At 69.3% G+C, this 55,884-nt stretch carries 53 protein-coding genes, 4 tRNA genes and 2 pseudogenes (2 of these 59 only partly in view); 30 read left to right on the forward strand and 29 right to left on the reverse strand.

The window, feature by feature from the left end:
- Positions 1–2,360: the 3' portion of an ATP-binding protein gene (locus tag H4W80_RS16260; protein WP_192785868.1), read on the forward strand. The gene continues 847 nt to the left of window position 1, outside the view; the window shows 2,360 of its 3,207 coding nt (coding positions 848–3,207); its start codon lies off the left edge, out of view; its stop codon occupies positions 2,358–2,360.
- A 26-nt stretch (positions 2,361–2,386) separates the two neighbouring features.
- Here H4W80_RS16260 and H4W80_RS16265 read toward each other — a convergent pair whose 3' ends face one another.
- The 8 genes from H4W80_RS16265 to H4W80_RS16300 all read right to left on the reverse strand — a co-directional run bounded on the left by H4W80_RS16265 (position 2,387) and on the right by H4W80_RS16300 (position 11,993).
- A complete protein-coding gene (locus tag H4W80_RS16265; protein ID WP_192785869.1) occupies positions 2,387–3,130 on the reverse strand; it encodes an SDR family NAD(P)-dependent oxidoreductase in 744 nt (247 codons plus the stop codon).
- Between the two features lie 26 nt (positions 3,131–3,156).
- The gene (locus H4W80_RS16270; protein ID WP_192785870.1) at positions 3,157–4,416 is read right to left on the reverse strand and encodes a sensor histidine kinase; all 1,260 of its coding nucleotides are present in this window, start codon (positions 4,414–4,416) and stop codon (positions 3,157–3,159) included.
- Positions 4,413–5,090, reverse strand: a complete 678-nt coding sequence (locus H4W80_RS16275) for a response regulator transcription factor (protein WP_318786893.1) — start codon at positions 5,088–5,090, stop codon at positions 4,413–4,415. The genes H4W80_RS16270 and H4W80_RS16275 overlap by 4 nt, the downstream gene beginning before the upstream one ends.
- A gap of 93 nt (positions 5,091–5,183) precedes the next feature.
- Entirely contained in the window at positions 5,184–6,500 is a 1,317-nt protein-coding gene (locus H4W80_RS16280; RefSeq protein WP_192785871.1) for a cation:proton antiporter, read from the reverse strand.
- The gene (locus H4W80_RS16285) at positions 6,497–7,828 is read right to left on the reverse strand and encodes a cytochrome P450 (protein ID WP_192785872.1); all 1,332 of its coding nucleotides are present in this window, start codon (positions 7,826–7,828) and stop codon (positions 6,497–6,499) included. Before H4W80_RS16285 ends, H4W80_RS16280 begins: the two co-directional genes overlap by 4 nt.
- Positions 7,822–8,865, reverse strand: coding sequence for an alpha-hydroxy acid oxidase (locus tag H4W80_RS16290; RefSeq protein ID WP_192785873.1), 1,044 nt, complete (start codon positions 8,863–8,865; stop codon positions 7,822–7,824). Before H4W80_RS16290 ends, H4W80_RS16285 begins: the two co-directional genes overlap by 7 nt.
- Positions 8,865–10,424, reverse strand: a complete 1,560-nt coding sequence (locus tag H4W80_RS16295; protein ID WP_318786894.1) for an NAD(P)-binding domain-containing protein — start codon at positions 10,422–10,424, stop codon at positions 8,865–8,867. The genes H4W80_RS16290 and H4W80_RS16295 overlap by 1 nt, the downstream gene beginning before the upstream one ends.
- Before the next feature lie 39 nt (positions 10,425–10,463).
- Positions 10,464–11,993 (reverse strand): class I adenylate-forming enzyme family protein, encoded by a 1,530-nt coding sequence (locus H4W80_RS16300; RefSeq protein WP_192785874.1) that lies wholly within the window; start codon positions 11,991–11,993, stop codon positions 10,464–10,466.
- Positions 11,994–12,090: 97 nt separating this feature from the next.
- Here H4W80_RS16300 and H4W80_RS16305 point away from each other — a divergent pair, with 97 nt between their 5' ends.
- Entirely contained in the window at positions 12,091–12,777 is a 687-nt protein-coding gene (locus H4W80_RS16305) for a sulfotransferase family protein (protein WP_318786895.1), read from the forward strand.
- A 26-nt stretch (positions 12,778–12,803) separates the two neighbouring features.
- On the opposite strand, the gene H4W80_RS16310 is transcribed toward H4W80_RS16305, so the two are convergent.
- Positions 12,804–13,670, reverse strand: coding sequence for an LLM class flavin-dependent oxidoreductase (locus H4W80_RS16310; protein WP_337959999.1), 867 nt, complete (start codon positions 13,668–13,670; stop codon positions 12,804–12,806).
- 205 nt (positions 13,671–13,875) lie between these two features.
- Here H4W80_RS16310 and H4W80_RS16315 point away from each other — a divergent pair, with 205 nt between their 5' ends.
- A complete protein-coding gene (locus tag H4W80_RS16315) occupies positions 13,876–14,466 on the forward strand; it encodes a TetR/AcrR family transcriptional regulator (RefSeq protein WP_192785877.1) in 591 nt (196 codons plus the stop codon).
- 161 nt (positions 14,467–14,627) lie between these two features.
- Positions 14,628–15,278, forward strand: coding sequence for an NACHT N-terminal helical domain 7-containing protein (locus H4W80_RS64555; RefSeq protein WP_378526583.1), 651 nt, complete (start codon positions 14,628–14,630; stop codon positions 15,276–15,278).
- A gap of 57 nt (positions 15,279–15,335) precedes the next feature.
- On the opposite strand, the gene H4W80_RS16325 is transcribed toward H4W80_RS64555, so the two are convergent.
- Complete coding sequence (locus H4W80_RS16325; RefSeq protein ID WP_192785879.1) at positions 15,336–15,950, reverse strand: hypothetical protein; 615 nt, start codon at positions 15,948–15,950, stop codon at positions 15,336–15,338.
- Between the two features lie 365 nt (positions 15,951–16,315).
- Between H4W80_RS16325 and H4W80_RS16330 the strand changes: the two genes are divergently transcribed.
- Together H4W80_RS16330 and H4W80_RS16335 are read left to right on the forward strand one after the other, a co-directional pair.
- The gene (locus H4W80_RS16330; protein ID WP_192785880.1) at positions 16,316–18,445 is read left to right on the forward strand and encodes a hypothetical protein; all 2,130 of its coding nucleotides are present in this window, start codon (positions 16,316–16,318) and stop codon (positions 18,443–18,445) included.
- 238 nt (positions 18,446–18,683) lie between these two features.
- Positions 18,684–18,998 (forward strand): sensory rhodopsin transducer, encoded by a 315-nt coding sequence (locus H4W80_RS16335; protein WP_192785881.1) that lies wholly within the window; start codon positions 18,684–18,686, stop codon positions 18,996–18,998.
- Between the two features lie 58 nt (positions 18,999–19,056).
- Here H4W80_RS16335 and H4W80_RS16340 read toward each other — a convergent pair whose 3' ends face one another.
- Positions 19,057–20,007, reverse strand: coding sequence for a M48 family metallopeptidase (locus tag H4W80_RS16340; RefSeq protein ID WP_192785882.1), 951 nt, complete (start codon positions 20,005–20,007; stop codon positions 19,057–19,059).
- Positions 20,008–20,748: 741 nt separating this feature from the next.
- On the opposite strand from H4W80_RS16340, the gene H4W80_RS16345 reads away from it, so the two are divergent.
- Positions 20,749–21,090, forward strand: coding sequence for a type I CRISPR-associated protein Cas7 (locus H4W80_RS16345; RefSeq protein WP_318786896.1), 342 nt, complete (start codon positions 20,749–20,751; stop codon positions 21,088–21,090).
- A 1,678-nt stretch (positions 21,091–22,768) separates the two neighbouring features.
- Entirely contained in the window at positions 22,769–23,092 is a 324-nt protein-coding gene (locus tag H4W80_RS16350; RefSeq protein ID WP_192785884.1) for a hypothetical protein, read from the forward strand.
- Between the two features lie 85 nt (positions 23,093–23,177).
- On the opposite strand, the gene H4W80_RS16355 is transcribed toward H4W80_RS16350, so the two are convergent.
- The 6 genes and pseudogenes from H4W80_RS16355 to H4W80_RS16375 all read right to left on the reverse strand — a co-directional run bounded on the left by H4W80_RS16355 (position 23,178) and on the right by H4W80_RS16375 (position 26,097).
- Positions 23,178–23,447 carry a class I SAM-dependent methyltransferase gene (locus tag H4W80_RS16355; RefSeq protein ID WP_192785885.1) on the reverse strand — a complete coding sequence of 90 codons (270 nt, stop codon included), beginning with the start codon at positions 23,445–23,447 and terminating at the stop codon, positions 23,178–23,180.
- Positions 23,448–23,678: 231 nt separating this feature from the next.
- A complete protein-coding gene (locus H4W80_RS64560; RefSeq protein ID WP_378526630.1) occupies positions 23,679–23,765 on the reverse strand; it encodes a hypothetical protein in 87 nt (28 codons plus the stop codon).
- Between the two features lie 49 nt (positions 23,766–23,814).
- Positions 23,815–24,879: pseudogene (gene fabV / locus H4W80_RS16360) on the reverse strand (enoyl-[acyl-carrier-protein] reductase FabV); the annotation flags it as partial.
- A gap of 9 nt (positions 24,880–24,888) precedes the next feature.
- Entirely contained in the window at positions 24,889–25,161 is a 273-nt protein-coding gene (locus H4W80_RS16365) for a phosphopantetheine-binding protein (RefSeq protein WP_192785886.1), read from the reverse strand.
- Positions 25,154–25,795: a hypothetical protein gene (locus tag H4W80_RS16370; RefSeq protein WP_192785887.1), complete on the reverse strand. Its 642-nt coding sequence runs from the start codon at positions 25,793–25,795 to the stop codon at positions 25,154–25,156. The genes H4W80_RS16365 and H4W80_RS16370 overlap by 8 nt, the downstream gene beginning before the upstream one ends.
- A complete protein-coding gene (locus H4W80_RS16375; protein WP_192785888.1) occupies positions 25,789–26,097 on the reverse strand; it encodes a 4Fe-4S cluster-binding domain-containing protein in 309 nt (102 codons plus the stop codon). Before H4W80_RS16375 ends, H4W80_RS16370 begins: the two co-directional genes overlap by 7 nt.
- A 470-nt stretch (positions 26,098–26,567) precedes the next feature.
- Here H4W80_RS16375 and H4W80_RS16380 point away from each other — a divergent pair, with 470 nt between their 5' ends.
- Positions 26,568–27,266: an HAD family hydrolase gene (locus H4W80_RS16380; RefSeq protein ID WP_192785889.1), complete on the forward strand. Its 699-nt coding sequence runs from the start codon at positions 26,568–26,570 to the stop codon at positions 27,264–27,266.
- A gap of 36 nt (positions 27,267–27,302) precedes the next feature.
- On the opposite strand, the gene H4W80_RS60725 is transcribed toward H4W80_RS16380, so the two are convergent.
- On the reverse strand, positions 27,303–27,548 hold the full coding sequence (locus tag H4W80_RS60725; protein ID WP_225963477.1) for a UTRA domain-containing protein: 246 nt from the start codon (positions 27,546–27,548) through the stop codon (positions 27,303–27,305).
- Positions 27,549–27,566: 18 nt separating this feature from the next.
- Between H4W80_RS60725 and H4W80_RS60730 the strand changes: the two genes are divergently transcribed.
- The gene (locus tag H4W80_RS60730) at positions 27,567–27,815 is read left to right on the forward strand and encodes a tyrosine-type recombinase/integrase (RefSeq protein ID WP_318786897.1); all 249 of its coding nucleotides are present in this window, start codon (positions 27,567–27,569) and stop codon (positions 27,813–27,815) included.
- A gap of 445 nt (positions 27,816–28,260) precedes the next feature.
- On the forward strand, positions 28,261–29,052 hold the full coding sequence (locus H4W80_RS16390; protein ID WP_192785890.1) for a hypothetical protein: 792 nt from the start codon (positions 28,261–28,263) through the stop codon (positions 29,050–29,052).
- A gap of 789 nt (positions 29,053–29,841) precedes the next feature.
- Here H4W80_RS16390 and H4W80_RS16395 read toward each other — a convergent pair.
- Entirely contained in the window at positions 29,842–31,155 is a 1,314-nt protein-coding gene (locus H4W80_RS16395; protein WP_337960012.1) for a pentapeptide repeat-containing protein, read from the reverse strand.
- 386 nt (positions 31,156–31,541) lie between these two features.
- Here H4W80_RS16395 and H4W80_RS16400 point away from each other — a divergent pair.
- The 4 genes and pseudogenes from H4W80_RS16400 to H4W80_RS16415 form a co-directional block, all read left to right on the forward strand.
- Positions 31,542–32,909, forward strand: a pseudogene (locus H4W80_RS16400) (IS481 family transposase); the annotation flags it as partial.
- Positions 32,910–33,122: 213 nt separating this feature from the next.
- Complete coding sequence (locus H4W80_RS16405) at positions 33,123–34,523, forward strand: replication initiator (protein ID WP_192785893.1); 1,401 nt, start codon at positions 33,123–33,125, stop codon at positions 34,521–34,523.
- On the forward strand, positions 34,520–34,708 hold the full coding sequence (locus H4W80_RS16410) for an excisionase family DNA-binding protein (protein WP_192785894.1): 189 nt from the start codon (positions 34,520–34,522) through the stop codon (positions 34,706–34,708). Before H4W80_RS16405 ends, H4W80_RS16410 begins: the two co-directional genes overlap by 4 nt.
- A gap of 2 nt (positions 34,709–34,710) precedes the next feature.
- A complete protein-coding gene (locus H4W80_RS16415) occupies positions 34,711–35,919 on the forward strand; it encodes a tyrosine-type recombinase/integrase (protein WP_192785895.1) in 1,209 nt (402 codons plus the stop codon).
- Between the two features lie 72 nt (positions 35,920–35,991).
- On the opposite strand, the gene H4W80_RS16420 is transcribed toward H4W80_RS16415, so the two are convergent.
- Positions 35,992–36,066 (reverse strand) — tRNA-Val (locus tag H4W80_RS16420).
- A 548-nt stretch (positions 36,067–36,614) separates the two neighbouring features.
- On the opposite strand from H4W80_RS16420, the gene H4W80_RS16425 reads away from it, so the two are divergent.
- Positions 36,615–37,031, forward strand: a complete 417-nt coding sequence (locus H4W80_RS16425; RefSeq protein WP_103958541.1) for an SsgA family sporulation/cell division regulator — start codon at positions 36,615–36,617, stop codon at positions 37,029–37,031.
- 6 nt (positions 37,032–37,037) lie between these two features.
- Here H4W80_RS16425 and H4W80_RS16430 read toward each other — a convergent pair whose 3' ends face one another.
- Positions 37,038–37,595, reverse strand: a complete 558-nt coding sequence (locus H4W80_RS16430; protein WP_318786898.1) for a DUF305 domain-containing protein — start codon at positions 37,593–37,595, stop codon at positions 37,038–37,040.
- 291 nt (positions 37,596–37,886) lie between these two features.
- On the opposite strand from H4W80_RS16430, the gene H4W80_RS16435 reads away from it, so the two are divergent.
- On the forward strand, positions 37,887–39,113 hold the full coding sequence (locus tag H4W80_RS16435) for an LVIVD repeat-containing protein (RefSeq protein WP_378526580.1): 1,227 nt from the start codon (positions 37,887–37,889) through the stop codon (positions 39,111–39,113).
- A gap of 510 nt (positions 39,114–39,623) precedes the next feature.
- On the opposite strand, the gene H4W80_RS16440 is transcribed toward H4W80_RS16435, so the two are convergent.
- From H4W80_RS16440 to H4W80_RS16460, 5 genes are all read right to left on the reverse strand, one after another.
- Positions 39,624–39,698 (reverse strand) — tRNA-Val (locus H4W80_RS16440).
- A gap of 4 nt (positions 39,699–39,702) precedes the next feature.
- Positions 39,703–39,773: transfer RNA gene (locus H4W80_RS16445), tRNA-Cys, on the reverse strand.
- 15 nt (positions 39,774–39,788) lie between these two features.
- Positions 39,789–39,860: transfer RNA gene (locus H4W80_RS16450), tRNA-Gly, on the reverse strand.
- 82 nt (positions 39,861–39,942) lie between these two features.
- Positions 39,943–40,668, reverse strand: coding sequence for an SDR family NAD(P)-dependent oxidoreductase (locus H4W80_RS16455; RefSeq protein WP_192785898.1), 726 nt, complete (start codon positions 40,666–40,668; stop codon positions 39,943–39,945).
- A 109-nt stretch (positions 40,669–40,777) separates the two neighbouring features.
- On the reverse strand, positions 40,778–41,986 hold the full coding sequence (locus tag H4W80_RS16460) for a hypothetical protein (protein ID WP_192785899.1): 1,209 nt from the start codon (positions 41,984–41,986) through the stop codon (positions 40,778–40,780).
- Between the two features lie 111 nt (positions 41,987–42,097).
- On the opposite strand from H4W80_RS16460, the gene H4W80_RS16465 reads away from it, so the two are divergent.
- The 3 genes from H4W80_RS16465 to hutH all read left to right on the forward strand — a co-directional run bounded on the left by H4W80_RS16465 (position 42,098) and on the right by hutH (position 45,003).
- Positions 42,098–42,652, forward strand: coding sequence for a hemerythrin domain-containing protein (locus H4W80_RS16465; RefSeq protein ID WP_192785900.1), 555 nt, complete (start codon positions 42,098–42,100; stop codon positions 42,650–42,652).
- A 70-nt stretch (positions 42,653–42,722) separates the two neighbouring features.
- Complete coding sequence (locus H4W80_RS16470) at positions 42,723–43,430, forward strand: ArsR/SmtB family transcription factor (RefSeq protein ID WP_192785901.1); 708 nt, start codon at positions 42,723–42,725, stop codon at positions 43,428–43,430.
- Positions 43,431–43,452: 22 nt separating this feature from the next.
- Positions 43,453–45,003 (forward strand): histidine ammonia-lyase, encoded by a 1,551-nt coding sequence (gene hutH, locus H4W80_RS16475; RefSeq protein WP_192785902.1) that lies wholly within the window; start codon positions 43,453–43,455, stop codon positions 45,001–45,003.
- Here the strand turns inward: hutH and H4W80_RS16480 are convergent.
- Positions 45,000–46,169 (reverse strand): Rid family hydrolase, encoded by a 1,170-nt coding sequence (locus H4W80_RS16480; protein ID WP_192785903.1) that lies wholly within the window; start codon positions 46,167–46,169, stop codon positions 45,000–45,002. The genes hutH and H4W80_RS16480 overlap by 4 nt on opposite strands.
- A 58-nt stretch (positions 46,170–46,227) precedes the next feature.
- Between H4W80_RS16480 and H4W80_RS16485 the strand changes: the two genes are divergently transcribed.
- From H4W80_RS16485 to H4W80_RS16495, 3 genes are read left to right on the forward strand one after another with little or no spacing between them, the layout of a single operon-like run.
- On the forward strand, positions 46,228–47,145 hold the full coding sequence (locus tag H4W80_RS16485) for a LysR family transcriptional regulator (protein WP_192785904.1): 918 nt from the start codon (positions 46,228–46,230) through the stop codon (positions 47,143–47,145).
- The gene (locus H4W80_RS16490) at positions 47,112–48,140 is read left to right on the forward strand and encodes a chorismate-binding protein (protein WP_192785905.1); all 1,029 of its coding nucleotides are present in this window, start codon (positions 47,112–47,114) and stop codon (positions 48,138–48,140) included. The genes H4W80_RS16485 and H4W80_RS16490 overlap by 34 nt, the downstream gene beginning before the upstream one ends.
- Positions 48,137–48,967: an aminotransferase class IV gene (locus tag H4W80_RS16495; protein WP_192785906.1), complete on the forward strand. Its 831-nt coding sequence runs from the start codon at positions 48,137–48,139 to the stop codon at positions 48,965–48,967. Before H4W80_RS16490 ends, H4W80_RS16495 begins: the two co-directional genes overlap by 4 nt.
- Before the next feature lie 20 nt (positions 48,968–48,987).
- Here the strand turns inward: H4W80_RS16495 and H4W80_RS16500 are convergent, their stop codons facing one another.
- Positions 48,988–50,382, reverse strand: coding sequence for a hypothetical protein (locus H4W80_RS16500; protein ID WP_192785907.1), 1,395 nt, complete (start codon positions 50,380–50,382; stop codon positions 48,988–48,990).
- Between the two features lie 77 nt (positions 50,383–50,459).
- On the opposite strand from H4W80_RS16500, the gene H4W80_RS16505 reads away from it, so the two are divergent.
- From H4W80_RS16505 to H4W80_RS16535, 7 genes are all read left to right on the forward strand, one after another.
- Positions 50,460–50,891 (forward strand): nuclear transport factor 2 family protein, encoded by a 432-nt coding sequence (locus H4W80_RS16505; RefSeq protein WP_192785908.1) that lies wholly within the window; start codon positions 50,460–50,462, stop codon positions 50,889–50,891.
- A 100-nt stretch (positions 50,892–50,991) separates the two neighbouring features.
- Positions 50,992–51,729 carry an IclR family transcriptional regulator gene (locus H4W80_RS16510; RefSeq protein WP_192785909.1) on the forward strand — a complete coding sequence of 246 codons (738 nt, stop codon included), beginning with the start codon at positions 50,992–50,994 and terminating at the stop codon, positions 51,727–51,729.
- A gap of 14 nt (positions 51,730–51,743) precedes the next feature.
- Positions 51,744–51,965 (forward strand): DUF4291 family protein, encoded by a 222-nt coding sequence (locus tag H4W80_RS60735; RefSeq protein ID WP_318786899.1) that lies wholly within the window; start codon positions 51,744–51,746, stop codon positions 51,963–51,965.
- A gap of 24 nt (positions 51,966–51,989) precedes the next feature.
- Positions 51,990–52,646: a Rossmann-fold NAD(P)-binding domain-containing protein gene (locus tag H4W80_RS16520; RefSeq protein ID WP_192785910.1), complete on the forward strand. Its 657-nt coding sequence runs from the start codon at positions 51,990–51,992 to the stop codon at positions 52,644–52,646.
- A gap of 88 nt (positions 52,647–52,734) precedes the next feature.
- A complete protein-coding gene (locus H4W80_RS16525; RefSeq protein WP_192785911.1) occupies positions 52,735–53,811 on the forward strand; it encodes an LLM class flavin-dependent oxidoreductase in 1,077 nt (358 codons plus the stop codon).
- Between the two features lie 23 nt (positions 53,812–53,834).
- Positions 53,835–54,449 (forward strand): FMN reductase, encoded by a 615-nt coding sequence (locus H4W80_RS16530; RefSeq protein WP_192785912.1) that lies wholly within the window; start codon positions 53,835–53,837, stop codon positions 54,447–54,449.
- An 89-nt stretch (positions 54,450–54,538) separates the two neighbouring features.
- Positions 54,539–55,303, forward strand: coding sequence for a chitosanase (locus tag H4W80_RS16535; protein WP_318786900.1), 765 nt, complete (start codon positions 54,539–54,541; stop codon positions 55,301–55,303).
- 41 nt (positions 55,304–55,344) lie between these two features.
- Here H4W80_RS16535 and H4W80_RS16540 read toward each other — a convergent pair whose 3' ends face one another.
- Positions 55,345–55,884, reverse strand: partial view of an NHL repeat-containing protein gene (locus tag H4W80_RS16540; RefSeq protein ID WP_192785913.1) — the 3' portion only. It continues 372 nt past the right edge of the window; the window shows 540 of its 912 coding nt (coding positions 373–912); its start codon lies off the right edge, out of view; it ends in the stop codon at positions 55,345–55,347.

Raw genomic sequence — 55,884 nt, forward strand, 5'->3', positions numbered from 1 at the left:
GGGCCGGGGTCGACCAGCAGTGCGGCCAGCTCGTCCGCCTGGCGCCCTCGCTGGCCGCTCCCCCGCTGTCGCTGGAGGTGCCGCCGGCCACCGAGCCCGTGTCGGAGCGCTACCACCTGATGGCGGCGGCCCGCACGCTGATCGAGCGCCTGACCACCGTACGGCCGGTGCTGCTGGTGATCGACGACCTGCAGTGGGCGACGCTGGAGTCGCTGCAGATGCTCAACGCCCTCATGTGGGACGCCGAGGCCCTGCCGCTGCTGGTCCTGGCCACCTCCCGGCCCCTGCCGGCCGAGTCGGCCCTGCCGGAGCTGCACAAGCTGACGGCCGACAGCCGCACGATCGAGGTCCCCTCCTTCGGGCTGGACGAGGTCTCCCACGCGCTGGCGGAGGTGCGCGGCGGCGGCGACTCCGAGCTGCTGCACCGGATCACCGGCGGCAACGCGTTCCTGGTCAGCGAGGTGGTCAGGGAGCTGGCCGCGGGCAAGGAGCTCGACGGCCTGACCGTGCCCGACTCGGTGACGAGGATGGTCATGGCCCGGCTCTCGCAGCTCCACCCGGACGCCAGAGACCTGGTCAACCTGCTGGCCGTCGGCGAGCGCATGGAGTCGGCCGAGCTGCGGGCGGGGCTGGGGCTCGACGAGGCCCGGTTCGTGGCCGCGGTGGAGGAGGCCATGGGCGCGGGCCTGGTCACCATGTCGGACGGCGGGTCCTGCCGGTTCTCCCACGAGCTGACCAGGACCGCCCTCTACGCCAAGCTGTCCGCGCCGCGGGCGGGGCTGCTGCACGGCAAGGTCGCCGACGCGTTGTGCCAGACCGACCCGCGCGCCATGGAGACCCGCCCGTACGTCGTGGCCACCCACCTGCTGGCCGCCGCCGGGCACGGCCGCGACCCGGCCCGGGTCAGCGCGGCGGCGGACGCGGCCGTGCACGCCGCGCAGCACGCGCTGGCCGGGCTGGCGCACCGCGAGGCGGTCACCTGGTACCAGCGGGTGCTCGACCTGCTGGCGGACTTCCCCGGCGCCACGCTGGAGCGGCGCGCGGAGCTGCTGGTGGAGTGCGGCCGGGCCATGTGGCTGGCCGGCGACCCCGACGCCAGGCAGACCCTCGTGCGGGCGGCCGACCTGGCCAGGCAGTGCGAGCGCCCCGACCTGATCGTGATCGCGGCGCTGGGCGGCGACCGCGGCTTCTCCACCATCTCGGCGGCGCCCGACCAGCAGCGCATCGCGCTGCTGACCGAGGCGCGCAAGCTGGTCGACTCCACCGACCTGAGCACCCGGGCGCTGCTGGCGGCCCAGCTCGCCTCCGAGCTCATCTGGGCGCCCGACGGCGAGCGGCGTTTCGCGCTGAGCGACGAGGCCGTGGCGCTGGCCCGCAAGTCGGGCGATCCGCGCACGCTCGCCGGCGTGCTGGGGCAGCGCAGCCTGACGATCATCCCCGCCGACCCGCTGCACCAGCGCCACCGCGACGGCGACGAGATGCTGGAGGCGGCCCGCCGCACGGGGGACGACCTGGCGCTGTTCCACGCGTACGTGCAGCGCACTCCCCCCGTGCTCGACGGCGGCGACGTGACCAGGGCCGCGATGCTGCTCGACGAGGCCGACGAGCTGGCGCGCCGGCTGGCCCAGCCGCACCTCAACTGGCTGATCGGCTACTCCAGGGCCGGCCTGACGCTGATGCAGGGCGACCTGGCGCAGGCCGAGTCGGAGGCGCAGGCGGCCCTGCGGCTCGGCTCGGAGATCGGCCGCCGCCTGGAGGCCGTGGCCATCTACGCGGAGCAGATCGCCGAGATCCGGCGGTTGCAGGGGCGGCTGTGGGAGCTGCGCGACCGGCTCCGCCGGGCCGCCCAGGCGCCGCGCGTGGACCCGGTCCACGCGATCCTGCGGTATCTGTGCGAGCTGCCCGACGAGGAGGCCGGGCCCCTGCTCGACCGCATCCTGGCTGACAACGGGGCCGTTCCGCCCCGCAACATGGCCCACCGGCCCGCCCTGGACAACCTCGCCGTGGCCGCCTCCCACCTGGGGCGGGCGGAGCTGGCCGGGCAGCTGTACGGCTCGCTGGCCGCCGACGGGGAGACGTTCGGCCACGGGGCGGTGGCCCACCACTGCGGGCACCACTACCTGGCGCACCTGTGCGTGGCGACGGGCTCGCCGCAGCGGGCGGCCGAGCACTTCGAGGCGGCGGCCGAGGTGCACGAGCGGCAGGGGGTGCCGCTCATGCTGGCGGAGTCGCTGCTCGACTGGGCCGACCTGCTGGACGGGGGCGAGGTGAGCGGGCCCAAGCCGGCCGACCTGCGCAAGTGGTGCGCCTCGCTGCTGCCGGGGCGCGGCGCGATCCTGCTGGAGCGGCGGCTGCGCTGACCGGCCCCGGCGGGATGCCGCAGGTGTCAGCGCAGGTAGGAGGCGCCGTTGAGGTCGAGCACGGCGCCGCTGGCCCACTCGGCGGCCGGTGAGGCGAGGTAGACGACGGCCGCCGCGATCTCCTCCGGCCGCGCCACCCGCCCGAACGGGCTCTGCGCCCGGATCGCGTCTCCCCCGGGCCCCGTGAGGTACTCGGTCGTCATGTCCGTCTCGACGAAGCCGGGCGCCACGGCCGCCACCGCGATCCCGCGCGGGGCGAGCGAGACGGCCAGCGACTGGCCCAGCGCGTTCAGCCCTGCCTTGCTCGCCCCGTACGCGGGGCTGTCCGGCTCGCCGCGGAAGGCGCCGCGCGAGGAGACGTTGATCACGCGGCCGCCGGCGGGCATGTGCTGGACGGCGCACCAGATGACGTTGGCCGTCCCCACCAGATTGATGTCGAGCGTGCGCCGCCAGGCGTCCTGCCACTCCTCGTACGACAGCTCCGTGAGGGGATGGTGGAAGTAGGTGGCGGCGTTGTTGACCAGCACCTCGATCCCGCCCAGGGCGCCCGCCGCCGCGTCCACCATGCCGCGCACCGCCTCCGGGTCGGCCAGGTCGCCCCGCACGATCGTGTGCCCCTGGCCGGGCAGCTCCGCCAGCAGCTCCTGGGCCTCCTTCGCGGAGTCCCGGTGATGGATCGCGACCCGGTCGCCCTGCGCGGCGAAGGCCGCCGCGACCGCCCGCCCGATACCTCTCGACGCGCCTGTGACAAGAACTCCACGCCCGCTCATGTCGCCGCACGCTAGCAGGTGGCCGATCAGAGGCGGCGTTCGGGCTCGCGGGCCGGTGGCGCCCACAGCGGCGGGTCAGCGGGACCGGCGGGCAGGCTGACGGTGAAGGCGGCGCCGGCGCCCGGGCGGCCGTCCGCGGTGATGGTGCCGTGGTGACCCTCCACCACCTCCCGTACCAGCGCCAGCCCCAGCCCGAAGCCGCCCCCCACGAACCGGGCGAAAAGGCGTTCGGTGTGCGCGGGGTCGAAGCCCACCCCGTCGTCGCGCACGGTCAGCCGGACCAGGTCGCGCTCCCGGGACAGGGTCACCCAGATGTGGCCGCCCGCGCGCGTGTGGCCCAGGGCGTTGTCCAGGAGGGCCGAGAGCACGCGGCGCAGCGCGGACTCCACGCCGCGCACCACGTGATCGCCCGGCCCCTCGCACCGGACCTCGATCGTCACTCCCTTGGCGTCCGCGCGGGCGCTCTCGGCCACGGCCAGTTCGGAGGCCAGCACCTCGAGGTCGACCGGCCCGAACGGGCGGCGCAACTGCTGGAGCTGGGCCGACTGGAGCAGGTCCTCGACCACCTCGCCCAGTTGCCTGGTGCCGGTCACGAGCTGGTCCACCTCGTCGATGAGCAGGATCGGGTCCGTGCCGCCCCTCAGCCGGCGGGACAGGAGCTGGGCGCGGGTGTGCAGGCGGGTCAGCGGGCTGCGCAGCTCGTGGCTGACGTCGGCGGCGAAGCGGCGCTGGCGGGCCAGGGCCTCGCCGAGCGGCGCGATGGCGCGGCGGGAGATGACCTGGCCCACCAGCAGCGCGGCCAGCAGGCCGCCGATCTCCGCACCGCCGAGCGTGCGCAGCAGCCGCCGGCGTTCGGCGTCCTGGTAGCGCAGGTCCAGTGCCGCCTGGAAGGTGTCGTCGCCGCGCCGCTGGGTGCGGATGAGGTACGCGTGCCCGTCCACCCGGACCTCCTCGACCCTGGGCGGCAACCCGGTGGCAACCTGGTCCATGGGCGCGCGTACGGGAAGCGCCCGCGGCGCGCCCGGGGAGCTCTCCACGGTGCCGTCGGACCTCAGCAGGTAGAGCCAGACGCAGGGAGGAGGGTGGGCGATGGGGGCGCGCTGCACGGCGGCGGTCAGGTCACGCCGGGCGGAGTCGGCCTGCTGGTGCACCATGACGCAGTAGACCAGCACCCCGGCCAGGGCCAGGACCAGGGAGATCGCGCCGGCCACCTGCGCGGTGAGGCGCCGGCGGGCCCGCTTCAGCAGCCGCCGTTCGAGCTCCGATCCCCGCCCCGGCGGGCTCATAACTCACCCAGGCGGTAGCCCACGCCCCGCACGGTGTACACGACCCCTGATCCCAGCTTGTTGCGCAGGTAGTAGACGTACGTGTCCACGATCGATTCCTTCTTGGCGCCGTCGAAGACCCGCTGCCGGAGCGACGTGCGGGTATGCACCTGCCGCGGGCGCGCCGCCAGGGCGCTGAGCAGCCGGCACTCCTGCCCCGACAGCTCGACCTGCTCCCCGCTCGGCAGCCGGACGATGTGCGACTCGGAGTCCAGCCAGCCCGCGCCGAGCGGCAGCAGCGTGGCCTGGTCGAGGTTCCTGCGGTGCAGGGCCCGCACCCTGGCCAGCAGCTCGTCGATCTCGAACGGCTTGACCAGGTAGTCCTCCGCGCCCGCGTCCAGCCCGGCGACCCGGTCGGCGAGCGAGCCGAAGGCGGTCAGCACCAGCACGGGGGTGGTGACCGCCTGCCGTCGCAGCCGCCGCATGAGGTCGATGCCGTCGAGCGCCGGCAGGCCGCGATCGATGATCAGCACGTCGTACGAGCGGCTCAGCCCCAGATGCAGCCCGCGCTGCCCCTCCAGAGCCAGATCGACCGTGTACCCCTCCTCGGTGAACAGGTCGACGAGCATGCGCCCCAGTTCGCGGTCATCCTCGATGACGAGCAGCCGACGGGCTGTACCCGGTGTTCCAGCCACCAGACCACGGTTACACCACGCCCCGGGGGATTACCAGGTCCACTCGGGCATCAGTTGATCGAGAACCGGGCGCACCACGGCCTACCTGCGCGATCAGGATGGATTGGACCTGACCAGCTCCGAAACTTCCGCAACCTTGGTCCGCGTCTCGAGGCGCTCGGGCAGCGCCAGCTTGTAGAGGGGCAGGGCGCCGGCCGTGGTGAGGATGGCCACGAGCACCAGCATCGCGAAGAGCTCCTGGTTGATCATGCCCTGGGCCAGGCCGATGTTGATGAAGATGAGGATCATCAGGCCGCGGGCGTTCATGAGCGCCCCCACCGCGTACGACTCCCGCCGGCCGAACCCCATCCCCCGCATCGCCAGCGCGCACCCGAAGTACTTGCCGGCGAACCCGGCGAGCAGGATCAGCCCGAACGCCAGCAGCATGGCGCCGCCCGCGATGCCCCCGAGGTGGGTGTTCAGCCCCGAGAAGGTGAAGAACGTGGGCAGCAGCAGCGTCGAGACGATCTCCATCATCCGGCCGTGCAGCGCCTCGCGGAACTTGGGGTCGCGGGGCATGGCCAGGCCGGCGAGGAAGCCGCCGAAGACCGAGTAGACGCCGATCCAGTCCGTCAGCCAGCCGGCCGTCAGCGGCACGAGGACGACGACGTACATGCCGGTGGCGCCGAGGCGGCCGGTGCGGGCGACGTTCGCGCCCATGGGGCGCAGCAGGGGCGCCACCACCTTGAGCATCACGACCGCGAACACCGCGGTCAGGCCGATGGTGGGCAGCGCCCCGGCGGGGCCGGTGCCGAGGTGCATGGCCGACAGGACGGCCAGGATGCACCAGGCCAGGGCGTCGTCGATGGAGGCGGCGATGAGGGTGAGCCGGCCGACCTGGGTGTTCTCCAGGCCCCGCTCGTACAGGATCCTGGCCAGCATGGGGAAGGCGGTCAGCGAGAGCGCCCCGCCGACGAACAGGGCGAACTGGAAGGGGCTGACGTCCGGCAGCGAGAGCAGGTCGTACAGGAGGAGGCCCGCGCCGAAGCCGAGCAGCAGCGAGGGGACGATCCCGGAGACGGCCAGCGCGGACGCCTTGCGGACCTCGCCGGGCGTGCGCCCGCCGTGGTCGAGCCCCGCCCCGACCAGGAACATGTAGAGCGTCAGGCCGATGGTGCTCAGCACGTACAGGACCGGTCTGACCTCCTTCGGGAACAGGGCCGCCTGCGCGCCGGGGAAGAGCCAGCCGAAGAGCGTCGGCCCGAGGAGCACGCCGGCGACCATCTCGCCGAGCACGCGCGGCTGCATCACCAGCTGCGCCAGCCGGCCGCAGATCGCCGCGACGATCAGGATCACGACGAGGGCGGGCAGGACCTTGAGTATGAGGGCGAGGTTCGGATCGGGAGGCGTGAGGTGGGCCAGTGCGGTCATGTTCGGTTCTCCGCTGGGTGATCGAAGTGGATCTCGCAGAGCCGTTGCCGGCGGGCGTCCCAGACCATGTACGTGCCGAGGACGAGTTGCACGAGGCTGCGCCAGACGTCCTCCCATCGGTCGCGGGCCCGCATGAGAACGAGCGCGGCGCGGGGCGGGGACGCGTGCGGCGGGGTGAGCAGGCACGGCCCCCGGTTGGGCAGGGACCGGGTGTGGGCGGCCGAGGAGTGCAGGGAGTAACGGTGCAGGATCTCCCGGGCCGCGACCCGCATCGCGATCGGCGCCAGCCGCCAGGCCGGGCAGGGGCGGTTGGCGGCGATGCCGAACGGGATGTGGTTGAGCTCTTTGACGGGCCGGTCGAAGCGGCCCGGGTCGAAGCGGTCCGGGTCGGCGAACCCGGCGCGGTGGAACTCGGGATAGTTGAAGCAGAGCACCGACCCGGCCGGGATCGTGGTGCGCTCATCGAGCGGGATCTCGCCTGTGGTGATGCGGTGGGCGATGCCGAAGAGCGGGTAGAGCCGCAGCGTCTCGGAGATCACCTGGTCGAGGTAGCGGTCGTCCCCCGTACGGGCCCGCTCCTGCACGCCGGGATGCTGCGCGAGGACCATCAGCAGGTGGGCCATGGCCTCCGACAGCTGGACGACGGCGGTGTTGAAGAAGGCTCCCTGGAGGTAGAACGCCTGCTCCTGGGGCGACAGGCCGGCGGGGAGCGGGATCCGCACGCGTGACAGGCGGCCGAGCAGGTAGCGGGTCAGGCGGTGGCGGCGTTCCATGTGCCGCAGGCCGGTGCACTTGAGCGAGGTGACCACGTCGTTCGCGTTGCCCACGATCAGGTCGCGGGCCTCGCGCGGGCACGGCTCGGCGAACACCAGCTCGTAGGCGAACTCGGCCCACAGCGGCATCGTCAGGTCGCGCAGCCGCACCAGCCCCCGCGCGTCCGCCAGGGTGCGGGCGGCGCAGCGGCGCGTGAGCTCCTCGGCCTCGTCGCGCGGCACGGCGAGCAGCCCGCGCGTCGCCTTGGCCACCGCGTCGTACCGCTCGCCCGCCTCCAGGTGCTCCTGGTGCATCTCGGGGCCGGGTGACAGCCAGTACCAGAACAGGTCCGACAGCGCGGCGCCCCTGCTGCGACCGCCGGCGGCCGGGTGCGAGTAGACCTCCCTGAAGCGGTCGACGCCCACGAGGTCGCCGGGGACCGGGATGCCCTCGTCCCCGTTGATCCGGTTGAAGATGCGTACGCGCAGCGCCACGACCCGCGCGGGCAGCCACCGCGGCAGGCTCACCGCCAACAGCGCCAGGATGATCAGCGTGATCAGCCCAATGATCAGCATGGCCGCCGCACCATGCCCGGGTCGAGGTCGCCGATCGACGCGCAGCCGCACAGCGTGAGCGCGTGCTCGACCTCCGCGCGCAACCGGCCGAGCACGCGGGCCACTCCCCGCTCGCCGTCCGCGGCCAGCCCCCAGATCACCGGGCGGCCGACGGCGACCGCCGAGGCGCCGAGCGCCAGCGCCTTCAGCACGTCCGTGCCGCGCCGGATCCCGCCGTCCAGCAGCACGGGAACGGTTCCGCCGACGGCCGCGGCGATGTCCGGCAGCAGGTCGATCGAGGCGGGAACGGTGTCGAGCTGCCGGCCGCCGTGGTTCGAGACCATGATCGCCGAGACGCCGCGGTCGAGCGCGATCCGGGCGTCGCCGGGATGCGTGACGCCCTTGACCACGATCGGCAGCGCGGTCATCTCCCGGAGCCGGTCGAGGTGCTCCCACGACAGCTCGGGAGACATGAGGATCGGGCGCACCCGGTCGCCGTCGCGCAGGTTCTCGCAGCACAGGTGTTCGGGCAGGTCGTGGAAGTCGTTGCGCAGGTCCCGCTCGCGCCGGCCGAGCACGGGCGAGTCCACGGTGACGACCAGCGCCTTGCAGCCGGCCGCCTCGGCGCGGCGCACGACGGTCTCGGTGAAGGCCAGGTCCGGCTGCACGTACAGCTGGAACCAGAGCTCGGCGCCGGGCGCGGCGGCCGCCACCTCCTCGATCGCGACGGTGGCGGCCATGCTCACGATCATGATCGTCTCGGCCGCGGCGGCCGCGCGGGCGGTGGCCCGCTCGCCCTCCGGGTCGGCGAGGCGGTGGAACGCGGTCGGCGCCACCAGCACGGGCATGGAGGCGCGGCCGCCGAGCAGGGTGAGGCCGGTCCGCAGCTTGGCCGCGCCGCGCAGCACCCTGGGCAGCAGGCCGATCCGGGCGAACGCGGCCTCGTTCGCACGTACGGTGACCTCGTCACCGGCCCCGCCGGCGAAGTAGTCGTAGTGCGCGGGGTCGAGGCGGGCGCGGGCCTCGGCCTCGAACTCGCGCAGGCTCCACCGCTCCATCAGACCGGTACGGACGTCAGCCGCGCGGCGAAGAAGGCCCGGAGGGGCTCGATGTGGATCTCCTTGGAGGTCCACTCGTTCTCGAGGTTCTCGGTGATGTGATGGGCGACCGGGGGCCGGCCGGGCACGTGGTGGCGGACGACGGGGTGGAGGTAGTGGCCCTCGTGCGCCCGGGCCGAGTCGCTCTGGCGGATCCGGCCCACCTCGACGTCGAAGGGGTCGATCTTGTCATGGTCGGGCCCGTAGTCCAGGGTGATCGCGAAGTGGCCGCGGTCGCCGATCGGCGGGCCCTGCAGGTCGTACGGCAGCTCCTCCAGGTAGCGGGCGGTGTCCCCGTCGGGCACGATGACGTCGGCCAGCAGCCCGAACTGCTGCCACAGCGCCGAGGTGCGGTTGACCCGGTCGATGACCGCCGCCGCGAGCGCCGACGGGTCGGCGGGCAGGACCCTCGCGGGCCAGGGCACGCCGTGATACCGGGACTCCAGGACGCGGTGCAGCGCGCGCACGCCGTACCGGAAGCCGTGGATGAAGCCGCTGGTGCCGTGCTTGAAGTCGCGTGACTGGGTGATCGTGCCGGCGAAGTAGAGGTCCGGCACGTTGACGGACTCGTAGGCCGGGGTGAGCGACGGGAACCTGTCGTTGATCATCAGCTCGGGGCGGCAGTCGTCGCCGAAGATGGAGCCGTCGAAGCGGAAGCCGGTGCAGAGGATCACGCGGTCGTACGGGATGTCCTTGGTGACCTCGTCGGCCCGGACGAAGGAGACCGTCACCAGGTACGTGCCGTCCGGCCTGCGCTCGACGCGTTTGACGTCGCCGTCGAGGACCGCGTTCTGGGACTTGAGCTGGTAGCTGTCCAGCAGGCCGTTGTTGACCGCCCGCAGGTGGCCGACGAAATGGGTGCGCCAGGCCATGCGGACCGAGTGCGGGCCCGCCACGTGGATGACCGCGGCGGTCTCCATCAGGTTGTCGGCCGTCTCGAAGGCCGAGTTGCCCTTGCCGATGATGAGCACGCGCTGGTTGACGTAGTCGGCCGGGTCGGTGGAGTGGGTGCCGTACAGGTCGGCCGTCTCGATGCCCGCGATGGGCGGGATGTTGGGCTGGGTGACGCCGGTCGCGACGATGACCCTCTTCGCCTCGTACGTGCGCCCGGTCTCGTCCGTCACCCGGAACGACGGGCCGGGCCGGTCCACGCGGACCACCCGGGAGTCGTAGGCGACGCGCAGGCCGCGCTTCTGGGCGAAGTCGGCCAGGTAGCGGACCATGTCGTCGGCGTGCGGGAAGTACCGGTCGCTGTAGCGGGTGAACAGCAGGTCAGGGTCGCCGGACAGCAGCGAGTTCCAGTCCATCCGGAGGTTGAGCTCGGGGTCGTCCCATCCGGTGTACTTCTTGTTGATCGAGATCAGCGTGCGATGGCGCGGGTGGGTGCGGAAGAACTGGCCCGGCGCGGGACCCGCCTCGAGGATCAGGTAGTCCTGCCCCTGCTCGTGCAGGAAATACCCCAGCTGCAAACCCGCGGGGCCCGCGCCGATCACCAGGTAGTCCAGGGTCTTGTCCGGCACTGAAGCCTCCGTCACAACGAGGTGATTGAACGGACAGCCTCAGTGTTGGCGGGCAATTCTCAGAATTTGCTCAGAGAGGGCGCGTTTGTCGGGCTTGCCGCTGGTGGCGAGGGGGACGGCGGGCACGATCGTGATCGTCCGGGGGACGCTGTCCTCGCCGAGCCGCGCGCGTACCAGCGCCCTCAGCGCGCCCCCGTCCGGGGTCCGGCCCGCGGCCGGGACGACGAACGCGTGCACGGCCTCCCCCGTGTCCTCGTCCGGGGCGCCCACCACGTACGCCTCGTCCACGCCGGGGTGGTCGGTCAGCGCGCGCTCGATCGGGCCCGCGTACACCACCATGGCGTTGACCATGATCACGTCGCGGGAGCGGCCGGCCAGGTGGAGGAAGCCGTCCCCGTCCACGTGGCCGAGGTCGCGGGTGCGCAGCCAGCCGTCCTTCAGGGTCTGGCGGGTCTCCTCCTCGTCGCCCCAGTAGCCCCGCATCAGGTACGGGCTGCGTACGTGGATCTCGCCCGTCACGCCCGGGGGCAGCTCGCCGTCGTGCTCGTCGCGCACGCTGATCTCGACCCCGGGATGCGGGCGGCCGACGGACTCCAGCACGCCGGCGGCGATGTCGTCGGGGGTGAGCATGGCGATGTTGCCCGCCTCGGTCTGGCCGTAGCCCTGGTAGACGACCGGGCCGAGCTTCTCGGCGGCCTCGGCCAGCCGCCGCGCGCTGATGGGCGACCCCGAGACCATGAGCGCCCGCAAGCTACTCACATCCACCTTGTCCAGAAATTTCAACATCTGGAAGAGCCGGGGCACGGTGATGATCGAGCCGGTGATCCGGTGGCGCTCGATCGCGTACGGGAACATCGGCCGCCCGTCGTCCTCCGGGATCACCGCCGTGCCGCCGCCGAGCAGGCACGGCGCCACGAACTCCATCACGACCATGCTGGCCAGCGTGCCGAACAGCAGGTACCGCTCGAAGGCCCCGGCCAGCCCGGCCGCGACGGGCGACCACACGCGCGGCTGCCACGCCCAGTGCTCGCCCAGCGCCCGGTACGTGATCGCGCACCCCTTCGGGCGGCCGGTGCTGCCGCTGGTGAACGTCAGGGCCGCCACGTCGTCGGGGCGGGCGGTCACGGTCAGCGGCCGCCCGTCGTCGGGGTGCGCCAGCAGGTCGCCGGCGCCCGTACAGGGACCCAGGGACAGCGTCGGCCGGCCGGGGAGGTGACGCGCCGCGGCGCGGCGCAGTTCGGGGGTCGCGGTCGCGGGGTCCACGAGCAGGGCGTCGATCCCCATCCCCAGCACGTGGGCGAGCTGCCCCTCCGGATAGCCGGGCCGGATGCCGACGACCCGGCAGCCCAGCGTGTGCGCGGCCATGTGGGCCGCGAACGCCTCGGGTGTGACGGCCGTGCGCACCGCGACGGCCCGCCCCGGGCCCAGGCCCGCGGCGCGCATCGCGCCCGCCAGCCGCCGGATCAGCTCCAGCAGCTCGCCCCGGGAGAGCGTCCTGTCGCCGTGCTCGAAGGCCGGGCGGTCCGGGGCGTCGCGCAGCGCGTCGAGCAGTGGCTGTGGGAAGGGCATGTGCGCCTCCTCCGTGCTTTCATATTTCCGGATTTATCGCGACATTAGACGGCACAGATCAGAGACCCATCAGAGACGTGCAGGTGGTGAGCGCGACGTGAAAGTGATCGGCGCGGGCTTCGGGCGCACGGGCACCCGGTCGCTCAAGGCGGCCCTCGAGATCCTGGGCTTCGGCCCCTGCTACCACATGTCGACGATCATCGCGGAGCCGTACCGCGTCCGGCAGTGGCTCGACGTCGGGGAGGGCCGCTCGCGCGACTGGGACGCGCTGTTCACCGGCTTCCCGTCGGCGCTCGACTGGCCCGCCTCCGCGTACTGGCGCGAGCTGGCCGAGCACTACCCCGAGGCCAAGGTCGTCCTGACCGTCCGCGACCCCGCCCGCTGGTACGACAGCGTCAGCGAGACCATCTTCCGCAGCGCCCTGGAGGAGCGCCGGCTTTCCCTGCGCCGCCGGGTGACCCGCTGGCTGGTCGCCCGCCGCGCCCCGGACTTCGCCCTGTACCCGCGCATGGCCAGGGCGACCGTCATGGACCGCGTCTTCGACGGCCGCATCGACGACCGCGACCACGTCCTCGACGTCTACGAACGGCACGCGGCCGAGGTGCGGGCGGCGATCCCGGCGGAGCGGCTGCTGGTGTTCGAGGTGCGGGACGGCTGGGAGCCGCTGTGCGCGTTCCTCGGCGTGCCCGTGCCGGAGGCCCCGTTCCCGCAGGTCAACGAGCGGGCGGCGTTCCGCGCGAAACGGCCGCACCGGCTCCTCCGGCTGATCGTGCGCGGCCGCTGACGGCGCCCCCGGGAAGCCGCGCCTGCTCAGCGACCGAGCCCGGACGCGGCTCGGGCCGGCGTGGTGATGAGCTCGTCGGCGACCCACCGCGCGACGCCTGCGGGGTAGGGCGCCGACAGTCCGAGGACGATGTGCCGGAAGCCGGCGTCGATCGCCTCGCCGATCGCCTCCCGGGTGAGGTCGGGCTGGTCGTAGGAGACCGGCAGGTGGATCGAGCGGACGATCGAGCCGGGGTCGCGGCCGAGCTCCGCGCAGTAGCGGTCCAGCAGCCGGCTGCGGCGGACGACGTCGTCGATGTCGCCGCCGGGGATGTTCCACAGGTCGGCGTGCTCGGCCACCACGCGCAGCGTCGGGCCCGAGCGCCCGCCGATGAGGATGGGCGGGTGCGGGCGCTGGACGGGTTTGGGGTTGCAGAACGCCCCGGTGAGCTGGACGTGGGTGCCGTGGAAGTCGAACGGCTCCGTCTCGGTCCACAGCCGCCGGATCACCGTGCACGCCTCGGCGAGGCTCTCCACCGCGTGCGCGGCGTCGTGGAAGGGCAGGCCGTGCGCGTCGTACTCGCGCCGGGCCGAGGGCCAGCTCGGCCGTGAGCCGGCGCCGATGCCGAAGTCGAGCCGTCCGCCGGAGACGATGTCGACGGTCGCGGCGATCTTGGCCAGCAGCGCGGGCGGCCGGAAGCGGTTGCTGGTCACGAGCACGCCCACGCGCAGCCGATGGGTCTGCGCGGCGAGGGCCGAGAGCAGGGTCCAGCCCTCGTACGTCGTGCCGTCGGGGTCGCCGAAGATGGGCAGGAGGTGATCGAACAGCCACGCGTGCTCGATCTCCGGGATCGCGTCCGCCTCGCGCCAGACCCGCAGGATGTCCTGGTAGTCGACCTGCGACGGGGCGGTCATGATCCCGAAGCGAGGCCGGGAGGTGTGCAACATGGGCAGCCTTTCGGATTTCCAACCGGAACACGGTTCAGCACGGCACTCCGCGACCGCGCATGGCTTGGTGCCGGGACCGCCGCTCTGGCATCATGAGCAGTCGGAACCTCGTTCCGATTACGATAAGGAACACGGTTCCGGTTTGGCAAGCCCGGCAGGAGGAAACGGCACGGTGAACGACCGCGACGAGGCCGGCGCGGGGCGCGCCGCCCCGCGCAAGCGGGCCGACGCCCGGCGCAACGAGAGAACGCTGCTCGACGCCGCCGCGGCGGTCTTCGTGACCTCGGGCGTCGAGGCGCCGGTGCGCGACATCGCGGCCAGGGCGGGAGTCGGGGTGGCCACGATCTACCGCCACTTCCCGACGCGGGCGGACCTCATCATCGCCGTCTACCGGCACCAGGTCGAGGCCTGCGCCGAGGCCGCCCCGGCCCTGCTGGCGAGCGGCGTGACCCCGCACGCCGCGCTGGGGCGATGGATCAACCTGTTCGTCGACTTCCTGGTCACCAAGCACGGGCTGGCGGCCGTGCTGCGGTCGGACGACGCCGGCTTCGACACGCTGCACGCCTACTTCCTCGACCGGCTCGTGCCCGCGTGCGCCCATCTCCTCGAAGCCGCGACCGCCGCCGGGGAGATCCGCTCCGACGTGGACGCCTACGAGCTCATGCGCGGCGTCGGCAACCTGTGCATCGGCGCCGACAACGACCCCCGCTACGACGCACGCCGCCTGGTCGCGCTCCTCATCGCGGGACTGCGCCTGCCCTAGCTTCGGCGAGCTCGCGGATCAACGTTCCGGATCGGCCGCGCCAGGTCCTCCATTGGGACGTGATCGACGCCAAACAGCAGTTCGTGCAGGTGGGCAACGCCCTCCTCGGCCGGTGACGCGAGTGGCGCGCCGGCCGTGAACGGCACAGCCGTACCGAACGCATGGAGGCCGCGCACACGATCCTGGTCATCACGACGTTCTTCGAGGCGGTCGGCTCCATCGATCTGCCGTTCAGCTCGCAGGACCTGCGGATGAGCAAGGAGGAGCAGGCGAAGCCGGCCCGGCGTTCGGGCATCGATCTGTCGCGCGGCCTCCCCCGTCCTTCGCCGTACCTTCCTTTCGAACAGGCCGAGCGAGCCGTCTTCGAGTTCTACGAAACGTACGGTCATCGCCTGCGGCCGTTCGTCATGGGACTGGAGGTCTGGGACGGGCTCGGCCCGTCCGAACGGGAGAAGGTCGTCGCCCAACTCGAGCGGAAGCTGCCGGAGCCGGCCGTCCGGCGATCTCCTGGCCGGCGCCGGCGACGACGGCGTCATCCTGTCGGACGTCGGTCCCGGCACGGCCCCGGCGCGGCGTGCCACGCTGCTCGGCCTGCCGGACGGCTGGGTCGCGCTGACGCCCGATGGGCGCTACAAGCAGATGGGCGAGGTGGCCGGGCAGTTCTGGTTCGTCGTCGGCAGAACTCGACGTGTACCTGCCGCCGGTCCGGCAGGTCCCGCTGGATCACCTTCTCGGGAGACGGTCATCGCACGCGATGCGACATCTGCGGCCGGCCGGCTCGGACAGATGGATCACGGCTTCACAGCGGGTGAGCGGGGCCCTTCAATCGCGTATGAGGGGGCGGGTACGGCGCACGACAGCCACCGCGCTCAGGTGCCGGGCATCAGTGCCGGTGCGACCAGTTTCATGAGGGCCAGCACGTCCGCCGCATTGTCCCGTCCCGCTGCACCGTGCTTGAGCCGGATACCGATCTCGGTTCCGTTCCTGAAGAGGTAGGCCCTGGCTTCGTTGGAGGGGTTCGGCTTACCACGGACCGGTCCGTAGTCGGCGGTCGGGCCCGCCCAGTAGACACCGATCGCATCAGGAAGCAGCTCCGGCATTGGCGTACCGCCGGCTCGGAGTCGCTTGTCGAACACGTTGTCCTTCCACTCCTCGCCGAGATCAGCGAGGTAGATCTCGAGCACTGCCCCTTGAGCGGGATCGTTACGGCTGGACACCTCGCACAGGTTGGCCGTGGCCACGGGGGCCGGCCCGAGATCGAAATGCCCGGACCACTCCAGGTCGGCGGAGAGCCCGGTCATCAGCTCAACCGCCTTGGCCGGAATGCCCGCGTCCCCGTAATCGCAGATGTACGCCCCGGCAGACGAAGGATCCGGGAGGGCGGAGGGCAAGGGGCTGAGGTCAGCCGGCGCCGTGTCCCTCTGACACGCGGACAGGGTTGTGCCGATCAACACCAGCAGCAGTGAAGTCAGCGTCCGTTTCATTCTTGCGCGCCTCCTCACTGTGCGAGTGGGCCGAAAAGCAGGTCTTGCGCCGTCGGAGTACGGAGCGCGTCCAGCCGCGGGTTCGATCCGATGCCGATGAGGTCTTCGTCCGTTCATGGCACAGCGCGGAATCTAGGCTCCTGGCCACACCCCCTGTCCTGCTGGAGGCCTCCATGTCCGGGCCTGATCAACTGATCGCCAAGTCGCGGGCCAGGCTGGCGCGGGTCCGCCTCTGGGTGCAGCTGCTGCCCCTGCTCGTACGCCCTGGATCTTCCGATCTCGGAGCCCGCCCAAGACCGACTTCACCTGCGGCGACGGGACGGACAACGAGCCGGTTGATCGGCGAGCGCCCGAAAGGCGACGTTGTGGATGATCGTCACACGTACGCCCGGAACAAGGTACGGCGGCAGGGCGTGGTCTGGCGGGCCTACGCGTTCACGGCGCGAAACCTGATCAGGCTGCTGGCGCCCGCCTTGCTGGTATTCCTGCCGATCGGCCTGCTCGCGGTGACGGTGCTGGTTGTGCTCGTGGACGGGTCGGCGGCGGTGGTCAACGGCGATTTCGAGCTGGTCGGCAGGCCTGAGCCGCCGCTGCTGGGGTGGGCGGCGGCCGTGCTGGTCGTCTCAGTGGCCGGGCAGGCGGTGGCGCTGCCCGCGACGGTGGTGCTCGCCGCCGGGCTGCTGGTCGGCAGGAACGTCTCCATCTCTGGCGCGCTGCGGGCCGCGGCACGGCGCTTGCCCGCGATGGCGGTGCTCGTCCTGGTCGGCGTGGTGGCGTTCACGGCGGCTCTGGCGGCCGGGCTCGGCATTCTCGTGTGGATCGGGGCGCAGGTCACGGCCTACGCGGTGATGGCGGTCCTGGCCCTGTTCGCGATGCCGTGCCTGCTGGCCGTGGCGCCCGTGGCTCTGGAGGGCCGGTCCGCGAAGGGTGCTCTCGCTCGCGCCTACCGGCTGACGGCCGGCGCCTCGGGGGCGACCGCGTTCACGCTGGCCTTCGGCGTCGCACTCTTCCCCATGCTGGCCGCCCAGGCGGCGAACCGGGCCGTCTCCGGGCTGCCCGTCGTGCCGGCCGTGGCAGGCTGCGTTCTGGCGCTGGTCGCCGTGCCGTTCCAGGCGGCGGTGATCGCCCGGCTGTTCCTGCACCGCCTGGTCGTCAAGGGGACGATCGCCGAGTTCAAGAAGATCGTCGACGGCCTGCCCGAGAGCGCGCCGCGCCCGGCCAGGCCCGTGCGGGTACTGGCGGCGCTCCTGCTGCCCGGCCTGCTGTACGGCGGCGCGGTGCTGATCAACCCGCTCGGCTGGCCGGAGGTCTCGGAGACGGCCGTCACGGAGACCTGGCCGCGCGACCCGGATTCCGAGGCGTTCGGGGAGGACGGGCGTCCCAAGCCGGAGCTCGGCGCGTCGGACCTGCGAGCCCTGTACGCGGGCCAGGGCGGGCGCATGGTCATGCTCATGGACGACTTCGAACCGGCGAAGCTGCTGACCTGCATGGACAGCACCTGCACGCGAACCCGGTTCACCTGGGCCGAGCCGGTCGGCGCCCGCGGGTACACAGCGGCCGGCGCCCGGCTGGCGGACGGCCGTCTCGTCGTGTCGACATGGGCGCAGGAGGGCACGGACGAAGACGGGCTGGTACTGCACCTCGACAAATGGCGCGCCCGGCTCGGGCTCCTGCTCTGCGACGCGACGGCCTGCGTACCGGCCCCTGGCGGCAGGCCCATCACGGAGGTGACATCGTCCAGGCAGGACAGGACGGTCGCTCTCGCGGCACGGCCCGGCGGCGGCCTGCTGGTCGCTCAGTCCTACACGCTCCCGTTGGGTGAGCGTGACATCGCCGAGGAAGGGCTCTCGATCACCACCTGCGACGATCCGGCTTGCACCCGTCCGCGCACGAAGGAGGTCGCCAAACTTCCCGTCAGCAGATATCGGGACGAGCACCGCGGCCTCATCGCGGGCGTGGGCCCCGACGACCGGCCCGTTGTGCTGCGGTTCGACCTCGAAACCGGCGCGGTCTTCGTGATCTCCTGCGACGACCCCGCCTGCGCCCGGGCACGCGTGGGGCGGCCCGTCCGAGGTTCGGCCGATTACCCCGACGGCCAAGCCGGCGCTGCCATGCTGGTCCGGGCCGACGGCCGGCCTCTGATCGCCTACCTGGACGTACGCGACGGCGCGATCAAGCTGCTCGACTGCCGCACCCGCGCGTGCTCGCAGGCCGGCACCACCACGCTCTCCGAACCCGGTCACAACGCGGCGCCGGCGATGGTGCCGGACCGAGACGGGCGCGTGCTGGTGGCCTACCAGGACCTCGACCGCGAACAGGTCGTCATCGCCACTTGTACGGGGACGCGCTGCACCCGGACCCCCGTCACGACGATCCGGCGTAGTGGCGGCCACGGCCTGGCCATGGCGCTGGACGGCCGCGGCCGGCCGGTGCTCGCCTGGGTGGACTTCGGGGGTTGGGGCGACTGGGACCTGGTTGTCACCACGCCGCTCTGACGCAAGGAGCAGGTGACCTCGATGGAGCACGTCGAACGACTGCGCAAGGGCGGCGCGCTCGAACCGGGCGCGCCCACGCTCGGGTCGGCAGGGCCTGGACCTGCGCGGTCACCATGCGCCGGCGTTCAGCTGCCAGAGGCCGGTCACCCCGGAGCGCACTACATGCGTGACTGTGAGATAGATCCAGATTTGTCGGGGTAGCGGGACAACTGTCGCACTAAGCAGACGGGAGTCGCACATGAGCACCATGGTGGGGAACTGGAAAATGGCGATCGCCGACGGGTGCATGCCCGGCGACCAGCTCAGCCTGCTCAACGTCAGCTCCGGCAACGCCCACGTCGAGCTGACGTTCTGTGCGGAGGGCGGGCAGCCGCTGGGGCCGTTCCGCTTGATCATTCCCCCGCAGCGCACGCAGTCTCCGATTCTGGAGGACCTGGTCGATTCCGGCCTCCCGTCCCCGAGCCTGCCGTATTCGGTCGTGGTGGTCTCGGACGTGCCGGTCCTCGTGCAGCCCCACCCTGCCGACCAGAAGTTGCGGCGGTCGGCGGCCTGACCATGAACGTGGCGCCGGCACGCCGACGCAACCGGCGCCGCCGTCCGATCTGATCGGGTCAGTGGTAGAGGGCTGATCGGGCGGCGTCTCTGACGGTCCCGGCCACGCGGCAGGCGGCTTGCTCCAGCTCAGGCTGCACCTTCTCAACCTCCGCCGCCCCTACTTCTCCCTCCACGTACGGCAGTCGTCGCACCCGGTCCATCCGCAGGTACGTCGGCGGATGCGTGCGGTCCACGCGGGCCTTCTCCTCGCGGGCGGCCTGGCGACGACGTTCGAGCTCCTCGTCCGGGATCTCGGCCACCCTTGCCCGCAGTTCGTCCCACAGATCCGAGGCCCCCAAGACGACCGCGCTCGGCTCCAGGAAGCTCTCGGCCGAGGGCACACGGGTGGTCAGCGCATCGAGCATCGAGACCATGGCCCGGGAGCCCGCCACCCGCGCGCCCAGCTCGTCAGCCCGGTATTCGGCCCGCTGCGACGAGCGGTGCAGCAGTAGCTCCAACGCGATGCTGAGTCCCCGTACGGGAAGAGCGGCCAGCGCCAGCACGGCCTGCGCGAAGAGATTGGCCAGACCCTCGTCCTCATGCCAGTCGAACCTCGTCACCTCACGAAGCTCCCTGAGGGAGTGCAGCGCGCTGCCCACGAGGAGTCCGTGCCTGGCGTCGCCGTTGCTGGAATGGGCCATCTCGTGCGCGAGAACCGCGATGCGCTCCTGCGGTGTGAGGATCGACCAGAGCGGATAGCCGATCATGACCAGGCGCCGGCGCCGCCATCCGTACGTGCCGAACGCCGCGTTCACCATGCCGCAGAGGGCCACGACGTCGGTTTTCGGCGCTCCCACCCCGGCGCCGATCCGGTCGAGGAGAGCGTACAGATTCGGTGCTTCCTCGCGCGTCAGCGGCTGAACGTCGGCGGGGAAGCGAGGGATGCGGGGGCGGACCAGCCACGCCAGGCCGAGAGCCACGACGCCGAGGAAGATGGCGAAGGGCGTCAGGCGGAAGAGCAGGTACACGCCGACAACGAGGAAGGCCGGGGCGAGGAGGTGAACCAGGCAGGCCAGGGCATAGGAGGCGATGCGTGCCAGGCCTGCAGATAAGCCAGACGCTGATGATGAGTCAGAGGACATGACACAGCAACGTGCCAGAACGCGGACACGTTTGTCACTCACGCCCCGTTTCCATGATCGGAGACAAGGCGTCTTCACATGCTCCGCGAGCTGCCAAAGGGAATGCCGGACCGACCGAGAACATCGCGCGGCGATGGACGGGAGCTTCCCAGGTGACGACCATGGAGCAGGACAGCCCCGTGAAAGATCAAAAGGGCCACGTCCCGCGTTGGGTGGCTCCCATAATTGGCTCCCCGCAGCTCCTTCTTAGCAAGACGGAGGTCATCATGTCTGCAAGATCAATAAGAGCTCCGACCCAGGACAAAACCTGCGGCAGATCGACCACCCTGCCAGGACGGTCCGCCACCGACCGGACCGCCTCTCGGCCGCTCAACGGGAAGAATGGACGGTGCTCCTCCGCCAAGCAACCAGCACGACCTTGATCATTATGTCCTGCTGGAGAATTCGGCCACACCACCCAGTGGAATATCGACTCCAGTGTGATCAAGGTTGCGACCTCGGTCGCCCCGGAGGACCACCGCCACCCGACGTGGAGGGCGAGGGCGTGGTTGGTGCCCGCGTCGCGACTCTCGGTCGCCCCGGAGGGCGACCGCCACCGTCTCGTACGCCTCGACCTTCCCGAACCCCGTGTTCCCCGTCGACCACGCCATCACTCGCATCACCCAAACTCGCCAAGCCGGCATCGACAAAGGCGAACGCACCGAAATGGGTTCCAAATGGACCGTTCACTACGGCCTGTATCGCGTGCATGCCTACTACAGCACCGCCCACGGTCTCCAAACCGGCATCACCAGCCAAGACCTCGACACCCTCTGGCAAGCTCTGACCAACATATTCGACCACGACCGCAGCGCCACTCGCGGCGAAATGGCCATCCAAGGCCTCTACATCTTCAGCCACGACAACGCCTTCGGCTGCGCCCGCGCCACAACTCTCTTCGACCGCATCAAAGTCACACCCCTCATCTGATGCGAAGCAGACCGCGAGGGATCATGCACTAACAGCAAGGCAGCGCCAGCCGCACCTGGTGCTGCCGACTACAGCATTACCAGGCATCTGATGACCGTCCTTACAGACGGACGAGAACTGAAACGGGACGAGGGCCGGAGCCCGGGTCACGTGAGTCCCGTATCTAAACTTGAGAACTGAAGACAGAAGCAAGACACAGTCGAGCAAGGCGGTCGTCATCACCGGCGGCCGAGGATCGCAACCCGGTGGACGACCGGGCCCCAGCCGTCAACCTGATCGCAGCCACCCAACGCCCCTCCAAGGACGCCATGGGCAAGAGCGCGGTCCGCGCACAGATGGATGTCCGGCTGTGCTTCCGCGTTCGGGAACCCCGCGACGGTGATCTCATCCTGGGCCAGGGCATGGTCAAGCCGGCTCGCACCCCCACAAGTTCGACGCCCCCGGCAAGTTCCTGATCAGCTTTCCGGAACACGACATCCCCCGCCGCGCGCGCACGTACCTCCTCGACGACGAGGGCGTACAGACCACCGCCGAACGGCATGCCCAACACCGGCCGTCCCTCGACGAGGTATCGGCTCAAGCCCTGCAACGCGCGACTGAGACGCCCGCCCCGCCGCCACAACCCGCCGTCCGACCGTCACCCCGGCACGCCCGCGACAACGCCGTACGGGAAGCCGAGGAGGCCCTGACAACCGCGCTGAGGCAGGCCCCCGCCGACGGGACAAGCGTCGGTGATCTCATGCGCGCAACCGGCATGCGTCGCACCTGGGTCTACCAACGCCTCCAAGAACTAGGCCATGCGCGCCAGGTCGAACAGGTCGCGCGGGTCGCGCGGGGACGCTGGCGCGCCCTCCCCGCGATCCACGATCCGTTATCCGAGGTTGTAAGGCAACTAAGGGCCCTCGTCGCGCGGATCGCCGCAGTGGCCGCTGAGGCGGGCAACGGCGTCCTGCTGCCAGGCTCCGTCACCGAGGAGGCATCACCGCGATCGCCGCCGAGGTTGCTACTCCCTGCTGGCTCTTCGCTTTGGAGCGGAGCAAGCTCCAGCCCAGACACCTTCAGGCTCGTCCTCGTTCGTCTGATCAGGCGTACCGTCGATCACTAATTCTAGTGTGATGAGACCTGCGGTTTCAGTCAAATTTCAGCGGTAATTCAGGGCCGCGCGAGAACCTGATTTCCGGAAGTCAAAAGCTCTTCCGCCGCCGAGTTAGGACGACGCGGCTAACTCCTGTCTCCTCGGAGAGATCTTGCGCATTCGGATAAGCAAGCCCATCGCAATCAGCGGTGCGATCCTCGCCCTTACCGCGGGCATTGTGACAGCTGGCGGAGCTCCTGCCGCCGCAGCCGTCGGCGGAGCCCCTGCCGCCGCAGCCGCTGACGGCACCTGCGTGGCTGGTTGGGGCGTGCGATCAGTCAGGCGATTCGTCCCCGACCGTCTCTACAGCTGTGTGGGAGGGGAAGGACTCGATGTCATCTGCTGGCAGCCAGGCGAACTGGACGGCAGCGGATCCAACGTCTGGTATCGGGTGCGAGTGATCAAGGCCCAGGTCACCGGCTGGATTCACAAAACTGGGACCAATGGCGTCAAGGGCGCAACCCTCTGCTAGATCATGCCTGGTACCCCCCCTCATTCATCTGCCGAATGCTGTGAACCGGCACATCCTCGATCAGGGACTCGATGAACAGAAAACTTGCCGCATTCGTTTCCGCCCTTCTGATCAGCTTTAGTGTTGGCTTCGCCGCTCCTGCCGCGTCGGCGACCGTCCTGCACGACACGACGATCGCGAGCGCTGTAGCGAGCCCACCGCTCAAGACATGCGACATCAGCGCCAACCTCAACACGACAGCGACCGTTTACATCTCGGCATGTCGCAAGGCGGGTATTCGTAAGGTATTCCCCGGTCAATATCTGAACGTAGTCATCGGCAAGATCAAAGAAGACCGGACCGCCGCAGGCAAGAGGGCCTGGAAGCTTCTCAACGAGCAACGATGGAGAAAGTGACGGGTCGGATTCAGCGCTGGGCAATGCCAGCGCCAGTACGGAGTGCCGTGCTCCCTCGCGAGGAGAGCACGGCACGTTCGGTGTGTCACCTCGTCCACAACCCGATGATCCCGTCCTGGTATTTGCCGTAGAAAGTGTCCAGGCTGGTGACGTGAGTGGGATCCATCGCCAGGACATCCCAGACCTGAGGATTCGGGGTCGTCACCACCACACCCTTGGTTGCGTGCCGTTGAAGGGCCCGGACCAGCCGCTCGGGCTTGTCCAGGTGCTCCAGTAATTCAAGAGCGGCGAACCAGTCGTATTGCCGGGGCGGCGTCCACTCGTTCAGGTCGACGCCGTCGACCCAGGCATCCACGGGCATGTACCGTCCCCGCCATCCCCAGGAGACTTTGAGACACACGTCCAGCTCTGTCAGCCCAGCTCCTACATCGGCGAGGATGTCGAAGTTGGAGAAGCCCGCCGAGTAGAGCCTGTCGGCTGCAGCGTCGTAGCGCGCGCCGGCTTTCGTACTCGACCCGCGAGGAAGCCGCAGATACTCCTCAGCTTCCGCATCCGATCGCGATCAACCATCATCTACTCCCTAGTCTTATTTCAAGGTCGGCCAGGGAAGATCCGGCTCACAGGGCGCGGCGTAGTCGACGCCCTCCACGTCGAACCCGTACAGGCGACGCACCTCGCCAGTGAACCAGCCGATGTCGGCCAGGTCCCCCGATGTTGTCCTGGGTGACCTTCTCCCATCGCTCAGTCACCTTCTCCTGAACGAGGGGGTGCAGCTCCCACCGGTCGAGGCGCAGCCGGTTCGCCTCGTCAAGGGTGAGATCCCGGACCCCGGTGAGCTGGTCCCACATCTCGACCGCCTGCGTCATCGGGGACTGCATCAGCTCGCTGAGTACGCCGCGCAGCAGGCTGGTGTAGAGGGCAATTCCGGGGATCGCCGTGGATGCCTGGGTGACGGCCGCGCCGTTGACCGACGTCAGCGCCCGCCCGCCCACCGATTGAAGATCTCCATTCAGCGTGAGCGCGGTCTCCTCCAGGTGGGCCTTGGCGGCGCCGATCGTGCCCTGCCGGTAGATCCGCTCGGTGAGGTGCGACCCAATGTAGGACAGCGCCACCGTCGTGAACCCATCACGCAAGAGGCCGCTGTCGGCCAGGGCGTAAATCCAAAGGGCCCAGTCCTCCCCGCCCATGACCTTGATCGTGGCGGCCTTCTCATCTTCGGTGGCCGGTTCGACCTGGACGTCCTTCAGTGTCGGGGTGTCCCCACTGAAGTCCAGGGTCTTGGTGCCGTAGCCCTGCCCGAGGGGCTTCAGCTCCGACTGGTAGGTCTGGCCGGAGACCGGGTCAGTCCGTCGCGGCGCGGCGATGCTGTAGATCAGGTAGTCGATACCGCCCTCGAACCTCTTGCCGAGGAGGTCGAGCACCTGCTGCTTCGTGTCGTGCGCGAAGGCGTCGCCGTTGACGAAGGAGAAGTCGCTGCCGGCCGCTGCCGCGAGTTCGGCGGTCGCGACGGTGCGGTACCAGCCCGCGGTGGCCGTACGCCGGTCGGTCGGCGGTCGCTCGAAGGCCAGTCCGACGCCCTGCATGTCGTACCGGCGGATCCCGGCGATGGTGGCGGCCAGGCCGTACCCGGCGCTGGACCCGATGATCAGGGCGGTCGGCCGGTCGCGGCCCGCTGCGGGGGCAGGAGCGACCTGGTCGCGCATGTCTTGGACGATCTTGGCGCATCCGCCCGGATGGGAGTCGAACATAAGGAACCCACGCCCGCGCGGTTCGATGATTCGTGTCATCGTTGTGCCTTATCTGGTCGGGCCTGCGGGCGACCTCGTGCCCGCGAGGCGTTGGACGATCGTGATGAGGTCACCGATCGTGTGAGCCTGGCCGGTGTCCTCGTCCGGGATCGTGATGCTGAACTGCATTTCGAGCTGCCTGATCAGCCGTAGCGGCGCGAGGCTATCGACCCCCGGATCATTCCAGAGGTGCAACGCCGAGCCTTTGCAGTCGGCTGGTGTGAGGCGAGCAACTGCGACGACTGCGGCCATCACCTGCTCCTCGATGAGCGCGTCATCCACGAAGGGCTCCCTTTGGGCGGACGCGCGACCACAAGGCGTCGGCGGGCACCAGCGGCAGGTCCGTGCGGGTGAGGGTGCGCTGGCCGGTGCGCTGCTCGAAGTCGTCGATGAGGATCTTGCATGACCCGCAGAAGCTTCCGCACGTCATCTGTTCGGTCTCTGCGCGGAGGATCACGTCGTGCAGCGCCTTCAGGCCGCCGCGTGCGCGTACGGTGGCGACGTAGGGCGACTGGTTCGTCCGGGCCAGGATGTCACGGACCGGTTCGGCGAAGATGTCGCCGAAACCCAACTTGTTCGGCACGTTGAACGCCGCGCACGCGTACATGCTCCCGTTGGCCTTGAGAAGCGCGGTGGGCAGCATGCAGGAGCCCACGGTGGGGGCGAAGCAGTCGTAGCACGCGTCCATCCACTCGGCCACCGTCGTGTGGCCCGGCCGGCGGATGTCCGCCTGACCCGGCAGGCGCTCGTTTTCCAGGTAGACCCGCATCGTGCTGTGAACTCGGTCGTGAGGGAAGTCGCCGTAGGTCCGCTCGTACAGCTCCATGAGCTGATAGATCTTGTGCTGCCGGTCGGCTGGGTCGGCGAGGCTGGAGACGGCGATGTTCAGGTTCCGGTCGGTGAACTCGGTCACCACGTGGTGGATGATGCTGGCGACCCGGTCCAGAGGCGTGATCCCCAGATGCCGTTCGTGGTGAGCTTGCTGATCTCCACGATGCCGCGGGCTTGGGACATGAACCGCAGCAGGGCACGCATCGCGACAAACGGCTCCCCGCCGGTGATGGCGACGCTGGGGAGTCCGACGTCGGCGAACTCGGCCAGCAGGTGGTCGAGTTGAGCATCAGGCAGGGAGCGGCCAGCTTGGAGGGACTGGGCGCCCATACCGCAGCTTGGGCAGACGTCGTTGCACTTCTTCGTGATCTCGAACTCGATTCGCATTGGCCGGTAGGGGGCTTCGGCCAGGCCCGCTTAGTCCAGCGGCCGAGGATGAGGTCGAACACGTCCGACCTCTTGGATGCGTACTTCCTCCGGTAGGGGACCACTGGGCCGCGACCGTGGATGAACGTCGCGTGGCCTTCTTTGATCACTTCAGTCTCCGCTGAGTCTCCGTGGTGGAGTGGGGACCGGCCGTGGGGCTGCGAATCAGCGGCGCAGCCCCACGGCCTGTTCGCCCCGGCCTCGTGCGCCGGGGTGAGGGTGCCGTGACCGTACGGGCGGGTGTGGGGCCACGGCTGGGGAAGGTCAGTAAGTGTTCAGTCGGTGGGCAAGCCAGATGCGGCCCGCCACGGCGTCGGCCGGCGCGGACGGCCAGGACGGAACCCGCGACAGCAGCTCATCTGCCTGTTGTGGGCTGTGGCCAGCCTGGACCAGGCGCGGGGCGAACGTAGCAGTGACGGCTGGAGGGATCTATGGCAGCACGCCGAATCGTGCTCTGGGACATCGACCACACACTCATCGATACGAGGGGCGTTGGCCGTGAGCTGTCAGCCCAGGCGTTTGAGCAAGTGACTGGCGTGCCAATGCGCACGCAGGCGAAGATCGACGGAATTACCGAATCCGTGATCTTCCGGGAGACCGCAAAGCTGCATGGTCTGAAGACCAACCGAGAAGGCTTCGAGCGGTTCGCCTCAGCTCTCACCAAAGCACACCTCGCGCGAGCGACCGATCTGCGGGAGCGCGGCCACGCCCTACCAGGTGCAGCTGCGGCCCTCGATGCACTGGGCGCGATGCCTGGGGTTCTGCAGACCGTGTTGACTGGAAACGTTCGTATGGTTGCCGAGATCAAGCTCCAGGTCTTCGGCCTCGATAGACACATCCGTTGGGACATTGGCGCATACGGCGAAGACGACGACATTCGTGCTGAGCTGGTGCGTATCGCTCTTGGGCGGGCCGCGTCCGCACTCGGGGAGCCGGCCGCGCCCGCGGATGCAGTGCTCATTGGTGACACGCCCGCGGATGTGGAGGCTGCGCTAGAAAATGGGGTGCCGGTAGTCGCTGTGGCATCTGGGCGCAGTTCCGTTGATGACTTGCGCGATGCTGGCGCGGTTCGCATCCTGCCAACCCTTGCGGACACGGAGGCGGTCGTGGCCATGGTGCGTGAAGCGTAGCCGCTCAGCTAGCCTCGGCCTGGTGATGTAAGTCAATCAAAGGCTCTTCAGCGGCAGGTCGTTGGTCTGGAAGCGGATCCGCCGTGCGTTCGCTACCCGGTGCAGCAGTTCCACCGGCTGAGCTTCTCCATCCTGGGTGACGCGCTCAGCGGTCAGGACGGACACGCCGGGCCGGAGCCGCAGCGCATCTGCTTCGTCCTTCGTCGCCGTCCGCGCGCCGATGAGTTCGCGCACACGGGCCGTCGCGGGGTCGAGCACGTTGGCGGCGATGAGCGCGGCCAAAATGCCGACGCGTCAAACGTGCGACGGGCATTCCGTAAGATCACCAAGCAAGCGGGGATCGGAACCGCCTGGACGCCCCGCGAACTGCGTCACTCGTTCGTCTCCATCATGAGTGACCAGGGCGTGCCTATCGAGACCATCGCCGATCTCGTCGGGCACGCGGGCACCAGCGTCACGGAAGCGGTCTACCGGCACCAGCTCAGGCCGGTGACCACCAAAGGTGCCCACACGATGAACATCATCTTCGGCGACAGCCGACACGGGTAGAGAGTCCGAGTGAGATGGCTCCCCGATTGGCTCCCATCGACTTCCAGACACGAAAAACGGGGCTCCGGATCTCTCCGAAACCCCGTCTCAGCTGCATCTTCGTGGTGGGCGATACTGGGATCGAACCAGTGACCTCTTCGGTGTGAACTCGCGGCGTGAAGGTCGCCAGAAGTCGTTGTGGAGGTCGGGAGACGTCCAGAGATCGCCAATGGTCAGTGTTGGTTGATGGGGTCGCTGCACTCTACTGCTGCACCAACCGGCCCTAGACCAAGGGCTAATTGGTAGGGGCGGAGACCTCCCTCACTGGACGGCGGTGACGACCATGCCTAGGAACGAGCTTCTGTAGTGCAAAGCTTGAGCGAAATCGAGCCAATTTGCAGATCTCATAGATCTTTTTGATATCAGCAGGGCACTGGAATTAGCGTGTCCGTGAAAGCATGCCGACATGACCTCTCCATCGCCCGGCGATAAAAACGCAAACTCAGGGCGCCCAAAGATAACCATCGCCATACTTGTGACTACAGCCATCATCGCAGCCGCAGCAGCTTTTGGGGAAAAGATTGCTGACAAGGTCGTAGAGTTTATAAGCAGACCACCCAAGGTAACCTTGTCAGCAGTTGAAGACACAGGCGAGTGCATCAATTCATATGTTTTCAAAAAACCAATGTCTCAGGTTCCCGTTTTCAGGTCTGGCCAGAATTGGACAACATGGGGCGAGTCCAATGGTGGCGTTGTAGCAGACTTTGCGTCCGTGACCGTTAACGTAGCTGGCGAAAATACAGACAAAATAACAATTACCGGAATACGGTTTTTCGTTGTAAAACGCCGCCCCCCGATCGAAGGAGCTGTGGTGCGCCCTGACTGTGGCGGTGCGGAGGAAGCTGCATTCGTTCGCGTCAACCTTGACAAAGATCCCCCTGAGATCGCGTCTTCCTCACGCGTACCGAGCCTCCCAGGTGGTGCCGACTGGAAAGTCACACCAATCACCTTCCCGTGGACAGTGAGCAATACCGACACACTAACACTACTCGTGTATGCGGACGCAACTGATTGCTATTGCACGTGGAGAGGAGAACTTAGCTGGCAGTCCGGTGACAGCCATGGAACGCTTGCAATCGACAATAATGGCAAACCGTTTGAGATAACTTCCTCATCTGAATCGAAACGATATATCCCTAATCAAGGAGTGGGGTGGACAGTGAGCGAGACCGATGAAAGGCCGAACCCGCCCAATTAGGGATCTGGCGCCTGCGGGCTACTTCACTGTTCCTCCAGTGACGTCCTGCGTTGTATCTGCCCCCTGATCCTCTGCGATGGTGTTGTGGTCATCTCCTCGTCGGGCAGGCGTAGCCATACCGGGCCTGCCGCGCCAGGGCAAGCCGTCGTTCGCGTGTACATGTATCCCGGTGACCTTCCGTGTGCGCTGGTTGTCCTGCGTGCAGGCGGCGGCTTGCCCTGGTGCGACTGGTCTGGTGTCCCTAGGGGTGACCGGCGAGGAGAGGACCACCCAAGCACCCTGACCATCTCCGAGGAGGGCCGGGGTTTGGGGCGGAGCCCCATACGCCTTTCTTTTCCCTCACTCCTGGTGGAGCTCCTTCCTCGCGCAGGCCCGTGAGTCTTTGCAGCTCAGACCGCGGACACAGGGGCTGCGAGCGGGCCGCTTGTCGGCTTCTGCCGTGTGGTAGGAGATCGAGGGACATGGAGGGGAGCAACGCTTCCAAGCCGTACCTGACCCCATCCCCTCTCGGTGGTGCCGCTTGCCGGCACGCGCGCCGCCGCGGCGGGACCGGCCGAAGAGCCGGAGCCCGCCGCGAGCGAGCGCGCAGGTGCAAGGGCTTGGCTTGTCAAATGGTCACGCGCGGCGGTGTGCTGTCGGCAAAGGAGAAATAGTCGGAGGGATGGGCTTGGTGAGGCTGATGCTGGCTCTGTGAAGATTCTTGATCGTCCGAGCTGGCTGGGGCCGAGGTGGTTACCGAGCTGCATTGCTGTACGCCATGGGCGTCTTCCCTTAGCCTTCCCGGATGCCTTAACATTCTACTGCATCTTCTGTCACGCTATCGGTTGTGGCCAATAACAGTCCCGGTGCTTGTTCCGGCAAGTGAGCAGTCCAACTGCCCCATTGGACTAGCCTCAAATCAACTACGCCGCCGGAAAACTTCGCGTCCCGGAAGAGAGGCGCGTAGTCGAAGATGGAGTTATCAAAGGCAACTGTGCTGCCAGCAAAGTCAGCGTTGGCGAACGCAATGGAGCTGCCACGAAACGTGGCGCGATCAAACCGGACCATGCCACCCGAGAAGATTGAGCCGGAGAAGGTGATAGCCCCAGTAGCAAACCTCGCGTCTTCGAAGCTGAATATCCCAGCGGAGAAGGTCGCGCCTCCAAAGCTGACATAGCCACCGGAAAAAAGAGCGCCTATGTAGCTGATAGACCCGCCAGAGAATGCCGCATTGTGGTAACTGACGGTGCCATTTGAGAAGGTGGCTCCATCGAAGCTGACTCTGCCGCCGGAGAAGCTCGCGCGCGGGAATCTGACTTTGCCGCCAGCAAACGTGGCCTCGTCGAAGCCGACTGTGCCGGCCGAGAAGGCTGCGTCCTCGAAGCTGACAGTGCTGCCAGAGAAGGTCGCGCGCAGAAACCTAACTTCACCGCCAGAGAAGCTGGCTCCATCGAAACTGACCGTGCCCCCTGAGAAGACGGCTCCATCGAAGGTCACCCTGCCACCGGAGAAGACGGCTCCGTCGAACCTCACCTTGCCGGCGGAGAACACGGCGGTTGCGAAGCTCGCACGCGTGTCGAAAGTGACACCCGTGAAATCGAAATCGTGACCATGCCATGGGATAGGCGCACCACGTTGAAGGTGCGCACTGATCAGGCGGATTGCGGTGGCCCGAACCTCGGCCATGCCATGCCATGCGACCAAACCTTCCGGGTTGGTCGCGTCTGGCCTGGATCCGCGAGGCATTCTCAGGTAGGCGCACAGCACGTCAATGCACATTTGACGTCCCCCCACCCAGTCGTCGGCCAGAGAGGCAAGCGCGTGGATGCCGGCTAGGCGCACGGCCCCGCTTTCGCTGCCGAGTTTGTCGGCGGCCTTGTCGAACCGTTCGGCGTACAGCTTGGCCTGTTCACGTTGCTCGCCAACCTCAGTGACCCGCTGCTTCCGGTAGGCGACGATCAAGGCCACCACGCCACCGGTTCCAGCTACGATGGCCAACGAGATCTTGATAACCTCAAGGACTTCGGTAACTGTCACCGACTGGCCAGATCGGTTGGGAACGCCCAGCCAAGCAAGCGCCGCCCATATGAGCCCTACCGATAAAGCCACAGCCCCGACGAGCATGACCGTCAACGCGGCTGAGATCGGGGCCAACCGGATGTGTGTTGGTGGCCGATGGAACCACCGGCCGGGAGATCGCGGCATAGCGCAACAATGCCTGCAGAACTGACGTTTGTCAGCCGATAGGGAAGACGGATGTCGTCTGGACTCCTGCACGGAGGGGTAGGCGAGACGTATCCCCGCTGATCATGTTAGTGCCCGCCGCAGCGCGGCGGGCTTGAACCCGCAAGGAAAGTTGTAACAGGGCGACCAGGCATCACATTGTCCTGTCCCGGGACATGCTTGACACGTCGATCCCAAGACATCGGTGACAGGTGCTGTTTTCGGCCAGTCTGGCGTGCGTCGTTGCGGCGTCGCGCGTCAGGAGGCCGGGATTGGCCCTGGTGGATATGTCCGTTGTCGAGCAGCGGTATCGGGCTGTGCTGGCGGTGCTGGCCGGCGGCTCTGTGACCGAGGTCGCCCGCGACGTAGGAGTGGCGCGGCAGACGTTGTCGGGCTGGGTGTCGCGCTATCGGGAGTCGGGGTTGGGCGGTCTGGTGGACCGTTCTCGGCGGCCGCATTCGTCTCCGTCGCAGATGAGGGCGGAAGTAGAGGTGCTGGTGTGTGAGTTGCGGCGCCAGCATCCGCGGTGGGGTCCGGTCCGGTTGGCGCATGAGGCTGGGCGCAGGGGTGTGGATCCGCCGCCGTCGCGGATGGGGGTGTATCGGGCGCTGGTGCGCCATGGCCTGATCGAGCCGGGTGCTGGGCGGCGTAAGCGTGTCTTCCGTCGCTGGCAGCGTGAAGCGCCGATGGAGTTATGGCAGATGGACATCGTCGGCGGCGTGTTCTTGGCCGATGGTCGCGAGGTGAAGGTGGTCACCGGCGTCGACGACCACTCCCGCTTCTGCGTGATCGCCAAGGCGGTGGTGCGGGCCACCGGTCGGGCGGTCTGCCTGGCCTTTGTCGAGGCGTTGCGGGCGTTCGGGGCGCCGGGTGAGGTGCTGACGGACAACGGCAAGCAGTTCACCGCGCGGTTCGGCCATGGCGGTGAGGTGCTGTTCGACCGGATCTGCCGGGACAACGCCATCGTCCATCGGCTCACCCAGCCGCGTTCGCCGACCACGACCGGCAAGGTGGAGCGCTTCCATCAGAGCCTGCGTCGCGAGCTGCTGGATGATGCCGGTCCGTTCGAGGACCTGGCGGCGTTCCAGACGGAGCTGGATGGTTGGGTGGAGCATTACAACACCGCCAGGCCGCATCAGAGCCTGGACATGGCGGTCCCGGCCGACCGGTTCGCGCCGGTGAGCGCGGCCGAGCGGGAGCTGCTGCCGCTGCGCCTGCCGACCATCCTGGCCGCGCAGCCCGATCCGGTGCCTGCCGCTCAGGAGATGGCGTCCGACGTTTCGTCTGCGGCGTCGAAGCGCCGGGAAAGCAGCAACGAGGACATGCAGGTGGCCAGGCGGCCGACGACACCGGCGGCGTCGTGGTCGGGCGGGCCGATCGAGTTCGACCGGGTGGTGCCGGCCAGCGGCAACCTGGGCGTGGCGGGCAAGCAGTTCTGGCTCGGGCCGGCCCGCGCCGGTCAGGTGATCACTTTCTGGGCGGATGTGAACGTGATCCATCTGCTGGTCGGCGGGGTGCGGCTGAAAAGCCTGCGCTCACATCTGTCCACCAACGACCTGGCCCGTCTGTTCGCCGATGGTGGCCGCCCGGCGGGGCCATCGCCGCTGCCGCAGGCCGAGAACGACGCGGTGGTGGAGGTGGAGCGGACGGTGAACAAGTACGGCCTGGTCAGCCTGGCCGGCCGGTATCTGCTGGCTGCCGAGATCCTTGGCGGGCGCCGGGTCACCATCCGGATCGAGGAGAAGACGCTGATGTTCCTCGACCCCGACACCCGGCAGCTGCTGCGGGACGATCCTCGATGGCTCCGGCCAAGAGCACGAACAGTGGATTAGGTGCCCGACCTGTGACGGCACTGGAGAAGTCGAACAGTGAGCACGCCCACCGTGCTGGCTGAATGCGTCGGGCCGGTCGTTCGCGACCTGGCCCGACGCTCCGGCAAAGACCTCTCACGCTGGATGGAACAAGTGCACCGCCTGGGCGGCTGCACCGAACCGGTCCGCCTGGTCGGCGAAACCATGACCTTGGATGCCGCCTCCGGTCAGGTGCTGTCCAGCTACACCACCGCCACCGAACCCCACGGGCAACTCCTGGTCCGGTGCGGCAACCGGCGCGCCTCTCGCTGCCCCTCGTGCGCGGAGCTTTACCGGCGCGACACCTTCCATCTGATCCGCGCGGGCCTGCTCGGTGAGGAGAAGGGCGTGCCGGCCACAGTGCGCGCTCACCCGCGCGTGTTCGCCACCTTGACGGCGCCCTCGTTCGGCCCGGTGCACCGCGGTCCGGACAAGGACGGCACGCGCCGCGTCTGCCACCCGCGCCGCAACGGTCCGGCATGCTTCAAACGGCACAAAGCCGATGACACGCGGCTGGGCCAACCCCTCGACCCCGACTCGTATGACTATGTTGGGCACGTGCTGTGGAACGCCCATGCAGGCGAACTATGGCGCCGCTTCACCATCTACCTACGCCGCCATCTGGCCGCCGCCGCGGGCTGTACCCAGACGGCGTTCAACAAAGCGGTCCGGGTCTCCTTCGCCAAGGTCGCCGAATACCAAGCCCGCGGCGTGGTCCACTTCCACGCGGTGATCCGGCTCGATGGTCGCACCGATGATCTGGCCGACGTGGTCGAGCCACCCTCGTGGGCCACCCTTGACGTGCTGGATGGCGCGATCCGCTCGGCCGCCACAGCGGTCAAGCTGGAAGCCCCCGACCTCGGCCAGCCCACGCAAGAGCTCACATGGGGCCGCCAGGTCGACGTCAAAGCCATCCAGACCAGCGAGTTCGATGGCGCCCTGTCCGAACGAGCGGTAGCGGCCTACGTGGCCAAGTACGCCACCAAAGCCGCCGAAGCCTCCGGCACTCTAGATCGCCGCGTCTACCCGCAAGACCTCGCCCGGCTCCACGAGCATGGCGCCACCATGCACGCGGCACGGCTGATCCGCACCTCCTGGGCGCTCGGCAACCCCGATAGGCATCCAGAGCTCACGGGGCTGCGGCTGCGGAAGTGGGCTCACATGCTCGGCTTCCGGGGGCACTTCTCCACTCGCTCGCGCGCCTACTCGACCACCTTGGGCGCCATCCGCGCCGAACGCGTCGACTATCGCCGCGCCGAGCTCCTCGACGCACGTCCTGAGCTGGTCGAGGGTTCCACGCTCGTGCTTGCGCACTGGAGCTTTGCGGGCCAGGGCTACACCCCGGGGGAATCGTTCCTGGCCATGTCAGGCATCAACGCGCCACCAGTCAGCGCAGCGCGAAAGGAGGTGTGTTCATGAGCGTGATCACCAAGCGATGGCACAGCACGGCTGAGGTCGCCGAGATGCTCGGCTTCGGGTTGACCAAGGCCAAGTTCCTCGTGCTGTCCGGCCAGATTCGCAGCGTGAAGGATGGCCGCCACCGCAAGATCTTGCCCGAGTGGGTGGATGACTACGTACGCGCCAAGATCGCGGAAGGAGAGTGATAGTGAGCCGCAGAGGCAACGGTGAAGGATCCATTTACCCGGTCGCGGGTGGCTATCGCGCCTTCGTCTGGGTGACCACGCCCGAGGGCGTGAGAAAGCGCAAGTATGTCAAGCGCAAGACCTACGAGGAGACCCGGCAGGCGTGGCGGGAGCTCAAAGCCCAAGTGGACAAGGGGCCTGTGGCAGTCAACGCGCCGACCTTGGCCGTGTTCCTGCTCTATTGGCTGCGTGAGGTGGTCGAGCCCAACCTGGCGCCTTCGACCTACGCCAGGTACGAGACGTTCGTCCGGCTCTACATCACACCTGGACTCGGTCACCGCCGGGTGGACAAGCTCACGGTCAAGCACGTCCGCGAATGGCTCAACGCACTGCGCCGCACCTGTCAGTGCTGCACGCAGGGCAAGGACGCTGCTCGATCAGAGCCGCGCTGCTGCGCACTCGGCAAGTGCTGCCAGAGCGTGCCGGCCGAGCGCACGATCAAGGACATCCGTGACACGCTCCGGGCCGCCCTGAGTATCGCCATCACGGAGGAGATCATTTCCAAGAACGTGGCGAGTGCGGTCCGTCTGCCTACCCCGCGCAAGCACAAGCGGAAATGGTGGTCGGTCGAGGAAGCACGCCAGTTCCTGGAAGCCGCGCGGCAAGTTCGCGACCCCCTGTTCGTCATCTACATCTTGATCCTGGTGTTGGGCCTACGGCGAGGCGAGGCGCTCGGGCTCACCTGGGATGACGTGGATCTCGACACGGGCGAGATCACGATCGTCTGGCAACTGCAACGCGTTGGGCGGCAACTCCATCACCGGGAGACTAAGACGCCGGGCTCTTCGGCCATCCTGCCGATCCCGGACGTGTGTGTGCAGGCGTTGAAAGAGCGCGCCGAACAGCAAGCTGCCGACAAGAAGGCCGCAGGCGACGCGTGGGTGAGTAGCGATCTCGTGGTCACGACCAAGCACGGCACGCCGTACGAACCCCGCAACTTCAACCGGCACTTTCATGCCGCCTGCCAGCATGCCGGCGTGCGGCTGATCAAGGTTCACGACACGCGCCGCACGTGCGCCTCGCTCCTGGTCGCGTTGGAGGTGCATCCCCGTGTCGCGATGCAGATCCTCCGGCACAGCAAGATCGCTGTAACGATGGACATCTACAGCGAAGTACCGACAGAGGCCACCAGGAACGCTCTCAGACGACTTGGTGACAGCCTCGACCGATAGAGACTGCTGCACTTTGCTGCTGCACAAAGATCAAAAGGGCCACTCCCTGTAGTGGGATGTGGCCCTTGATCGTGGTGGGCGATACTGGGATCGAACCAGTGACCTCTTCGGTGTGAACGAAGCGCTCTCCCGCTGAGCTAATCGCCCGCCCTGTCGGCTCCTTGCGGTGCCGACGGGGAAAACCATACCGCACTCTGGCACCTGCTGGCGAAGCGAAGCGATCGAGCGGTGGATGCGGGGTAGATCCGAGGTGAATCCGGGTGGTTCGCAGGTGGCTCCGCGGTTGCTCTGGGGTTGCTGAGGGGAGGATCGGGGGAGGTTCCGGGGTGAGGACGACGGGGCCGTGGGAGGGATTCAGGTGAAACGCGGCGGTTGCCCACCGGCGGGGTGGGTCGGTGGCATACCATCGTCCTGTTCCGTTAGGCACCGATCGCGATCATTTGGCGAGAAACGTTCATGGTCGGCGCGGCGGGACAGGCTCCACAGCACGCAAAACCCTCGTAAATACGACCCGTTTTGATCCCGTTTAGCCTGGTAGATGCCTAAATGTCCAGCTGTGATGTGCGTTACAGAAGGCCCCTGGAGCGGAATCTTTCCTACAGGTTTCTTCGTTCCGCGTCATAGCTCAGGACGAAGTCCGTCAGAGCAGTGAAAGCCCCGAAGAGGGGACCTACGACGAAAAGGTTTGGCTGACGATGAACAGCACCACCGTCTCCGCCGAGCTTGGCCTTCGGCTTGTGGTCCCCGACCGTACTACCGTCCCCCTGCTCGCCGGACTGAGTTACACAGCCGACGATCCTTACGCCATACGCATGGCCTTCCACGTGGGGAATGACGAGCCGGTCGAGTGGATCTTTGCTCGCGAACTGCTCACTGTGGGCATCGTGAGGCGTGTCGGCGACGGCGACGTGCAGGTGTGGCCCGCGCGCGCCGATGGCGAGCGCACGTTGCACATCAGCCTCACCTCCCCGTTCGGGCAGGCGCTCTTCGAGGTGCCGCTGGCCCCGCTCACCGAGTTTCTCCACCGTACGTACGAGAAGGTCCCCGCGGGCCGTGAGACGGACTACATGGACCTCGACGCCGAGCTGACCAACATGCTCTGGCCCTCCTGACCCTCTCTAGCCAGGCAGCGTTTCCAGGACTTCGCGCATGCGGGCGATCTCGATGCTCTGACCCGAGTACACGTCCTTCGCCATCAGCCGCATGCGCTGGTCCCGGCCGGTCGCCAGCTCCTCCCCCGCCATCTTGACCGCTCCCTCGTGGTGCCTGGTCATCAGCTGCAGGAACATGCGGTCGAAGGCCGCCCCCTTTGTCGCGCGCAGCGCGTTCAGCTCCTCCTGCGTCGCCATGCCGTACCCGGCCGCCTGGGTGTGCGTGTGATCGTCCGGGGCGGTGCGGCCGAGCTCGGCCAGCCAGCCCGTCATGGCCTTGATCTCCGGGGTCTGGGCGGCGGTGATCTGGCGGGCGAACGCGCGGATGGTCTCCGTCGTCGTACGGTCGTTCACCAGTGAGGTCATCTCCAGGGCCTGGCGGTGGTGGGGGATCATGGCCTCGGCGAAGCGCACGTCCGAGGCCACCGTCGGTCTGGGCGTCTGCCCGACCCGCTCCCCCGGCGTCGCGGTACGGCCCGGCGCCCCCGGACTCCCCGGCACGATCACCGGTGCCCCCGTGCCCACGGGGGAAGGACCGGCGGGCTCCTGAGAGCAGGCGGCAAGGGCAATTGTGGTCACAACTGTGATGAAGACCGCACGCGGGCGCGTACCCACTGACATAGCTTCCATAGTGAACTACGAGACAAAGGGGAATGCGCGTTGATCTCTGCCAAGTTGCGCGGAGCGTTGTTGTGTACGGTACTGCTGTTAACCTCGGCCTGCGCGGCGGGGCAGACGGCGTCCGGAGCATCGACGCCCGACACCTCCACGCAGGAGACCAGCGCTCCAGCCGGTAAGCCGTCCTCCACCGGTGACGTGATGACGAGCGACAACGTCAAACTCGTCGCCCAGATGCGCCGGCCCGCCCCGCTGAACGGCCGGGACGACATCAACACCGACCTGGCGTTCCAGGGTGACTACGCGTACGTGGGAAACTTCGGCGGGTTCGCGATCTACGACATCAGCAACCCGACCAGACCTCAGCTGGTGAGCACGGTGTCCTGCCCGGCCCAGCAGAACGACGTCTCGGTGTACGGCGACCTGCTCATCCTGTCGATCGACGAGCCGCGCAGCGGCGAGGGATGCGACTCCGGCGAGGACAGCCGCGACTGGGAGGGGTTGCGGATCTTCGACATCAGCGACAAGAAGAGCCCCAAGTACCTCAGCGCGGTCAGGACCGACTGCGGCTCGCACACGCACACGATGGTCCCCGCCGGGGAAACGCTCTATGTGTACGTCTCCTCGCCCGGCCCCGAGCCCGAGTCGAAGACCTGCCCCCCGCCCCACGAACTCATCCAGATTGTAGAGATCCCCACAAAGTCGCCTCAGTCCGCAAAAATCGTGGCGAAGCCGGATATCTTCCCTGAGCGGCAGCACTCCGAGCTCGCCTCCGGCTGCCACGACATCACCGCGTACCCCGAGAAGAAGCTGGCCGCGGCCGCCTGCTTCGGCGACGGCGTGCTCCTCGACATCTCCGACCCGGTCAATCCGAAGGTCCTCCAGCAGATCACCGACACGGAGAACTTCCAGATCTGGCACTCGGCGACGTTCAACAACGATGCCACGAAGGTCGTGTTCAGCGACGAGCTGGGCGGCGGCGGCCAGGCCACGTGCGACAGCAACACGCCGCGCACGAAGGGCGCGGACGCCGTGTACGACATCGTGGGCGGCAAGCTGGAGCGGCGCGGATACTTCAAGATCCCCCGGGATCAGCAGGAGAACGAGAACTGCGTGGCCCACAACGGCTCCCTGATCCCGGTTCCGGGCAAGGACATCATGGTGCAGTCGTGGTACCAGGGCGGGGTGTCGATCTGGGACTTCACCGACTCGGCCAACCCGAAGGAGATCGGCTACTTCGAACGCGGCCCGTTCCCGGGTGGCGGCATCGCCGGGTCGTGGTCGGCGTACTACTACAACGGGTACATCTACTCCAGCGACATCATGGAGGGGCTGGACGTCCTGCAGATCAACGACCCTCTGACGGACCCGGCCAAGAAGGTCAAGATGGACGACTTCAACGTCCAGACCCAGAAGTCGTACTGAGCCGAGAGGCGAGAGGCGAGAGGCGAGAGGCCAGAGTCGACTGCCAGTCGCCGCTTCAGGTCGTCGCCTCTCCAGGGTTGGGCGCGGCTCACCGGACCGAGGGGGGCTCCCCCGGTCCGGAGCACGCGCTGAGGGCTCGTCCGGGCGTCGTCACCACATGACGATGTCCTCGGGTGAGGGCGGTGGGCCACTCGGTCGGCGTCAGTGAGGCTGGCCGCCGGTCACCCCCCGCGTGGGGGTACCGGGCCGGGTGCTCACCGCCGCATGGGGGTGGCGGGCCGCCGGGTGGTCGCCGCCAGAGGAAGGCGGCAGAGGCGGTCGGTCGCCCCCCGATGCGAGCGGCAACAGCGGCCAACGCCAAGGGAGGGCAGCGGGGCGGCCGGTCGCCGCCCGCGTGAGGGTGGCGACCGGCGGAGTGGGGCGGGTTGGGGCTGGTGGGAATGGTCTGATCAAGGCGGAACAGCAAAAAGCCCCAGCCCCGGCGGGTGCCGGGGGCTGGGGCTTTGAGCATGGTGGACGATACTGGGATTGAACCAGTGACCTCTTCCGTGTCAGGGAAGCGCTCTCCCGCTGAGCTAATCGTCCTTTGAGGTGGCGACGGGATTTGAACCCGTGTGGACGGCTTTGCAGGCCGCTGCCTCGCCTCTCGGCCACGCCACCGAGCCGGAAGCTCCGAGCGGAAGACGGGATTCGAACCCGCGACCCTCACCTTGGCAAGGTGATGCTCTACCACTGAGCCACTTCCGCGTCCGCCCCCGTCCAACCGGGGCGACGAGAGAACTCTAGCGAATCCTGGCCGAGTACCCAAACTGGATTACGCTCGCCCAGGTCACGTGTGGCCCCCGTTAACGGTGATGCGCTGGCCGGTGACGAACGCGCCACCCTCCGAGGCGAGGAACGAGACGGCCGCCGCGACGTCGTCAGGCGTGCCCATGCGGCCCAGGGGCACCTCCGCGAGGTAACCGCTCTCGTCGAGACCCGCGTGCCGCTCCACCGGGATCCAGCCGGGGGCGACGACGTTGACCGTGATGCCGTGCGGGCCCAGCTCGCGGGCCCAGACCTCGGTCATGGCGTGCTGGGCGCTCTTTGCCGCGATATAGGCGGACATGCTGGGCAGTTTGCGGTCCACGACGTCCGAACCGATCTGGATGACGCGCCCGCCGCCGTGTTCTTTCATGCCCGGCAGCACCGCCTGCACCAGCAGTGTCGGGCTCTTGACGAAGAACTCGAGCTGGTCGAGCTGCGCCTGCCAGGTGAGATCCTCCAGCGCGATGTACGGCTGCGGGCCGGTCGCGTTGGCCACCAGGACGTGGACCGGGCCGAGGCGCTCAGTGGTGGCGGCGACCAGGGACGACACGTCGGGCTCATGCGTGATGTCGGCGGCGAACGCCTCCGCGGTGCCGCCTGCGGCGCGGATCTCGTCCACCACCCTCGTGGCGCCGGCGGCGTCCCGGTTGTAATTGACGGCGACGGCCAGGCCGTCGGCGGCCAGCCGGCGCGCGATCACGGCACCCAGGCCGCGCGACGCACCGGTCACGAGGGCGACTGCTGTCATGAGACCCGACTCTAGCGACGAGCGCCAATGACGGGCGCCGGTGACGACCACCATCGGCCCCGGGGCCCAGTCAGCTTGATGCCTGGCGGGGAGCGCCGTAGGCCCGTTTCTAGCGGCCTCGCGGCCCGCCGGACACCCCCGCCCCGTACGGTGCCTCCGTCTCGAGGCGGTAGTCCCGGCCGGAGACGGCGCGGTTGGCCTCGATGACGCGCTCGGAAGGCGGCCGCTCCCCGTCCGCCAGCGCCTGCCGCATCCTCCGGAACCGCTCGTGCTCCTCCAGCACGTACCCGGTCCCCAGCGTCGTGCGGTCCGCCTGGGTGGCGAGCAGGTCCCGAAGGTAGGCCTTGTTCGGCTCGAACGTCATCGGCGGCGGGCACGCCTGGGCCAGCACCTGGTCGGGATCGCGCCCGTCGAACCGCCGGAACAGCTCGGCCGCCAGCCGCAGGTGCTCCAGCTCCATGGTGAGGTGCAGCTCCCAGACGCCCTTCACCCGGGGATCCGACTCGGTCTCCATGAACGAGTAGTACAGGTAGCACTCGTTGTACTCGTGGTTGAGCAGCCGCTCCCACCAGCTTTCGCCCCCGTCGGCCAGCGACTCGTAGTGGGTCAGGTGCCCCTCCTCGACCAGCCCGATCTCCTGGTAAAGCCGGCGGGCCTCGGGCTCCAGGCACATGGGGCCGGCGTTCATGGAGAAGTTCATGATCTGCTGCTCGACCGCCATGACGGTGAGCGCGTGCAGCCGCGACAGCGGCTCGGTCTTCCCCCTGTCGTACGGCTCGCGCACGTTGTCCACCGGATCCCGGTGCTGCAGGTGCGTCGGCCGCCCCGGCATCACCTCGGTCACCCGGCCCACGATCTTCTCGGCCGCGCGGTGCTCGATCATCTCGTACAGGTTCGCGTACCGGTAGAGGTGGTCGAGGTGCTCCAGCAGGCCGAACTGGTAGGCCTGCTTCAGATAGTCGTCCGGTTCCATCCGCGCCGCCCACGCCGTCAGGTCCACCGCCGCCTGCTCGTAGGCGATCGTGGTCTCCAGCACCGACGACAGCCCCGGCATCAGCCAGTTGACCACTTTCTGCTGCTGCGCCTCGATGTAGCGCACCCGCGCCAGCTGCTGCCTGATCTCGGTGTCGGGGCAGTGGCGGGCGAGCTGGTGGTTGAAGAAGATCGCCTCCGTCTCGATCGCGTTCATGGTGACGATGCGGCAGCGCGTGTAGGGGTCGGTGTGGTCGGGGTCGATCGGCGTGACGTTCAGCTCGTTCCAGTGGCGAAGCTGGTCGTCCAGCGGGATTCCCCGCTCCTGCAGTGGGTCGAAGGCCATGTCGCTGCGCTTACCCGAGGTCAAATGCGGCAACCTCCGCTTTCGGTCCTCTGACGGCCCGCGTTCGGTAAGGAAGCGCGTGCCCGCCGGAGGCCCGGGTAGGGCGCGGGCGTGGGTGAACAAGATGTCATCGATTTGCTGGTGATCCAGCACAGCCAGATCAGGGACCTGTTCGACGAGGTGGAGCAGGCGCCGCCGGACAAGGTGGAGGAGGCCTTCGAGCGCCTCACGCGGATGTTGTCCGTGCACGAGACGGCCGAGGAGGAGATCGTCCATCCGTACGCGCGCAGGAAGCTCGACAACGGGCAGGGCGTCGTGGGCGATCGCCTGACCGAGGAGAACCGCGCCAAACGGCTCCTCCTCGACCTCCACAAGGGCGGAGTGGACCATCCGCACTTCTGGGAACGGCTCGGCGAGCTGCGCCTGGCCGTGACCGCGCACGCCCGCAGCGAGGAGCGGTACGAGTTCGTCAAGCTGCGCGCGAACACCTCCGTGGTCGAGCGGCGGGCCATGGCCGCGGCGGTGCGGGCGGCCGAGAGCCTCGCCCCGCTGCGCCCGCACCCCGGCACGGAGAGCGCCACCAAGAACATGCTGGTGGGCACGCCGATCGCACTGATGGAGCGGGCGCGGGAGCTGATCGGCAAGGCGCTCGGCAAGCGCGGCTGACCTTTCCACGCACGAACGCGTGCCGACCCTTCGGTGCGCGTCGAAATGTCGCCGTACTAGCGTCGTACGCATGGAGTACATCGCTCGTGACGCCGACATAGCGCCCGTCGCCGCGCTCATCGCGGACCCGACCAGGGCGGCCATGCTGACCGCCCTCCTCGGCGGGCGGGCCCTGGCGGCGGGAGAGCTGGCCAGGGTGGCCGGGGTCAGCGCCGCCACGGCGAGCGCCCACCTGTCCAGGCTGCTCGACGGGCGGCTGGTCGACGTCGTACGCCAGGGCCGCCACCGCTACTACCGCCTGGCCGGGCACGACGTGGCCGAGGTGCTGGAGGTGCTGGCCAGGGTCAGCGCCCGCCCGCCCGTACGCTCCCTGCGCCAGTCCAGGCAGGCCAGGATGCTGGAGGAGGCCCGCACCTGCTACGACCACCTCGCGGGACGGGCCGGGGTGGGGCTGCTCGACCGGCTCGCCGAGGGCGGCTACTACGCGGCGCAGGACCTGACCGAGGCGGGAGAGCGGCTGCTGGCCGGCATCGGCGTGGACGTGGACGGCGCGCGCAGGTCGCGCAGGCGGTTCGCGCCCGAGTGCCTGGACTGGACCGAGCGCAGGTCGCATCTGGGCGGGGCGCTGGGGGCGGCGATCACCGAGGTGCTGTTCGAGCGGGACTGGTACCGGCGCGGGAAGGTGCCCAGGGCGGTGGTCCTCACCGACGAGGGCAGGGAGGGGCTGTCCGCATTGTTCCCAAGTAAGGAGCTAACATCGGGTACGCCGGTTACCTAGCGAGCAGCGAGAGAGACGCCCCATGCGCGACAACGAAGTCGTGAACGTCGGCCCCGAGCCCCTGACCTTCGACGACGTCATCCGGGTGGCCCGCCACGGAGCCCCCGTACAGCTCACCGACGACGCCCTGGCCGCCATCTCGGCGGCCCGCCAGCGGGTGGACGAACTGGCCGAGAGCCCGACGCCCGCGTACGGCATCTCGACGGGCTTCGGAGCCCTGGCCACCCGCCACATCGACCCGGCCCTGCGCGCCCAGCTCCAGCGCTCGCTGGTGCGCTCCCACGCGGCGGGCAGCGGACCCGAGGTCGAGACCGAGGTCGTGCGCGCGCTCATGCTGCTGCGCCTGCACACGCTCGCCACCGGCCACACCGGCATCAGGCCCACCACGGCCAAGACCCTGGCCGCGCTGATCAGCGCGGGCATCACGCCGGTCGTCCACGAGTACGGAAGCCTCGGCTGCTCGGGCGACCTCGCGCCGCTGGCGCACGTCGCGCTCACGCTGATGGGCGAGGGCGTCGTACGCGACGCCTCCGGGAACCTCCAGCCGGCCGGCGAGGCGCTCAAGCAGGCCAATATCGACCCCGTCGAGCTGGCCGCCAAGGAGGGCCTGGCGCTCATCAACGGCACGGACGGCATGCTCGGCATGCTCATCCTGGCCATCCACGACCTCACGGCGCTCGTCAGGACGGCCGACGTGAGCGCCGCGATGAGCGTGGAGGCGCTGCTGGGCACGGACCGGGTGTTCATGCCGGAGCTGCAGGCGCTCAGGCCGCACCCCGGCCAGGCCCTGTCCGCCGCCAACATGACCAAGGTCCTGCGCGAGTCCGGGATCATGGCCAGCCACCGCGACCCGGAGTCCTGCACCCGCGTCCAGGACGCCTACTCGCTGCGCTGCGCGCCCCAGGTCGCCGGGGCCGCCCGCGACACGATCGCGCACGCCGCCACCGTGGCCGGGTGGGAGCTGGCCAGCGCCGTCGACAACCCCGCCGTGCTGGCCGACGGCCGGGTCGAGTCCAACGGCAACTTCCACGGCGCGCCGATCGCGTACGTCCTGGACTTCCTGGCCGTGGTGGCCGCCGACCTGGCCTCGATGTCGGAGCGGCGTACCGACCGGTTCCTGGACGTGGCCCGCAACCACGGCCTGCCGGCGTTCCTGGCCCACGACCCCGGCGTGGACTCGGGTCACATGATCGCCCAGTACACCCAGGCGGCCATCGTCTCCGAGCTCAAGCGCCTGGCCGTGCCCGCCAGCGTGGACTCGATCCCCAGCTCGGCCATGCAGGAGGACCACGTGTCCATGGGCTGGTCGGCCGCGCGCAAGCTGCGCAGGTCGGTGGACGGGCTCACCCGCGTGCTGGCGGTCGAGGTGCTCACCGCCGCCCGCGCGCTCGACCTGCGCGCCCCTCTGGAGCCCGCGCCCGCGACCGCGGCCGTCGTCAAGGCGCTGCGCGAGACCGTGCCCGCCCCCGGGCCGGACCGCTTCCTCGCGCCGGAGATCGAGTCCGCCGTACGCCTGGTCGCCGAGGGCGGCGTGGTGGCGGCGGCCGAGTCGGTCACCGGGCCCCTGAATTAGCCGGGGAGCGCGACGATCAGGTCCACCTCCAGCACCAGCCCCGGCCGGAACAGCCTGGACACCTCCACGGTGGTGCTGGCCGGGGGCGTGCCGGTGATGTACCTCGCACGGACCCGTCCGTAGTCGAGGAGCTGGTCCATGTCCGTCACGTACGTCCGGATGAACGCGATGTCCTCGAACGTCGCCCCCTGGTCGGCCAGGATGCGCGAGATGACCTGGAAGATGTGCTCGGACTGGGCGGCCATGGATCCTTCGCCGACGATGTTCCCCTGCTCGTCGAAGGCGGCCTGGCCGGAGACGTAGAGCATGTCGCCGACGCGCACGGCGTGGGAGTAACGGCCGTTCGTGGCGGGGATCGTGGACAGGTTCAGCGGCACCGCGCGACGGGCGGCGCCCCCGTCAATGTGCCCGCCGACGTGCTCGGCGATCGCCGTCAGGTCGCGCTCCCCCAGCCCGGCCGCCCGCGCCTGCTGCAGCCTGGCCCGGGCGGCGCCGGCCATGGTGGCGCCCTCCCAGGCGCCCAGCTCCAGGTCCTTGGCCGCGTGCCCCAGCGAGTAGCGGGTCTCGGCGGACGGCACGCGCAGCCGCTCGGCGAGGGTGCCCAGCGGGGTGCCCGACAGCACGCCGGCCAGCGCGTCACGGTCCACGCCGTGCGCCTCCCCGTACGCGAACGTCTCCGCCAGCAGCACCTGGGCGGGCACGATCGCGCTCATGACGGCGATCTTCATGGCCGCGCCCGCGCCCAGCGGCCCGAGCTCCCGCACCGCCCCGAACACCGACAGCACCTCGCGGCAGCCCGACACGTCGCCGCCGGCCAGCACGGTGAGCGTGCCGTCGGCCGCGGGACCCACGCTGCCCAGCACCGGCGCGTCCACCAGGCCCACCTCGGCAGGCAGCAGCGCGCGCAGCTCGCGCACCGCCTCCGGGCCGATCGTGGACATCTCCACCACCGTCGCGCCGGGCCGCAGCCCCGGCAGCGCCGCCGTCAGCACCTCCCGCACCGCGGCCGGGTCGCTGAGCATGGTGATGACCAGCTCGGCCCCGTCCACGGCCTCCGCCGCGGTCACGCCGCTCCCCCGCCGCCACGTCGTCACCTTGTACCCGGCCCGGGTCAGCCGCCGGGCCATGGGGACGCCCATGCGTCCCTGTCCGAGAAAAGCAATCATGTGCCACAGTCAATCTGTACGCGTGGTATTCCACCACCGACTAGATTGCATATCAGCCATGCGAGATCTGAATGCCTTGGACCCGGGAGCGCTGCGGCTGTTCCACGAGGTCGCCGCGAGCGGCTCCTTCACGGCCGCCGCCGAGCTGCTCGGATACACCCAGTCGGCGGTCTCCCGCCGCGTCGCCGCGCTGGAGCGCGCCACCGGCGGGCCGCTCTTCGAGCGCCTGCCGCGCGGGGTGCGCCTGACCCCGGCGGGGAAGGCGCTGCACCGGCACGCCGTGGCCGTGCTCGACCGGCTCGAACGCGCGGGCGAGGAGCTGGCCGCCATCCACACCGGCCGGGGCGGGACGCTGCGGGTGGGCGCGTTCGCCACCGCCAACGTGGACCTGGTGCCGGGCACGCTGAAACGGTTCGCCGAGCGGCGGCCCGACGTGGAGCTGCGGCTGGTCGAGGGGCTGACCTCGCGGCTGATGGACCGGCTGCGCGGGGGCGCGCTCGACGTGGCCGTGATCAGCGACTACCCGGCCGGGCTGTCCCCCGAGGGCGTCCGTACGGTGCCGCTGCGCGAGGACCGGCTGCTGGTCGCGCTGCCCGGCGGCCACCGCCTGGCCGCCGAGGCCGACGTGGACCTGCGGGACCTGGCCGACGAGAGGTGGATCGAGGCCGCCCCGCGCGGGCAGCCGACCCTGCTGGTGACCGCGTGCGCGGCGGCCGGGTTCACGCCGCGCGGCGGGCTGCGGGTGGCCGAGTGGACGGGCAAGTTCGGGTTCGTCGCCGCGGGGCTCGGGGTGACGCTGGTGCCGGAGCTGGCGGCGCGGGCCGTGCCGCGGGACCTGGTGCTGCGGCCGCTGCGGGGCATGGCGCCCGCGCGGAAGGTGTACGCGGCCCTGCCCGAGACGCCGCTGCCGGCCGCGCTGGAGCTCGTCGAAATGCTGGGAGAATGGACAATGTGTACGACGGTTTCGCCCACTTAGGCCACGTGTACGCGACCGGGTTGCGTGACGTGACCTCCGACCTGGCCGCGCTCGACGGCGAGGGCTGGTGGGCTGTCGTCGTCGACTACGAGGGCAAGGTGACGTGCGCCCGGTTCGACCGGGTGCGCGAGTCACCCCTGCCCGCCCCCGCCCGCCCCTGGCACGGGCCCCGGCCCGACCAGTGGCGCAGCTCGCTCGATCAGGCCGCCTACGAGCGCGGCGTGCGCGCCATCCGCGGCCACATCGAGCGGGGCGAGGTCTACCAGGCGAACCTCTGCCGGATCCTGACGGCCCCCGTCCCGGCCGACGCCGACCCGCTCGCCCTGGCCGCCCGGCTGGCCGCGGGCAACCCCGCGCCGTACGCGGCCGTCATCCGGGTGCCCGGCCTGAGCGTGGTGTCCGCATCGCCCGAGCTCTACCTGTCGCGTGACGGCGACGTGGTGGAGTCCAGGCCCATCAAGGGCACCGGCGCGACCGCGGACGACCTCCTCGACAAGGACTACGCCGAGAACGTCATGATCGTCGACCTCGTCCGCAACGACCTCGGCAGGGTCGCGGCCGTCGGCTCGGTCGAGGTGCCGTCGCTCTGCGCCGTCGAGGAGCACCCCGGGCTCGTCCATCTCGTCTCCACCGTCCGGGCCAGGCTGGCGCCGGGGGCGGGCTGGCCCGAGCTCTTCGCGGCGACTTTCCCGCCCGGATCTGTCACGGGCGCGCCCAAGTCGTCGGCTCTGCGCATCATCAACGAGCTCGAACCTGCTCCCCGGGGGCCGTACTGTGGGGCTGTGGGCTGGGTCGACGCCGACCGCCGCCGGGCGGCGCTGGCCGTGGGCATCAGAACATTCTGGATCTCGCCATTGGCCCACGGCCAGGGCGAGCTCCGATTCGGCACGGGAGCGGGCATCACCTGGGGCAGCGATCCCAGGCGCGAATGGCTCGAGACCGAGCTCAAAGCAGCCAGGCTCATCGCACTGGCATCCACAGGAGGAACTACATGAACATCCCTGTCTGGGTCAACGGCGAGCTGATCGACCCCGCGCAGGCCACCGTCTCGGTGTTCGACCACGGACTCATGGTCGGCGACGGCGTCTTCGAGACCATCAAGATCGTCCAGGGCCGGTCGTTCGCGCTCACCCGCCACCTCGACCGGCTCACGCTCTCCGCCCAGCGCATGGACCTGCCCGAGCCCGACGTCGACGCCATCGCCGACGGCATCGGCAAGCTCCTGGCCGTCGCGCCCGCGTGGGAGCTCGGCCGCATCCGCGTCACCTACACCAGCGGCCCCGGCCCCCTGGGCTCCGACCGCGGCGACCAGGGCACCACCTCCGTCGTCATCGTGGACGAGCAGAAGCCGTTCCCGGCCACCGCCGCCGTCACCGTCGTCCCCTGGCCCCGCAACGAGCGCGGCGCCCTGTCCGGGGTCAAGAGCACCTCGTACGGCGACAACGCCAAGGCCCTGCTGTACGCCAAGAAGCGCGGGGGCGGCGAGGCCATCTTCGGCAACCTGGCGGGCGACCTCTGCGAGGGCACCGGCTCCAACATCTTCATCGTCCGCGACGGCCGCCTGCTCACCCCCACCCTCGAGGCCGGCTGCCTGGCCGGGGTGACCAGGGCGCTGGTGCTCGAATGGTGCGGCGGGGAGGAGACCGACGTGCCGCTGTCGGCGCTGTACGAGGCCGAGGAGGCGTTCCTCACCTCGACGACCCGCGACGTCCAGCCGATCAAGCTCGTCGACGACACCGAGCTGCCGATCGCTCCCGGCCCGATCACCACCAAGGCCATGCGGATCTTCGCCGAGCGTTCCGCAGCCGACCTCAACCCGTAGGCCGCGAGGGGGGCCGGGCGTCACCTGTGGACGACCGGCTCCTTCTGCTCGCCGGGGAACACCATGACCAGCAGCTCCACGGCGCCGTCCGGCGGGTACGCGACCTGATCGACCAGCTCGCGCCCGCGCAGGTGGACCCGGACCCGGTAATGCCCGGGGCCGGCCGTCGTGAGGTCCGTGACGCGGCGCCCGTGGCCGTCGGAGAGGGTCAGCGAGCCTTTCGGGCTCTCGTAGCCGACCTCGACGACCTCCTTCCAGCCTCTGGTCTCCAGCGGCGGCCGCCGGGAGTAGGACTCGATGGTCACGCAGGCGTGCCCGATCTCGTCGGCCGCCCAGATGGCCAGCGCTCCGGGCTCGCTCCCGACCAGGTTCTCGACCAGGTCGGGAGCGCGGCCCTCGTAGCCGTCCTCCCATCCCTGGACGGTCCAGAACTCGGTGAACATCGTGGCGCGCCGCTGGCGTACCGGCTTGATCCTGGGGCGGTGGGTCCGGTGCCGGGCGCAGGCCCGCTCCTTCCCTGCGACGTACGCGGCCTGCTCCTCCTGCTTCCGCGTCTCCTGCTCCGCCTGCCGGCTCGCCACGGAGGGGCAGAGCATGGCCAGCGCCGGCAGCAGGGACGCGTGGGGCGCCTCCCGCACGGCGGGCGCGCCGGTGTCGCCGCCGTTCCGTTCGGCCAGGCCGCACAGGTGGTGTCCCTGGGCCAGGACGATCCGGTCGGACGACTCGTTCCACTCCTCGATGCCCTCGGTTGAGTAGAAGCCGTAGCCGCGGACCCGGCACAGGAAGTCCTTCTCCTCCTTGCGCAGCCCCTCGACCGTGCCGCCGCCGAATCCGGCGCAGTCGAGCTCGGCGTCGGTGCTCACCTTGCCCGGGGGGACGGACCCGACCGCGACCAGCAGGGTCGCCGTCACCGTCAGGACCACGGCCGCCGTACGGGCGAGGCGGCCCCGCCGGACGGGCGCGCGCCGGGGAGGGCGCGCCGCGAGCAGGACCAGGATCGGGGGCGCCAGGGCGTAGAGGTCCATGGGACTTACGGCGTTCCAGGGGTCCAGGCATCGCGCGTCGAGGGCGTACACGAGGATCTGCGGGAGGCAGGTCAGGAGCAGGACGGTGGCCGCGGAGCGGGCGAGGATCCGGCCGAGCCGGTCACGCCCCTTCCGCAGGCTCGCGTACCAGCCCGCGAAGCCGAGGACGATCACCGGTGCGCCGCCGTACGAGAAGAGCGGGAAGTCCCGCAGCATGTTGGCCCAGGAGCGGACGTACAGGTCGGTCCAGCACGAATACATGGTCACGAACCCGTACACACCCGGGGCGTACTCGGGTTCGGACAGGAGCGAGTCGATCCGGTACAGGACGCCGGGCAGCACCGCGAGCAGCACCGCCGACGCCCAGAGGGCCGATGATCGTCGGGACACGACAGCGAACACTACCTTCCCGCTCGCGGCCGCAGAATGATCTGGCCAACGAGCGCGCACCGCGCGACGATCACCCCATGGACACGCAGGAGATCGCCGATCGGCTCGAAATCACCGGGCTGCTGGCCCGCTACACCCGCGCCATCGACTCCGGCCAGTGGGACCTGCTCGACGAGGTGTTCAGCCCGGACGCGGTGATCGACTACCGTGCCACCGGCGGCATCAGGGGCACCCGGGACGAGGTCAAGGCCTGGCTCGCCGAGGTGCTGGCGCACTGGCCGGGGCGGCTGCACCTCATCGGGGCCCCGGCCATCGACTTCCAGGACGGCGAGGCGCGCGTGAGCGCCCCCTTCACCGACACCCTCGCCCCCACCAGGGACATGGTCGCCGCGGACACCGCGGGCTTCCTGCACGGCGGCGGCTGGTACCACCATCGCCTGCGGCGCACCTCCGGCGGGTGGCGCAGCGTGGAGCTGGTGGAGGAGCAGGCCTGGCGCACCGTCCGGTGATCCGGTCACCGTCCGGCCGCTCAGGGCACGGCCGCCGACGGCTGCAAGCTCGGTCCTTCGCGTTAGGGCGGAGAAGCCGACTCGGCGGCATGCTGTATGGATGACAGGGGATGAACCCAGCGATCTGATCCGCAGCGTCTCCCGCGCGCTCCGCGTGCTGGAAGAGGTCTCGCGTGCCGACCGGCCGCTGTCGGTCAAGGTCATCGCCCGCCGATGCGGCCTTAACCTGTCCACCTCGTACCATCTCGTCCGCACCCTGTGCTACGAGGGCTACCTGCACCGGCTGCCCGACGGCGACTACCTGCCGGGCTCGCAGGTGGCCGAGCGGTTCCACGAGATGCTGGAGTCGTTCGAGCGGCCGCCGCGCGCCTCGGAGGTGCTGCGGCACCTGGCCGACGCCTCCGGCCACACCGCCTACCTGGCCCAGCTCGCCGACGGGCGGCTGATGGTCGTGGAGGTGGCCGAGGGGCCGCGCTCGCCGTGGCTGGAGGACCTGCAGGCGGGCCTGGAGACGGCGCCGCACGCCACCGCGCTCGGCAAGGCGCTGCTGCTGTCCCTCCCGCCCCATGTCCGGCGCGGCGTGCTCACCGGGCACGGCATGCAACGCTTCACCTCCGTGACCCCTTCGAGCGTGGAGGAGCTGGAGGAGGAGCTGGCGGGGTTACGGCCGGGGCAGGTGGTGGAGGAGCACGGTCAGTTCAGGCAGGACGTGGCGTGCGCGGGCGCGATCGTGCCGGGGACGCAGTGGGCGATCGGCATCTCGGCCCGCGGCCTGACCGTCCCGACCCCCGCCGCCGCCCACCTGGCCCTCGCGGTCCGGGACCTGGCGGGGCCATAATCCGTTGCCCTCCGGTGCGGCTCTTCGCCAGTCTGGGCGGCATGGACGTCCCCTACCGGCAGATCCGCGCCGCCTACACCGACGACTCGATCACCGTCTACCAGGCTTACGACGCCGCCATCGCCGGGCCGGCCGTGGCGGCGCAGCGGTTCGTGGCGCCGTTCAAGCTCGGCGGTCGTGGCGCGTGCGGACGTGAGCGGCCTGCTGCCCGTGGAGCGGCCCTATCCCCTGCCTGACGAGATCCAGGAGACAATCGGGGTATGAGGGTGATCCTGTTCGGGGCGACCGGGATGGTCGGGCGCGGGGTGCTCAGGGAGTGCCTGCTCGACGACCGGGTGGACGCCGTGCTCACCGTCGGGCGCGCCCCCACGGGGGTCGTCCACGGCAAGCTGCGCGAGATCACCCACCGCGACCTGCTCGATCTCGCCCCGATCGAGGGCGAGCTGGCCGGCTACGACGCCTGCTTCTTCTGCCTCGGGGTCTCGTCGGCGGGCATGAGCGAGCGGGACTACCGGCGGATCACCTACGACGTCACGCTGGCCGCCGGGCGCACGCTCGCCCGGCTCAACCCCGGCTCGACGTTCGTGTACGTGTCGGGCGCCGGCACCGACGCCCAGGGGCGCTCGATGTGGGCCAGGGTGAAGGGCGCGACCGAGAACGCGCTGCTGGAGCTGCCCTTCGAGGCCTACATGTTCCGGCCCGGCTACATCCAGCCGATGCACGGCGTCACGTCGCGGACCCGGGTCTACCGGCTGGCCTACGTGGTGACGCGGCCGCTCTACCCGATCCTGCGGCGGCTGTTCGCGTCGGCGGTCACCACGACGGAGCGCATCGGCCGGGCCATGATCGCGGTCGCCGAGCGCGGCGCCCCCAAGCGGATCCTCGGCCCGTCCGACATCAACGCGCTGGCTGCCTAGCCGGTCGGCGCACCATGGTGGAATATCTCAGCGGGGCTGTGCGCTACCGTATCCGTCAAAGATTCAACAGTCATGGATGGTGACTAAAGTGCAGTTCGGAATCTTCAGTGTGGGCGACGTCACCACTGACCCCACCACGGGCAGGACGCCGACGGAGCACGAGCGGATCAAGGCGATGGTGGCGATCGCGCTCAAGGCCGAGGAGGTCGGGCTCGACGTGTTCGCGACCGGCGAGCACCACAACCCGCCCTTCGTGCCGTCCTCGCCGACCACCATGCTCGGCTACATCGCGGCCAAGACGGAGCGCCTGATCCTGTCCACCGCCACCACGTTGATCACGACCAACGACCCGGTGAAGATCGCCGAGGACTTCGCCATGCTCCAGCACCTGGCGGACGGCCGGGTGGACCTCATGCTGGGCCGGGGCAACACCGGGCCCGTCTACCCGTGGTTCGGCCAGGACATCAGGCAGGGCATCCCGCTCGCCGTCGAGAACTACTCCCTACTGCACAAGCTCTGGCACGAGGACGTCGTCGACTGGGAGGGGCGCTTCCGCACCCCGCTGCAGGGCTTCACCTCGACGCCCCGCCCGCTGGACGGGGTGCCGCCGTTCGTGTGGCACGGCTCGATCCGCAGCCCCGAGATCGCCGAGCAGGCCGCCTACTACGGCGACGGCTTCTTCGCCAACAACATCTTCTGGCCGAAGGAGCACTTCATGCGCCTGATCCACCTCTACCGCCAGCGCTACGCGCACTACGGCCACGGCACGGCGGAGCAGGCCGTCGTGGGCCTGGGCGGCCAGGTGTTCATGCGCAAGAGCTCGCAGGACGCGGTGCGCGAGTTCCGCCCGTACTTCGACGTCGCCCCCGTGTACGGCCACGGGCCGTCGCTGGAGGAGTTCATGGCGGAGACGCCGCTCACCGTGGGCAGCCCGCAGCAGGTCATCGACAGGACCCTCGAGTTCAGGGACTACTTCGGCGACTACCAGCGCCAGCTGTTCCTGATGGACCACGCGGGCCTGCCGCTGAAGACCGTGCTGGAGCAGCTCGACCTCCTCGGCGAGGAGGTCGTGCCGGTACTGCGCAAGGAGTTCGCCAAGGACCGCCCCGCCGAGGTGCCGGACGGGCCCACCCACGCGGCCCGCGTCCCGGCCGTCACCGCCTGACCACCGGAAAGGAGACCGACCAGATGAAGCTCGCCGTCGTCACGGCGGGGCTGACCCAGCCCTCCTCCAGCCGCCTGCTCGCCGACCGCCTGACGCAGGCGGTCACGGGCCAGGCGCAGGCCGAGGTACGCGTGATCGAGCTGCGCGACCTCGCCGTGGACATCGCGAACAACTTCGTGACCGGCTTCCCGAACGCCCGGCTGCGCGAGGCGATCGAGGCGGTGACGGAGGCCGACGGGCTCATCGCGGTCACGCCGATCTTCAGCGGCTCGTACAGCGGCCTGTTCAAGTCCTTCTTCGACGTGATCGACGACGGGGCGCTGGCCGGCAAGCCCGTGCTGATCGCCGCCACCGGCGGCACGGCCCGGCACTCGCTGGCGCTGGAGCACGCGCTGCGCCCGCTCTTCGCCTACCTGCGCGCCGTCGTCGTCCCCACCGCCGTGTACGCGGCCTCGGAGGACTGGGGCGGCGCGGCCGACGCCTTCACCGACGGCCTCGGCCCGCGCATCGCCCGCGCCGCCGAGGAGCTGGCCGACCTGCTGCTGCACCGCGGGCCCAGGGCCCAGTCCAAGGAGGGGGCCGAGGAGGAGGTCGTCCCGTTCGAGCAGCAGCTGGCCGCGCTGCGACCCTTGGACTAGTTTTCACAACATGAGCCCCAAACCTTGACTTATCGGAGTATGTTTCGTTAGGAAGCTTTCCTAACCTCCATCCTCCTCCAGGGGCTCATGTGCTGACCGCCACCCTCCTGACCCTCTCCCTCGCCGTCACCGGCACCGGCCCGGCCGACCTCGACGATCCGCACAAGAAGGACATCGCCATGCAGCTGGTGTCCAGCGCGGAGAACTCCTCGCTCGACTGGAAGGCCCAGTACGGCTACATCGAGGACATCGACGACGACCGCGGCTACACGGCGGGGATCATCGGCTTCTGCTCGGGCACCGGCGACATGCTGGAGCTGGTCGAGCTCTACACCGAGCGCAAGCCCGGCAACGTCCTCGCCAAGTACTTACCGGCCCTGCGCAAGGTCAACGGCTCCGCCTCCCACAAGGGCCTCGACCCGAACTTCACCAAGGACTGGAAGACGGCCGCCAAGGACAGCGCCTTCCAGCAGGCCCAGAACGACGAGCGCGACCGCGTGTACTTCAACCCGGCCGTCGACCAGGCCAAGCAGGACGGGCTGCGCGCGCTCGGCCAGTTCGTCTACTACGACGCCATGGTCATGCACGGGCCGGGCAGCGACAAGCTGAGCTTCGGCGGCATCAGGAAGTCGGCCCTGGCCAAGGCCAAGCCGCCCGCGCAGGGCGGGAACGAGGTGACGTACCTCAACGCGTTCCTGGACGCCAGGAAGGCGGCGATGAAGGCGGAGGAGGCGCACGAGGACACCACGCGCGTGGACACGATGCAGCGCGTCTTCCTCAAGAACGGCAACCTCGACCTGAACCCGCCACTGACCTGGAAGGTCTACGGCGACAGCTACACAATTAAGAAGTAGGGCCCGGACGGGCAGGGCGGCCCCTGCCCGTCCAGGGATTGTCAGCGCTTGACGGCGACCACCGAGTACGGCGTGTCCGGGGCCGGGGTCGTCGTGAAGCGGGCGTTGGGCAGGTAGAGGCGCTTGCCGGAGGCGGCGACCGTCGTCGGCACGTCGAACCGCGGATCGGTCAGCCGTTTCACGACTTTTCCGGATGCGCCGTCGCGCGTCAGGCTGATGACGGCGATCGCGTTCAGGCGGTTCTGCACCGCGTACAGGGTCCGTCCCTCCAGCAGCAGGCCGTCGCCGTTGACCAGCGACTCGCCGCCCAGGTCCACCTCCGTGGTGACGCCGGAGGACGGGTCGACCTCGAACAGCTTGCCGGTGTTCGACTGGACGATCAGCAGCGACTCCCGGTCGGGGCTGGGGGCGATGCCGTTGGCGTTGTTGCCGGTCGTGTACTGGATGGCGCCGGACAGCGGGATCTTGACGGCCTCGCCGGGGAGCGCGCCGCCGCGCCCGAGCTCCAGCTTGTACAGGACGGGGTTGCGGGAGTCGGTGAAGTACGCGGCGCGCCCGGTGAGGATGACGTCGTTGACGAA

Origin of the sequence: Nonomuraea angiospora (assembly GCF_014873145.1) — a bacterium.
In the GTDB taxonomy this organism is placed as follows: Bacteria; Actinomycetota; Actinomycetes; order Streptosporangiales; family Streptosporangiaceae; genus Nonomuraea; species Nonomuraea angiospora.

Coding starts and splice junctions, on each gene's coding strand:
- H4W80_RS16265 (WP_192785869.1), bottom strand. CDS start 3,130: ATGAGCGGGCGTGGAGTTCTTGTCACAGGCGCGTCGAGAGGTATCGGG.
- H4W80_RS16270 (WP_192785870.1), bottom strand. CDS start 4,416: ATGAGCCCGCCGGGGCGGGGATCGGAGCTCGAACGGCGGCTGCTGAAG.
- H4W80_RS16280 (WP_192785871.1), bottom strand. CDS start 6,500: ATGACCGCACTGGCCCACCTCACGCCTCCCGATCCGAACCTCGCCCTC.
- H4W80_RS16285 (WP_192785872.1), bottom strand. CDS start 7,828: ATGCTGATCATTGGGCTGATCACGCTGATCATCCTGGCGCTGTTGGCG.
- H4W80_RS16290 (WP_192785873.1), bottom strand. CDS start 8,865: ATGGAGCGGTGGAGCCTGCGCGAGTTCGAGGCCGAGGCCCGCGCCCGC.
- H4W80_RS16300 (WP_192785874.1), bottom strand. CDS start 11,993: ATGCCCTTCCCACAGCCACTGCTCGACGCGCTGCGCGACGCCCCGGAC.
- H4W80_RS16310 (WP_337959999.1), bottom strand. CDS start 13,670: ATGACCGCCCCGTCGCAGGTCGACTACCAGGACATCCTGCGGGTCTGG.
- H4W80_RS64555 (WP_378526583.1), top strand. CDS start 14,628: ATGGAGGCCGCGCACACGATCCTGGTCATCACGACGTTCTTCGAGGCG.
- H4W80_RS16325 (WP_192785879.1), bottom strand. CDS start 15,950: ATGAAACGGACGCTGACTTCACTGCTGCTGGTGTTGATCGGCACAACC.
- H4W80_RS16335 (WP_192785881.1), top strand. CDS start 18,684: ATGAGCACCATGGTGGGGAACTGGAAAATGGCGATCGCCGACGGGTGC.
- H4W80_RS16350 (WP_192785884.1), top strand. CDS start 22,769: ATGAACAGAAAACTTGCCGCATTCGTTTCCGCCCTTCTGATCAGCTTT.
- H4W80_RS16375 (WP_192785888.1), bottom strand. CDS start 26,097: ATGCGAATCGAGTTCGAGATCACGAAGAAGTGCAACGACGTCTGCCCA.
- H4W80_RS16380 (WP_192785889.1), top strand. CDS start 26,568: ATGGCAGCACGCCGAATCGTGCTCTGGGACATCGACCACACACTCATC.
- H4W80_RS16390 (WP_192785890.1), top strand. CDS start 28,261: ATGACCTCTCCATCGCCCGGCGATAAAAACGCAAACTCAGGGCGCCCA.
- H4W80_RS16395 (WP_337960012.1), bottom strand. CDS start 31,155: ATGCTCGTCGGGGCTGTGGCTTTATCGGTAGGGCTCATATGGGCGGCG.
- H4W80_RS16410 (WP_192785894.1), top strand. CDS start 34,520: ATGAGCGTGATCACCAAGCGATGGCACAGCACGGCTGAGGTCGCCGAG.
- H4W80_RS16425 (WP_103958541.1), top strand. CDS start 36,615: ATGAACAGCACCACCGTCTCCGCCGAGCTTGGCCTTCGGCTTGTGGTC.
- H4W80_RS16455 (WP_192785898.1), bottom strand. CDS start 40,668: ATGACAGCAGTCGCCCTCGTGACCGGTGCGTCGCGCGGCCTGGGTGCC.
- H4W80_RS16460 (WP_192785899.1), bottom strand. CDS start 41,986: ATGGCCTTCGACCCACTGCAGGAGCGGGGAATCCCGCTGGACGACCAG.
- H4W80_RS16470 (WP_192785901.1), top strand. CDS start 42,723: ATGGAGTACATCGCTCGTGACGCCGACATAGCGCCCGTCGCCGCGCTC.
- hutH (WP_192785902.1), top strand. CDS start 43,453: ATGCGCGACAACGAAGTCGTGAACGTCGGCCCCGAGCCCCTGACCTTC.
- H4W80_RS16480 (WP_192785903.1), bottom strand. CDS start 46,169: ATGATTGCTTTTCTCGGACAGGGACGCATGGGCGTCCCCATGGCCCGG.
- H4W80_RS16485 (WP_192785904.1), top strand. CDS start 46,228: ATGCGAGATCTGAATGCCTTGGACCCGGGAGCGCTGCGGCTGTTCCAC.
- H4W80_RS16490 (WP_192785905.1), top strand. CDS start 47,112: ATGGACAATGTGTACGACGGTTTCGCCCACTTAGGCCACGTGTACGCG.
- H4W80_RS16495 (WP_192785906.1), top strand. CDS start 48,137: ATGAACATCCCTGTCTGGGTCAACGGCGAGCTGATCGACCCCGCGCAG.
- H4W80_RS16505 (WP_192785908.1), top strand. CDS start 50,460: ATGGACACGCAGGAGATCGCCGATCGGCTCGAAATCACCGGGCTGCTG.
- H4W80_RS16510 (WP_192785909.1), top strand. CDS start 50,992: ATGACAGGGGATGAACCCAGCGATCTGATCCGCAGCGTCTCCCGCGCG.
- H4W80_RS16520 (WP_192785910.1), top strand. CDS start 51,990: ATGAGGGTGATCCTGTTCGGGGCGACCGGGATGGTCGGGCGCGGGGTG.
- H4W80_RS16530 (WP_192785912.1), top strand. CDS start 53,835: ATGAAGCTCGCCGTCGTCACGGCGGGGCTGACCCAGCCCTCCTCCAGC.